This is a genomic window from Nocardioides speluncae (genome assembly GCF_003121585.1).
GTDB lineage: Bacteria > Actinomycetota > Actinomycetes > Propionibacteriales > Nocardioidaceae > Nocardioides > Nocardioides speluncae.
In genome coordinates this window covers 115,344-171,754 of the sequence record NZ_QEOO01000042.1, presented here as the reverse complement: position 1 = coordinate 171,754, position 56,411 = coordinate 115,344, and the positions used below count along the sequence as shown (strand labels likewise).

General features: G+C 70.4%; 55 protein-coding genes and 1 tRNA gene (2 of these 56 cut by a window edge). 28 read left to right on the top strand and 28 right to left on the bottom strand.

The genetic code is table 11. The features are described 5' to 3' along the window. Positions 1–989, bottom strand: the 5' end (the start) of a protein-coding gene (locus DDV73_RS23615) for an ABC transporter permease (RefSeq protein ID WP_109509715.1). The gene continues 1,543 nt to the left of window position 1, outside the view; 989 of the gene's 2,532 nt are visible here — the first part of the coding sequence; the start codon lies at positions 987–989; its stop codon lies off the left edge, out of view. Further along, positions 986–1,744, bottom strand: a complete 759-nt coding sequence (locus DDV73_RS23610; RefSeq protein ID WP_109509714.1) for an ABC transporter ATP-binding protein — start codon at positions 1,742–1,744, stop codon at positions 986–988. Before DDV73_RS23610 ends, DDV73_RS23615 begins: the two co-directional genes overlap by 4 nt. Before the next feature lie 110 nt (positions 1,745–1,854). Here DDV73_RS23610 and DDV73_RS23605 point away from each other — a divergent pair, with 110 nt between their 5' ends. The 4 genes from DDV73_RS23605 to DDV73_RS23590 all read left to right on the top strand — a co-directional run bounded on the left by DDV73_RS23605 (position 1,855) and on the right by DDV73_RS23590 (position 5,006). After that, positions 1,855–3,111 carry a sensor histidine kinase gene (locus DDV73_RS23605; protein WP_109509713.1) on the top strand — a complete coding sequence of 419 codons (1,257 nt, stop codon included), beginning with the start codon at positions 1,855–1,857 and terminating at the stop codon, positions 3,109–3,111. Continuing rightward, positions 3,108–3,755 carry a response regulator gene (locus DDV73_RS23600; protein WP_109509712.1) on the top strand — a complete coding sequence of 216 codons (648 nt, stop codon included), beginning with the start codon at positions 3,108–3,110 and terminating at the stop codon, positions 3,753–3,755. The genes DDV73_RS23605 and DDV73_RS23600 overlap by 4 nt, the downstream gene beginning before the upstream one ends. Positions 3,756–3,764: 9 nt before the next feature. Continuing rightward, a complete protein-coding gene (locus DDV73_RS23595; protein WP_109509711.1) occupies positions 3,765–4,067 on the top strand; it encodes a cytidine deaminase in 303 nt (100 codons plus the stop codon). A 102-nt stretch (positions 4,068–4,169) separates the two neighbouring features. After that, a complete protein-coding gene (locus tag DDV73_RS23590; protein ID WP_161962516.1) occupies positions 4,170–5,006 on the top strand; it encodes a DUF559 domain-containing protein in 837 nt (278 codons plus the stop codon). A 10-nt stretch (positions 5,007–5,016) separates the two neighbouring features. Here DDV73_RS23590 and DDV73_RS23585 read toward each other — a convergent pair whose 3' ends face one another. Together DDV73_RS23585 and DDV73_RS23580 are read right to left on the bottom strand one after the other, a co-directional pair. Then, positions 5,017–6,267 (bottom strand): hypothetical protein, encoded by a 1,251-nt coding sequence (locus DDV73_RS23585; protein WP_109509709.1) that lies wholly within the window; start codon positions 6,265–6,267, stop codon positions 5,017–5,019. Continuing rightward, entirely contained in the window at positions 6,260–6,781 is a 522-nt protein-coding gene (locus DDV73_RS23580; protein WP_109509708.1) for a SigE family RNA polymerase sigma factor, read from the bottom strand. The genes DDV73_RS23585 and DDV73_RS23580 overlap by 8 nt, the downstream gene beginning before the upstream one ends. Before the next feature lie 99 nt (positions 6,782–6,880). Between DDV73_RS23580 and DDV73_RS23575 the strand changes: the two genes are divergently transcribed. The 5 genes from DDV73_RS23575 (at position 6,881) to era (ending at position 12,744) form a co-directional block, all read left to right on the top strand. Then, positions 6,881–8,176, top strand: a complete 1,296-nt coding sequence (locus DDV73_RS23575) for a tetratricopeptide repeat protein (protein ID WP_109509707.1) — start codon at positions 6,881–6,883, stop codon at positions 8,174–8,176. A 61-nt stretch (positions 8,177–8,237) separates the two neighbouring features. Then, complete coding sequence (locus DDV73_RS23570) at positions 8,238–9,629, top strand: FAD-binding oxidoreductase (RefSeq protein WP_109509706.1); 1,392 nt, start codon at positions 8,238–8,240, stop codon at positions 9,627–9,629. Beyond that, on the top strand, positions 9,626–10,903 hold the full coding sequence (locus DDV73_RS23565) for a class I SAM-dependent methyltransferase (protein WP_109509705.1): 1,278 nt from the start codon (positions 9,626–9,628) through the stop codon (positions 10,901–10,903). The genes DDV73_RS23570 and DDV73_RS23565 overlap by 4 nt, the downstream gene beginning before the upstream one ends. Before the next feature lie 138 nt (positions 10,904–11,041). Next, positions 11,042–11,830, top strand: a complete 789-nt coding sequence (locus DDV73_RS23560) for a siderophore-interacting protein (protein ID WP_109509704.1) — start codon at positions 11,042–11,044, stop codon at positions 11,828–11,830. After that, positions 11,827–12,744, top strand: coding sequence for a GTPase Era (gene era / locus DDV73_RS23555; RefSeq protein ID WP_109509703.1), 918 nt, complete (start codon positions 11,827–11,829; stop codon positions 12,742–12,744). Before DDV73_RS23560 ends, era begins: the two co-directional genes overlap by 4 nt. A gap of 28 nt (positions 12,745–12,772) precedes the next feature. On the opposite strand, the gene DDV73_RS23550 is transcribed toward era, so the two are convergent. From DDV73_RS23550 to DDV73_RS23540, 3 genes are read right to left on the bottom strand one after another with little or no spacing between them, the layout of a single operon-like run. Continuing rightward, positions 12,773–13,612, bottom strand: a complete 840-nt coding sequence (locus tag DDV73_RS23550; protein ID WP_109509796.1) for a septum formation family protein — start codon at positions 13,610–13,612, stop codon at positions 12,773–12,775. After that, on the bottom strand, positions 13,609–14,439 hold the full coding sequence (locus DDV73_RS23545; protein ID WP_240617440.1) for a septum formation family protein: 831 nt from the start codon (positions 14,437–14,439) through the stop codon (positions 13,609–13,611). The genes DDV73_RS23550 and DDV73_RS23545 overlap by 4 nt, the downstream gene beginning before the upstream one ends. A gap of 37 nt (positions 14,440–14,476) precedes the next feature. Continuing rightward, positions 14,477–14,980, bottom strand: coding sequence for a flavodoxin family protein (locus DDV73_RS23540; protein ID WP_206051063.1), 504 nt, complete (start codon positions 14,978–14,980; stop codon positions 14,477–14,479). A gap of 134 nt (positions 14,981–15,114) precedes the next feature. Here DDV73_RS23540 and DDV73_RS23535 point away from each other — a divergent pair, with 134 nt between their 5' ends. Both DDV73_RS23535 and DDV73_RS23530 read left to right on the top strand, forming a co-directional pair. Next, complete coding sequence (locus DDV73_RS23535) at positions 15,115–15,351, top strand: hypothetical protein (protein WP_109509702.1); 237 nt, start codon at positions 15,115–15,117, stop codon at positions 15,349–15,351. 1 nt (position 15,352) lies between these two features. Beyond that, positions 15,353–16,057: a hypothetical protein gene (locus DDV73_RS23530; protein WP_109509701.1), complete on the top strand. Its 705-nt coding sequence runs from the start codon at positions 15,353–15,355 to the stop codon at positions 16,055–16,057. 16 nt (positions 16,058–16,073) lie between these two features. On the opposite strand, the gene DDV73_RS23525 is transcribed toward DDV73_RS23530, so the two are convergent. Together DDV73_RS23525 and DDV73_RS23520 are read right to left on the bottom strand one after the other, a co-directional pair. Further along, on the bottom strand, positions 16,074–17,051 hold the full coding sequence (locus DDV73_RS23525; RefSeq protein WP_161962515.1) for a GNAT family N-acetyltransferase: 978 nt from the start codon (positions 17,049–17,051) through the stop codon (positions 16,074–16,076). Next, the gene (locus tag DDV73_RS23520) at positions 17,044–18,024 is read right to left on the bottom strand and encodes a GNAT family N-acetyltransferase (RefSeq protein WP_161962514.1); all 981 of its coding nucleotides are present in this window, start codon (positions 18,022–18,024) and stop codon (positions 17,044–17,046) included. The genes DDV73_RS23525 and DDV73_RS23520 overlap by 8 nt, the downstream gene beginning before the upstream one ends. 174 nt (positions 18,025–18,198) lie before the next feature. Here DDV73_RS23520 and leuA point away from each other — a divergent pair, with 174 nt between their 5' ends. Beyond that, positions 18,199–19,902: a 2-isopropylmalate synthase gene (gene leuA, locus DDV73_RS23515; protein ID WP_109509698.1), complete on the top strand. Its 1,704-nt coding sequence runs from the start codon at positions 18,199–18,201 to the stop codon at positions 19,900–19,902. Between the two features lie 63 nt (positions 19,903–19,965). Here leuA and DDV73_RS23510 read toward each other — a convergent pair whose 3' ends face one another. Genes DDV73_RS23510 through DDV73_RS23490 form a run of 5 tightly spaced genes read right to left on the bottom strand, consistent with a single transcriptional unit; the run spans position 19,966 to position 25,557 of the window. Further along, positions 19,966–20,454 (bottom strand): GNAT family N-acetyltransferase, encoded by a 489-nt coding sequence (locus DDV73_RS23510; protein ID WP_109509697.1) that lies wholly within the window; start codon positions 20,452–20,454, stop codon positions 19,966–19,968. Then, on the bottom strand, positions 20,447–21,214 hold the full coding sequence (locus DDV73_RS23505; protein ID WP_109509696.1) for a GNAT family N-acetyltransferase: 768 nt from the start codon (positions 21,212–21,214) through the stop codon (positions 20,447–20,449). The genes DDV73_RS23510 and DDV73_RS23505 overlap by 8 nt, the downstream gene beginning before the upstream one ends. Positions 21,215–21,254: 40 nt before the next feature. Next, positions 21,255–22,175: an MBL fold metallo-hydrolase gene (locus DDV73_RS23500; protein ID WP_109509695.1), complete on the bottom strand. Its 921-nt coding sequence runs from the start codon at positions 22,173–22,175 to the stop codon at positions 21,255–21,257. Beyond that, positions 22,172–24,007, bottom strand: a complete 1,836-nt coding sequence (locus DDV73_RS23495; RefSeq protein WP_161962513.1) for a protein kinase domain-containing protein — start codon at positions 24,005–24,007, stop codon at positions 22,172–22,174. Before DDV73_RS23495 ends, DDV73_RS23500 begins: the two co-directional genes overlap by 4 nt. A 53-nt stretch (positions 24,008–24,060) precedes the next feature. After that, a complete protein-coding gene (locus DDV73_RS23490) occupies positions 24,061–25,557 on the bottom strand; it encodes a serine/threonine-protein kinase (RefSeq protein WP_161962512.1) in 1,497 nt (498 codons plus the stop codon). Positions 25,558–25,621: 64 nt separating this feature from the next. On the opposite strand from DDV73_RS23490, the gene recO reads away from it, so the two are divergent. Beyond that, the gene (gene recO / locus DDV73_RS23485; RefSeq protein ID WP_109509692.1) at positions 25,622–26,350 is read left to right on the top strand and encodes a DNA repair protein RecO; all 729 of its coding nucleotides are present in this window, start codon (positions 25,622–25,624) and stop codon (positions 26,348–26,350) included. 9 nt (positions 26,351–26,359) lie between these two features. On the opposite strand, the gene DDV73_RS23480 is transcribed toward recO, so the two are convergent. Then, positions 26,360–26,755 carry a MarR family winged helix-turn-helix transcriptional regulator gene (locus DDV73_RS23480; protein WP_206051062.1) on the bottom strand — a complete coding sequence of 132 codons (396 nt, stop codon included), beginning with the start codon at positions 26,753–26,755 and terminating at the stop codon, positions 26,360–26,362. A gap of 177 nt (positions 26,756–26,932) precedes the next feature. Between DDV73_RS23480 and DDV73_RS23475 the strand changes: the two genes are divergently transcribed. Continuing rightward, positions 26,933–27,709, top strand: coding sequence for an isoprenyl transferase (locus tag DDV73_RS23475; protein WP_170126051.1), 777 nt, complete (start codon positions 26,933–26,935; stop codon positions 27,707–27,709). 21 nt (positions 27,710–27,730) lie between these two features. Here DDV73_RS23475 and DDV73_RS23470 read toward each other — a convergent pair whose 3' ends face one another. The 5 genes from DDV73_RS23470 to DDV73_RS28105 are packed head-to-tail and all read right to left on the bottom strand — an operon-like array spanning position 27,731 to position 31,418. Next, positions 27,731–28,153, bottom strand: coding sequence for a Fur family transcriptional regulator (locus DDV73_RS23470; protein ID WP_109509691.1), 423 nt, complete (start codon positions 28,151–28,153; stop codon positions 27,731–27,733). Further along, the gene (locus tag DDV73_RS23465; protein ID WP_109509690.1) at positions 28,140–29,150 is read right to left on the bottom strand and encodes a metal ABC transporter permease; all 1,011 of its coding nucleotides are present in this window, start codon (positions 29,148–29,150) and stop codon (positions 28,140–28,142) included. Before DDV73_RS23465 ends, DDV73_RS23470 begins: the two co-directional genes overlap by 14 nt. Beyond that, a complete protein-coding gene (locus DDV73_RS23460; protein WP_109509689.1) occupies positions 29,147–29,962 on the bottom strand; it encodes a metal ABC transporter ATP-binding protein in 816 nt (271 codons plus the stop codon). The genes DDV73_RS23465 and DDV73_RS23460 overlap by 4 nt, the downstream gene beginning before the upstream one ends. Continuing rightward, complete coding sequence (locus DDV73_RS23455; RefSeq protein ID WP_109509688.1) at positions 29,956–30,933, bottom strand: metal ABC transporter substrate-binding protein; 978 nt, start codon at positions 30,931–30,933, stop codon at positions 29,956–29,958. The genes DDV73_RS23460 and DDV73_RS23455 overlap by 7 nt, the downstream gene beginning before the upstream one ends. 32 nt (positions 30,934–30,965) lie before the next feature. Next, positions 30,966–31,418 (bottom strand): hypothetical protein, encoded by a 453-nt coding sequence (locus DDV73_RS28105; RefSeq protein ID WP_154402880.1) that lies wholly within the window; start codon positions 31,416–31,418, stop codon positions 30,966–30,968. 1,008 nt (positions 31,419–32,426) lie between these two features. Between DDV73_RS28105 and DDV73_RS23445 the strand changes: the two genes are divergently transcribed. From DDV73_RS23445 to DDV73_RS23425, 5 genes are all read left to right on the top strand, one after another. Then, positions 32,427–32,747: an antibiotic biosynthesis monooxygenase family protein gene (locus DDV73_RS23445; RefSeq protein WP_109509686.1), complete on the top strand. Its 321-nt coding sequence runs from the start codon at positions 32,427–32,429 to the stop codon at positions 32,745–32,747. A gap of 58 nt (positions 32,748–32,805) precedes the next feature. Continuing rightward, positions 32,806–34,203: a glycine--tRNA ligase gene (locus DDV73_RS23440; RefSeq protein WP_109509685.1), complete on the top strand. Its 1,398-nt coding sequence runs from the start codon at positions 32,806–32,808 to the stop codon at positions 34,201–34,203. Between the two features lie 49 nt (positions 34,204–34,252). After that, positions 34,253–34,954 carry a hypothetical protein gene (locus DDV73_RS23435; protein ID WP_109509684.1) on the top strand — a complete coding sequence of 234 codons (702 nt, stop codon included), beginning with the start codon at positions 34,253–34,255 and terminating at the stop codon, positions 34,952–34,954. 283 nt (positions 34,955–35,237) lie between these two features. Further along, the gene (gene dusB, locus DDV73_RS23430; RefSeq protein WP_109509683.1) at positions 35,238–36,383 is read left to right on the top strand and encodes a tRNA dihydrouridine synthase DusB; all 1,146 of its coding nucleotides are present in this window, start codon (positions 35,238–35,240) and stop codon (positions 36,381–36,383) included. Positions 36,384–36,518: 135 nt separating this feature from the next. Further along, positions 36,519–37,415 (top strand): VldE C-terminal domain-containing protein, encoded by an 897-nt coding sequence (locus tag DDV73_RS23425; RefSeq protein ID WP_109509682.1) that lies wholly within the window; start codon positions 36,519–36,521, stop codon positions 37,413–37,415. A 282-nt stretch (positions 37,416–37,697) separates the two neighbouring features. Here DDV73_RS23425 and DDV73_RS23415 read toward each other — a convergent pair whose 3' ends face one another. Then, a complete protein-coding gene (locus tag DDV73_RS23415) occupies positions 37,698–38,066 on the bottom strand; it encodes a DUF5994 family protein (protein ID WP_109509681.1) in 369 nt (122 codons plus the stop codon). 133 nt (positions 38,067–38,199) lie between these two features. Here DDV73_RS23415 and DDV73_RS23410 point away from each other — a divergent pair, with 133 nt between their 5' ends. Then, on the top strand, positions 38,200–39,018 hold the full coding sequence (locus DDV73_RS23410; RefSeq protein WP_109509680.1) for a DinB family protein: 819 nt from the start codon (positions 38,200–38,202) through the stop codon (positions 39,016–39,018). After that, positions 39,015–40,388: an aldehyde dehydrogenase family protein gene (locus DDV73_RS23405; protein WP_109509679.1), complete on the top strand. Its 1,374-nt coding sequence runs from the start codon at positions 39,015–39,017 to the stop codon at positions 40,386–40,388. Before DDV73_RS23410 ends, DDV73_RS23405 begins: the two co-directional genes overlap by 4 nt. A 4-nt stretch (positions 40,389–40,392) precedes the next feature. Here DDV73_RS23405 and DDV73_RS23400 read toward each other — a convergent pair whose 3' ends face one another. Continuing rightward, positions 40,393–41,505 carry an acyl-CoA synthetase family protein gene (locus DDV73_RS23400; RefSeq protein WP_109509678.1) on the bottom strand — a complete coding sequence of 371 codons (1,113 nt, stop codon included), beginning with the start codon at positions 41,503–41,505 and terminating at the stop codon, positions 40,393–40,395. A gap of 55 nt (positions 41,506–41,560) precedes the next feature. On the opposite strand from DDV73_RS23400, the gene DDV73_RS23395 reads away from it, so the two are divergent. Next, positions 41,561–42,859, top strand: a complete 1,299-nt coding sequence (locus tag DDV73_RS23395) for a deoxyguanosinetriphosphate triphosphohydrolase (RefSeq protein WP_109509677.1) — start codon at positions 41,561–41,563, stop codon at positions 42,857–42,859. Here the strand turns inward: DDV73_RS23395 and DDV73_RS23390 are convergent. Together DDV73_RS23390 and DDV73_RS23385 are read right to left on the bottom strand one after the other, a co-directional pair. Beyond that, on the bottom strand, positions 42,856–43,728 hold the full coding sequence (locus DDV73_RS23390; protein WP_109509676.1) for a choice-of-anchor P family protein: 873 nt from the start codon (positions 43,726–43,728) through the stop codon (positions 42,856–42,858). The two genes, DDV73_RS23395 and DDV73_RS23390, sit on opposite strands and share 4 nt — an antisense overlap. A 42-nt stretch (positions 43,729–43,770) precedes the next feature. Beyond that, positions 43,771–44,517, bottom strand: coding sequence for a L,D-transpeptidase (locus tag DDV73_RS23385; RefSeq protein ID WP_109509675.1), 747 nt, complete (start codon positions 44,515–44,517; stop codon positions 43,771–43,773). A gap of 291 nt (positions 44,518–44,808) precedes the next feature. On the opposite strand from DDV73_RS23385, the gene dnaG reads away from it, so the two are divergent. From dnaG to DDV73_RS23370, 3 genes are all read left to right on the top strand, one after another. Beyond that, complete coding sequence (dnaG, locus tag DDV73_RS23380; protein WP_109509674.1) at positions 44,809–46,692, top strand: DNA primase; 1,884 nt, start codon at positions 44,809–44,811, stop codon at positions 46,690–46,692. 150 nt (positions 46,693–46,842) lie between these two features. Beyond that, the gene (locus DDV73_RS23375) at positions 46,843–47,346 is read left to right on the top strand and encodes a hypothetical protein (RefSeq protein ID WP_154402879.1); all 504 of its coding nucleotides are present in this window, start codon (positions 46,843–46,845) and stop codon (positions 47,344–47,346) included. A 69-nt stretch (positions 47,347–47,415) separates the two neighbouring features. Beyond that, positions 47,416–47,488: transfer RNA gene (locus DDV73_RS23370), tRNA-Asn, on the top strand. A gap of 198 nt (positions 47,489–47,686) precedes the next feature. Here the strand turns inward: DDV73_RS23370 and DDV73_RS23365 are convergent. After that, entirely contained in the window at positions 47,687–48,697 is a 1,011-nt protein-coding gene (locus DDV73_RS23365) for an AraC family transcriptional regulator (protein ID WP_109509672.1), read from the bottom strand. A 138-nt stretch (positions 48,698–48,835) separates the two neighbouring features. Here DDV73_RS23365 and DDV73_RS23360 point away from each other — a divergent pair, with 138 nt between their 5' ends. From DDV73_RS23360 to DDV73_RS23350, 3 genes are all read left to right on the top strand, one after another. Then, positions 48,836–50,248, top strand: coding sequence for a galactose-binding domain-containing protein (locus tag DDV73_RS23360; RefSeq protein WP_109509671.1), 1,413 nt, complete (start codon positions 48,836–48,838; stop codon positions 50,246–50,248). A gap of 85 nt (positions 50,249–50,333) precedes the next feature. Then, positions 50,334–52,130 carry an AMP-dependent synthetase/ligase gene (locus DDV73_RS23355; RefSeq protein ID WP_109509670.1) on the top strand — a complete coding sequence of 599 codons (1,797 nt, stop codon included), beginning with the start codon at positions 50,334–50,336 and terminating at the stop codon, positions 52,128–52,130. Between the two features lie 10 nt (positions 52,131–52,140). Beyond that, the gene (locus DDV73_RS23350) at positions 52,141–53,517 is read left to right on the top strand and encodes a wax ester/triacylglycerol synthase family O-acyltransferase (RefSeq protein ID WP_109509669.1); all 1,377 of its coding nucleotides are present in this window, start codon (positions 52,141–52,143) and stop codon (positions 53,515–53,517) included. Here DDV73_RS23350 and DDV73_RS23345 read toward each other — a convergent pair. The 3 genes in view from DDV73_RS23345 to DDV73_RS23335 are tightly spaced (each overlapping or abutting the next) and all read right to left on the bottom strand, a layout consistent with a single transcriptional unit that may run on beyond the window. Further along, a complete protein-coding gene (locus tag DDV73_RS23345; protein WP_109509668.1) occupies positions 53,514–54,086 on the bottom strand; it encodes a maleylpyruvate isomerase family mycothiol-dependent enzyme in 573 nt (190 codons plus the stop codon). The genes DDV73_RS23350 and DDV73_RS23345 overlap by 4 nt on opposite strands. Next, positions 54,083–55,762, bottom strand: coding sequence for a GMC oxidoreductase (locus tag DDV73_RS23340; protein WP_109509667.1), 1,680 nt, complete (start codon positions 55,760–55,762; stop codon positions 54,083–54,085). The genes DDV73_RS23345 and DDV73_RS23340 overlap by 4 nt, the downstream gene beginning before the upstream one ends. Next, positions 55,759–56,411 carry the end of a succinic semialdehyde dehydrogenase gene (locus DDV73_RS23335; RefSeq protein WP_109509666.1) on the bottom strand. The gene runs 919 nt beyond the window's last position, so only the last 653 of its 1,572 coding nucleotides appear in the window; its start codon lies beyond the right edge, outside the window; it ends in the stop codon at positions 55,759–55,761. Before DDV73_RS23335 ends, DDV73_RS23340 begins: the two co-directional genes overlap by 4 nt.

The window sequence follows — 56,411 nt, the reverse complement described above, 5'->3', positions numbered from 1 at the left end:
CCACCGGCGACGGCGACGAACAGCGCCTCCACCAGCACGCTCAGCCTGAGCTGGCGCCGGGTGGCGCCGACCAGCCGGAGTACCGCGAACTCACCCCGGCGCCGGGTCACGCCGAGCGCGAAGGTGTTGGCGGTGGTGAAGAGCGCCACGAAGCCTGACACCGCCATCACCACACCGGCCACCGCCACAGTGTCGGCCAGCACGACCGCCCGCCGGTCGACCTCGGCCCGGGCACGGTCGTCGCCCGTAAGCACCTGGACCCGGTCCTTGAAGCCGGCAGGCGCCTTGAACTCGCGCTTGACCGCTGCCTGGAGGTCGTCGGGATCCGCGCCACCGAAGAGTCCGACTGCCGCGGCCCGGTGGCCGGCCAGCTCGGCGGCGGTGTCGTCGTCGACCAGGACGCCGAGCTCTCGCTCCGCACCCGGGTCCTCGACCAGCGCCGAGACGGTCACCGTCTGCCGGCCGGCGGGCGTGAGCAGCTGGACGCGGTCACCGACGCCCACACCGCGGCCGGTCGGTACGGCGACCTCGCCGGCACCCGGCGGCCGGCCCGAGATCAGCTCGGTGCCGGCCAGCAGCCGGCTGCTCCAGCCGCGGAAGACCGTGTCCTCGTCCTTCGCGACCGGACGGCCGCCGGACAGCAGGGCGCCGGGCGATGCGTAGTCGGCAATCGCACTGTCGACTCCGGCGACGTCGGCCAGCCGGCGTACCGCGTCCTCGCCGAGCCCGACCGGGTCCGGTGGCGTGAAGTCGGTGTAGCTGCCCTCAGGCAGCGGGATGCGCAGGGTCGGCTCTACGGCGACCACCACGTCGGCGGCGCGGTAGCGCAGCGGCTCGTCGCTCTTGCCCTCGCTCGCCGCGACCACGACCGAGATCGCGACCACGAACGCGGCCACCGCGAGCCCGACCGCCACCAGCGGCCCGACCAGGGTCATCGGCCGCAGCCGCAGCCCGCGGATGGCCGTCGGCAGCAGCGCCAGGTTCGTCATCGCCCGACTCCCGCCGTCTCGAGCTCGATGTCGGTCATCCTCGCGGCCACCTCGGCGGCGGCCGGCGCGAGCAGCTCATCGCGGACCCGCCCGTTGGCCAGGAACAACGCACGGTCGGCGTACGACGCAGCCACAGGGTCGTGGGTGACCATGATGATCGTCTGGCCGTGGTCCTGGGAGACCGAGCGGAGCAGGCTGAGGATGTCGCGGGCGGTGTTGGTGTCCAGCGCGCCGGTCGGCTCGTCGGCGAAGACCACCTCCGGCCGGGTGACCAGGGCGCGGGCGATCGCCACCCGCTGCTGCTGGCCGCCCGAGAGCTGGCCGGGGAGGTGGCCGCTGCGGTCGGCGAGGCCGACCGCGGCCAGCGCGGCCCGGGCACGCGCCCGGACGTCACTGCGCTCGCCGGCGAGGCGGAGCGGCAGCGCCACGTTCTGCTTGGCGGTCAGGGCAGGCAGCAGGTTGAACGCCTGGAAGACGAACCCGAGCCGCTCGCGGCGGAGCCGGGTCAGCTGCTTCTCGCGCAGCCGGGTGACGTCGACGCCGCCGACGAACGCCTGGCCCTTGGTGAGCCGGTCCAGGCCGGCAGCGCACTGCAGCAGCGTGGACTTGCCGGAGCCGGACGGGCCCATCACCGCGGTGAAGGAGCCGGCCCGGAAGCCGAGGGTGACGTCGTCGAGCGCGGTGACCCGGCGGCCGTAGGTTCGGGTCGCGCGCCATAGCTGGACGGCGTCCTCGGAGGGCTGGTTGGACTTCATGGCTCAAGTCCATCCGTTATCGCGCCTGCGGTCGCTGGTGCGGGCTGCCGGATCGAAGGTAGGGCAGGCCCTACCGACCTCGACCCGGGGAGCCCACTAGCGTTGCCAGCGTGGACGGGTCCGAGGTGTGGCGAGCGCTGTCCCGTCCGCACCGGTTGCTGCTGACGGCGTGGCCGTGGCGCGCGCTCGGCTACCTGCTCAGCGGCGTCGTACTCGGCTTCGCGCTGCTGATCCTGCTCGTCTCCGCGGTCGGGCTCGGCGTGCTGACGCTGCCGGTCGGCGTGGGCGCGGTGCTGCTGGTCGGCGTCGCGTTCAGCGGGATCCCGATCGGCCAGGTCGAACGCCGCCGGCTGCGGCTGATGGGCCTTCCGGAGCCGGCCGACCCCCACCTTCCGGTCAACGAGCCGGGGCTGCGGTCGTGGCTGGCGGTACGCCGCCGCGAGCCCGCCACCTGGCGTGAGCTCGGCTATGCGCTGCTGATGGCCGGACCGCTGGCCATCGCCGACCTGCTGCTGCCGGGCGCACTGCTGTCGTCGGTCGCGGCCCTGCTGTCGGCACCACTGGTCGTGCTGGTGCTGGACGACCAGGTCGACCTCTACGGCAATGTCGTCGACACCCCTGCCGAGGCCTGGCCGGCCGCCGCGGGCGGACTGGCCGCACTGCTCGTCGTACTCCCGCTGATCGTGGTGTACGCCGCGGCGCGGGCCGCGCTGGCCCGGCTGCTGCTGGGCGCCAGCGAGCACGAGGCGCAGCAGGCGCTGGCCGCCGCCCAGGACTCCCGCGCCCGGCTGGCGCGGGCCTTCGACGCCGAGCGGCGCCGGATCGAGCGCGACCTCCACGACGGCGTACAACAGCAGTTGGTCGCGCTCGCGGCGACGATTGGCCTGGCCCGGCACGAGGCCGGGGGCAGTGCTCGGCTGGATACCGCTGCCGAGCAGGTGAGCGACGCGCTGGCGGCGCTGCGCGAGACGGTGCACGAGCTGGACCCGCCGGTGCTGCGCGACCGCGGCCTGCCCGACGCGATCGAGCGGGTGGGGCGCCGGTCGGTGCTCGCGGTCCGGGTCGACGCGGCCGTACCCGACCGGCTCGACCCGGCGCTCGAGCGGTCGGTCTACTTCGCGCTGTGCGAGCTCCTCGGGAACGCGGAGAAGCACGCGCAGGCGACCACCGTCGACGTCCGGATCGGGGTGATCGGGAGCGCGCTGGTGGCGGAGGTGCGCGACGACGGCGTGGGTGGCGCGGCCGCGACCGGCGCCGGCTCTGGCATCGTGGGCATCGCCGACCGGCTCGCGGTGCACGACGGCGTGTTCGCCGTCGACAGCCCCGACGGTGGCCCGACCGTCGCCCGGATCGAGGTGCCCCTATGAAGGTTCTGCTGGCGGAGGACTCGACCTTCACCCGGGTCGGCGTGGTCGAGATCCTGAGCTCCGCCGGACACGAGGTGGACTGGGTCGAGGACGGCACCGCGCTCGAGGAGCGGTGCGCCCCGCCTGCGTCGTACGACCTGGTCGTCACCGACGTCCGGATGCCGCCGACCCATACCGACGAAGGGCTGCGCGCGGCCTTGGCGCTGCAGCGGCTGCCGGAGCCGATCCCGGTGCTGGTGATCTCCGCGCATATCGAGGTGGCCTCGGCGACCGAGCTGCTCGCGACCGCGCCGGGTGGCGTCGGCTACCTGCTGAAGGACCGCGTGGTCGACGTGGCCGAGTTCCTCGCCGCGGTCGACCGGGTGGCGGCCGGGGGAGTGGTGGTGGACCCGGAGGTGATGCGCGAGCTGCTCGGCGCCCGCGGCGTGGTGCGGGTGGTCGACCGGCTCACCCCGCGCGAGCTGGAGGTGCTGTCGCTGATGGCCGAGGGGCTGACCAACGCGGCGATCGCGGCCCGGCTGGTGGTAACCACCGCGGCCGTGGAGAAGCACATCGGCAACCTCTTCATGAAGCTCGACCTGCCGCCGGACGGCGATGCCCACCGGCGGGTGGCGGCTGTCTTGGCCTACCTGCAGTCCCTCTAGCCTGTGGCTATGCCTGACCTCTCCGCCGAGGACGCCAAGCTGGTCACCCTCGCCCGCGCCACCCGCGCCCGCACCCGCGCCGCCGAGGGCGCCGCCGTCCGCGACACCGACGGCCGGACGTACGCCGGCGCCACCGTCTCGCTGCCGTCCCTGCAGCTGTCGGCGGTGCAGGTGTGTATCGCGATGGCGATTTCGTCGGGGTCGGGCGGGCTGGAGGCGGTCGTGGTGATGGGGGCGGATGCCGTTGCCGAGGCGGACGAGGCCGCGATCCGGGAGTTCGGCGGCGTCGGCGTCGTCGTTCATCTGGTTTGACTCGGGCCAACCGCCCCAACGACCAAACTTCGCGACGCGCCGAGCCCACGCGATCCTAGCCCCCACATTGGTAGGCCGGGTGTACCCCTGTGGATGACCGGCGTGGCAACGCGCTCGGAGCTGCTCTCCATGACGACAGTGTGTCGGGTGCGTACGGCGCGCAGGCGCGGCGAGATCTGGCGCGTCGCTCGCCATCGGTACGCCTTGCCGGAGGCCGGGGTCCTGCGACGTGCCGCCGAGCTGTCCGGCGTCGTGTCCCACACCAGCGCCGCCCTGCACTGGGGCTGGAAGGTGAAGACCGTCCCGGAGCGCCCGTCGGTGACGGTGCGCCGTGGCCGCCGGATACCACCGGACACCCAGGCGACCGTCGAGATGCACTGGAGCAACCTTGGGACGGACGAGATCTGCGGACATGTCACCAGCAAGCTGCGCACCGTCGTCGACTGCGCTCGTGCTCTTCCGTTCACGAGGCGCTTGCAGTCGCAGACTCCGCGCTGCGGGCCGGCGACATCGGGCGGGGCGAGTTGCTACGCCGTGCGTGCGTGCAAGGGGCGTAGCGCTGGGAAGGCCCGACGGGTGGCGGCCCATGCCGACCGCGGCGCCGCCAACCCGTTCGAATCCGTGCTGCGCGCGATCCCTCTGGACTGCGGGCTTGATGTGCTTCCACAGCCACCCATCGACGTTGGGGAGGTGACCCTCCATCCCGACGTGGTCGATCGCGAACGAAGGCTGGTGCTGGAGGCCGACTCTTGGACCTGGCATGCCAAGAAGTCTGACCATGATCGCGACTGCTGGCGGTACAACGCCCTGGTGGTGCACGGCTGGACGGTGCTCAGGTTCACCTGGGACCAGGTGATGCACTCGCCGACCTACGTCGCTGTCACGATCGACCAAGCCGTCCACGGCCCGTCGCCGGGCCGTGGACGGCTTGTCGCCTGAGGCGTGTGGCCTACATGTCGTTGCCCACGAACATCGGGTCGCCGTTGACCTCGTGTTCGCCGAGCTTCTCGCATTCGCCGGACGGGACCTCGCAGTCGAAGAAGGTGTCCTTGTACGTCGAGTCGCTCGGCAGTTCCTCGCCGGGGCTGGCCATATCGCTGAGCGGAACCTTGAGCGTCACCTCGGCCCCCGGCTCCGTGCCGAGCTCCGGGAGCGTGCCCGGGTCGGCTGGCCTGGCCTCGGTGGACCCGTCGCCGCCCATCATCGCGACCAGGACCGAGCCGTCGGTGTCGATGGTGTAGAAGCCCAGGTCATCCACCGGTACGTCGAGCTTCAGGTCCGGCGCACCGGGAGTGGTCGCCTTCAGCGTGCTCGACCAGTTCAGGACGTACTTGCCGTCGAAGGTGAGCTGGGCATCGATCGCGCCGCTGACGAACCGCCAGTCGGCAACCGGCCCGGTGTGGGTCGGGGCCGGGCCGTCGTGGAGTACGACGCCGTTGTGGACGTCGGCGATCCGGGTCTCCGGCCCGGCGATCTTGGTCCAGCTGTCGTCGCCCGTGTCCCAGGTGAACATGCCGTCGGGGGTGCGGACGAAGGCGATGCCGTCGTCCAGCCCGTCCAGCCGTACGTCGTCGCAGGCGTCGCCCGCACACGGCACGTCGCGGGTGCCGACCTGCTCGCGCGCGTCCACGTCGTACAGCACGATCTGGATCCGGTCGTCGTGCCGGACCGTCCAGCCGACCACGCTGCTGGTGACGTCGGCGACCGTGGTGGGGTAGAAGTCGTCCAGCCCGGCCGTCGACCCGTCACCCAGCCGGGACACGTTGCCGCTCGCGTCGAGCAGGTGCGGCCGCAGCTTGGAGTCGAAGAAGACCACACCGGCGGGGACGGCGCGGGCCGAGGTGTCGAGGTAGCGGACGTCGCCCTCGTCGAACGTCCGGCCGGCCAGGTGGACCTTGCCGTCGCCCACCGAGTAGGCGCGCAGCCCCTTGCTGAGGTCGAGCGCGCCGAGCGGGGCGTAGGCCTCGGCGGAGCCGCCGGGCCCGCCGATCATCGCCTGGCCGGCGATCACGGCGCCGCAGGCGACGGCCGCCAGTCCGGCCGTCGCTACGAAGCTGGCGCGGCGTCGGCGAAGGCGACTTCCCTGTCTGGTGACCGCGGCCAGGTTGCCAGCGGGTGGCTCGAGTCCGTCCAGCCGGCGGGCGAGGCTCTCGGCGACAAGCTGGTCGCCATTCCAGTGAGGTTCAGTCAGGTCAGGCATCTCGGGCTCCGTTCAGATCGGGTTCGGTGTCGTAGAGCCGCCGCAGGTTGGCCAGGGCGGACGAGGCCTGCGACTTCACGGTGCCGCGGCTACACCCGAGGACCTCGGCGATCTGCGCCTCATCGAGGTCCTCGTAGTAGCGGAGTACGACGATCGCGCGCTGCCGTGGCGGCAGTTCGCACACCGCCCGCCACATCGAGTCGTGCTCGACCACGCCGTCCTCGTGGCCCCGGCCAGCGCGGTCCTCGTCGAGCACCGCAGTCGGCCGCTCCGATCGGAACCACGCCCGGCGTCGCACCGCCAGAACCTCGTTGACCGCGATTCGGCGGACGTACGCCAGCGGGCTGATCGCCATAGAGATCTTCGGCCACGCGGCGTACGCCTTCGAGAACGCCGTCTGCAGCGCATCCTCGGCCAACTGGGCATCGCCGGCGATCGCGAACGTGGCGGGGTAGAGCCGGCGCCACGATGCGTGGAAGAAGTCGGCGAACTCCTGTTCCTTGGTGTCGCGCACGCCTTACCTCTCGACAGATGTTTTTCTTCGGTTGCCGTGTTGATGCGTCGAGGAGCCTCTGGGGTTGTGCCGAGTCCGTCACTGATTAACGTGGCCAGTATGAGCACGGACGCGTGGGGACGGCCGCTGTCGGCGACGAGCGAGGCGGCTGCGCACTGGAACCGCTTCCTCGACGTCTACTTCGCGCGCACGACCGGCGGTGAGGACGTGCTGCGGGAGGTGGTCGAGGCCGACCCGACCTTCGCGGTGGGCCGGGCGATGGGCGCGCTGCTTGCCGTGATCGGTGGGGTGCCCGGGATCGACGCAGACGCCGAGCTGACAGCCGCGCTCGCGGGTCGCGCCGACCACGACTGGGAGCGGTCGCTGGTGTCGGCGACCCGGGCGACGGTCCGGGTCGGCCTGTGGGCGTCGTACACCACGTGGCTGCAGCACAACGAGGAGTTCCCCGACGACCTGGTCGGGCTGGACATCGCGGTCTTCTTCGACGAGCGGGTGGCCGACCCCGACCGCTACGCCAAGAACACCGCGCGGCTGCGCCGCGCGGTTGACCTCGTCGGCGACCATCCCGCGCTGCTCGGCTATCTCGCGATGAACGCGCAGGACCTCGGCGACCTCGACGAGGCGCACCGGCTGGCGACCAAGGTCCTCGACCAGCACCCGGCCAGTCTGGTGGGCGCGCATCCGCTGGCGCACGTCTACTTCGAGACCGGCGACCACGTGTCTGGCCTGGCCTGGCTCGACGGCTGGCTGCCCAGCACCGACCAGGCCGCCGACCTCACCGGACACCTCCGCTGGCACGCCGCACTCCACGAGCTGGCCCTCGGCGACGGAGCGGCGGCGCTGGCCCGGTACGTCGCCGGCATCGCGCCGATCACCGGGAAGCGGATCAGCGACGCCACGTCGCTGCTGTGGCGCTGTCAGCTGTCCGGGCTGGTGCCCTACGGCAGCGACCCGGTGGCCCAGTCGGCTGGGCAGTCGGTCGGCGAGGCGGTCGCACCGCTGGTCGACGGGCTGACGTTCGTGTTCACCGGCGCCCACATCGCGCTCGGCCTGGCCAGCGCCGGCGACGCCGACGGGCTGCGCCGGCTGGCCGCCAAGTCGCACGAGTACGACGTGCCCGGCGCGGCCGACGTACTCCCGGACCTGGTGCTCGGGCTGGCGTCGTACGTCGAGGGCGACAGTGCCACCGCCGCCGACCTGCTGCTGCGGGCCGAGCCGTCGTTCATCAGGATCGGCGGCTCGAACGCCCAGCGCGAGGTCTTCGACGACACCGTTATCCGGGTGCTGATCGACGCCGGCCGGCTCGACCTGGCCGCCGACCGGCTGAAGGCGCGGCTCGACCGGCGCGACAGCCAGGTCGACTCCGCGCTGCTCGCGCAAGCGGCGGTCGGCTGAGCTTCCACGGGTTGAAAAACATCTATGCGCAGGCATCAGATGTGCCGCTAGGTTTGGAGATGTGAGCTCTCCTGTCGGCTGGGACCAGCACCGGGAGGCGGTCGCCCGGCTCCAAGAGTCGTACGACGCCATACCGGCGGACGCGCCCGTGCGGTTGGCCAAGAAGACCTCGAACCTGTTCCGCCCGCGGGCGAAGACAGACGCGCCGGGGCTGGACGTGAGCGGGCTCGGCGGCGTGATCGCGCTGGACCCGGTCAAGCACACGGCCGACGTCCAGGGCATGTGCACCTACGAGGACCTGGTCGACGTGACCCTGCCGCACGGCCTGATCCCGCTCGTCGTACCCCAGCTGCGCACGATCACCCTGGGCGGCGCCGTGACCGGCCTGGGCATCGAGTCGACCAGCTTCCGCAGCGGCCTGCCTCACGAGAGCGTCCTGGAGATGGACATCCTCACCGGCGGCGGCGAGGTGGTGATCGCGACACCGGACAACGAGCACGCCGACCTCTTCGCGACCTTCCCGAACTCCTACGGCTCGCTGGGCTACGCGACCCGGCTGAAGATCGAGCTGGAGCCGGTGCCGGGGCAGGTCGCGCTGCGCCACGTCCGGTTCGACGACTTCCAGCTGCTGGCGAAGGCGATCGAGGAGATCACCGAGACCCGTGAGTGGCACGGCGAGCGGGTCGACGGGCTGGACGGCGTGGTGTTCGAGCCGGGGGAGGGCTACCTGACGCTCGCGCGCTGGGACGACGCCGACGGCCCGACCAGCGACTACACGCGGCAGGACGTCTTCTACAAGTCGCTCCAGCGGCGCGAGATCGACCACCTCGGCTTCTACGACTATCTGTGGCGCTGGGACACCGACTGGTTCTGGTGCAGCCGGGCGTTCGGCGCCCAGCACCCCGTCGTACGCCGGCTCTGGCCGCGCCGCTACCGCCGCTCCGACGTCTACTGGAAGCTCGTCGCGCTGGACACCAAGCTCGGCGTCGCGGCCCGCCTCGACCGTAGGGCCGGGCGGCCGCAGGCGGAGAAGGTGATCCAGGACATCGAGGTGCCGGTGGACCGGCTGCCGGAGTTCCTGGCCTGGTTCGACGCGGAGGTCGGGATGCGGCCGGTGTGGCTGTGCCCGCTCCGGCTCCGCGAGCCCGACGGCGAAGGCAGCGCCCGTACCTGGCCGTCGTACCCGCTGACGGCCGGCACCACCTACGTCAACGTCGGCTTCTGGGGCGCCGTCGCGGTGGGACCGGACGCGCCGGACGCGCCGCGCAACCGGGCGATCGAGGCCAAGGTGCACGAGCTCGACGGGCATAAGTCGCTCTACTCCGAGGCTTTCTATGACAAGGCGACCTTCGATGAGCTCTACAACGGGGCTCATCTCGCGGCGGTGAAGCAGCGGTACGACGCAGCAGACAGGTTGACGAATCTCTACGACAAGGCGGTGAGAAGACGATGACCGAGACCATCACCATTGGTGCGGCGATCAACACCCTCCTCAAGGACGGCATGACCGTCCGGTTCACGGCATACGACGGCAGCGAGACCGGTCCGCCCGACGCCGAGGTCACCTTGAACCTGCTCAACGAGCGGGGGCTCTCCTACATCCTCACTGCGCCCGGCCAGCTCGGTCTGGCGCGCGCGTACGTCATGGGCGACCTCGAGATGATCGGCGCCCACCCGGGCGACCCGTACCCCGCGATGGCGGCGATGCTCAACCACTTCGACTTCCGGACGCCGAGCCCGCTGGAGGCAGTCCGGCTGGTGCGCGGACTCGGGGTCGAGCACCTCAAGATGCCGCCGGTCCCGGTACAGGAGCACCTGCCACGGTGGCGCCGTCTGGTGGAGGGGCTGCGGCACTCCAAGGAGCGCGATGCCGAGGCCATCCACCACCACTACGACGTGTCGAACCGGTTCTACGAGATGGTGCTCGGCCCGTCGATGACCTACACCTGCGCGGTCTACCCGACCCAGGACTCGACGCTGGAGGAGGCGCAGGCCGAGAAGTACGACCTGGTCTGCCGCAAGCTGGACCTCAAGCCCGGCGACCGGCTGCTCGACGTCGGCTGCGGCTGGGGCGGCATGGTCCGGCACGCCGCGCGTGAGTACGGCGTGAAGGCGATCGGGGTCACGCTGTCGCTGAAGCAGGCCGAGTGGGCCAAGGCGGCGATCGACCGGGAGGGGCTCGGCGACCTGGCCGAGGTCCGGCACTCCGACTACCGCGACGTGGTCGAGTCGAACTTCGACGCGGTCAGCTCGATCGGCCTCACCGAGCACATCGGGGTCAAGAACTACCCGGCGTACTTCTCCTTCCTGCGTGACCGGCTCAAGACCGGCGGCCGGCTGCTCAACCACTGCATCACCCGTCCGCACAACCGTGGCGAGTCGACGGGCGCGTTCATCGACCGCTACGTCTTCCCGGACGGCGAGCTCACCGGCGCCGGCAAGATCGTGACCGAGGCGCAGAACGTCGGCCTCGAGGTGCAGCACGTCGAGAACCTCCGCGAGCACTACGCGAAGACCCTCGCCGGCTGGTGCCAGAACCTGGTCGACAACTGGGACGCGTGCGTGGACGAGGTCGGGATCGGCACCGCTCGGGTGTGGGGCCTCTACATGTGCGGCTCGCGCATCGCCTTCGAGCGCAACGAGCTCCAGCTCACCCACGTGCTCGCCGCCAAGACCGCCGACGACGGCACCCCGCCCTTCCCCCTCCGCCCCACCTGGCTCAGCTGAGCGGCTCGCGGACGTCATACGAACCGGTCGCCATGGGTGACGGTTCGTATGACGTCCCGCGGGACGTCATACGTGGTGGCGGCAATAGCGGCCGAACCGAATGACGTAGCTGGGCCGTGCGCAAACTAGGGTTGGCGGGTGAGCACGCGGGCGCAACAGTTCCAGGCGGAGGTCGTACGCCGTGAGCAGCTGTCGTCGCACTTCGTGCGGATCGTGCTCGGGGGCGACGGGCTCGTCGGGTTCGCGTCGACCGGGGTGCCAGACGAGTGGGTCGCGCTGACGGTGCCGGGACAGTTCCAGACCCGCTACTACACGGTGCGGTCCTGGCGCGACGGCCAGCTCACCCTCGACGTCGTGGTCCACGAGCACGGCCTGGTCACCGAGTGGGCGTCGACCGACTGCGTCGGCGACACCGTCACGATCAGTGAGCCGAAGGCCTCGTTCAAGATGCCAGACACCGCGGGCTGGCTGCTATTGGTCGGCGACCTGACCGCGCTGCCGGCGATCGCCCGGATCACCGAGACCGTCACCGACCTCCCGGTCACCGCCTGGGTGGAGGCGCCGCACGGCGAGATCGACGGGTACGTCGTCGGAGACGTCACCTGGGTCGAGCCGCCGCCCGGCGCCGAGACCGCGACCGCGTCGGTGGTCGAGGCGATCGAGTGGCCGGACGGCGAGGGCTACTTCTGGATGGCCGGCGAGTCGGCGCAGATGCGCGCGATCCGCAAGCACCTGATGCGCGAGGTCAAGCTGCCGAGCACGGCGTACGACGTGATGGGCTACTGGCGCAGCGGCCAGCCGCGGCAGCCCCGCGCTGTCGACCGGGCCATCGACCCCGGGCCGATCTGGCGCGCAGGCAAGGCAGCAGGCAAGAGCGACGACCAGATCTGGGCGGACTACGACGCGGCGCGAGAGGCACAGCAGTGAGTGAGTTCAAGAGCGGCTTCGCGTCGTTCGTCGGCCGGCCGAACGCCGGCAAGTCGACGCTGACCAACGCGATCGTCGGCACCAAGGTGGCGATCACCAGCTCCCGCCCCCAGACCACCCGGACCGTGGTCCGCGGCATCGTGCACCGCGACGACGCCCAGCTGATCCTGGTCGACACCCCGGGCCTGCATCGCCCTCGGACGCTGCTGGGGGAGCGGCTCAACGACCTGGTCACCACCACCTGGGCCGAGGTCGATGTGGTCGCGGTCTGCTTCCCGGCCAACGAGAAGATCGGGCCGGGCGACCGGTTCATCGTCAACGAGCTGGCCAAGGTACGGCGTACCACCAAGGTCGCGGTCGCCACCAAGACCGACCTCGCGACCCCCGAGCAGATCGGCGCCCACCTGCTCTCGATCCAGGCGCTCGGCACCGAGACCGGGACCGAGTGGGCCGAGATCGTGCCGGTGTCGGCGGTGGCCGGTGAACAGGTCAAGCTGCTTGAGGACCTGCTGGTCGGGATGATGCCCGAAGGTCCGATGCTGTACCCGGACGGCGAGCTGACCGACTCCCCGGAGGAGGCGATCGCCGCCGAGCTGATCCGGGAGGCCGCGCTGGAAGGCGTCCGCGACGAGCTGCCGCACTCGATCGCGGTGGTAGTCGAGGAGATGGGCCTGCGCGAGGGCCGCCCCGACGACAGGCCGCTGCTCGACATCCACGCCAACCTCTTCGTCGAGCGCGACTCGCAGAAGGGGATCGTGATCGGCCACCGCGGCGCCCGGCTGCGCGAGGTCGGCACCGCCGCCCGCAAGCAGATCGAGGCGATGCTGGGTACGCCGGTCTACCTCGACCTGCACGTCAAGGTCGCCAAGGACTGGCAGCGCGACCCGAAGCAGCTGCGCCGACTGGGCTTCTGACGCCCGTTTGCCCGTCCGGCCCGACCGGCTACCGCTGCATCCAGCAGACGCCGTAGCGCTGCCCGGCGTCCCACTGCTGCTTGGTCGGCCACTCGTAGCCCCAGGTGAAGCTGAGCGGGTCGTCGGCCTGCCGGCGGGCGACGTCCTCGCACGGGCTCTGGCCGGCGGCCTGAACGGCCTTCTGGCCCGGGTAGTCGCGGCCGCGAAGGTTGACGGTCGAGATCGCCCGCCAGGCGGTGGCGGGCGTGCAGATCACTCGGCGGAAGTTCCTGGTGCCGGGTTCGGTCCTCGCGCAGACGCCGTACCGGGCCCGGCCAGCCGGGCTGGCCAGCGCCCGGGCGAGCTGGCCGCGCAGCGGCGCCAGCCGGCCACCGGTGGCCAGCGCGATTACGTCGCAGCGGTACCAGTCCTCGCCGGCGTCCGACGCGGCCACGGTCGGTGTGAACCACACCGCCTGCAGCATGCTCAGGCGGAGCTCGGACGGCGTCGTACCTAGGTAGGTGGCGAGCCGTCGCGGGCACTCGCGGACCGGCTGGTTGCGGACGTACGCCGAGTCCACGGCCAGCAGGTGGCCATCGACCACGGTGTCCAGGCGGCCGACGTGGAAGGTCTGCGCGGTGTGGCTGGTCCGGCAGCCGACCGAGTCATCCTCGGCGGTCGGCGCCACCGCCTGCTCGAAGGTCAGCCGGTAGCAGGCGTCCTTCTTGGGGAACGGCGCCGCCTTGGCCGGTGCGGCCGAGGTCGACGTCGAGGGCGACGGTGAGCCGGTCGGGTCGGCATCGGAGTCGGCGTCGGAGTCGCCCGAGTCACCGCTGCAGCCGGAGAGCACGACGAGCAACGCGACACCGGCGAGGGCCGCACGTCTCATGCGGTGGTCCTCGCCCAGCAGATCGAGCGCCGGTTGCCGGCCTTCCACTCGGCCTCGTGGAACCAGGTGTAGCCGAAGTCGTAGTCGACCGGGTAGCTCAGCCACGCTCCGACCTGCTGGGAGCAGAAGTCCCTGGTCCGGGACTCGACGGCCTCGTCGCCTGGGTAGGAGTCGTCGGGGTTGCCGAGCTTGATCGTGGAGACCGCGCGCCAGGTGTGCTTCTGGGTGCACGGGACCTTCTCGGAGCCGGCAACGGTCTTGCCGTTGGCGCAGACCAGCCACTTGTCCGGCGGCGGGCCGAACAGCAGGCCCTTGGCCGACTTCGGGAGCTTGACGAACTCCTCGCTCTGCTCGCTGCCGCCGACCACGTCGCAGCGGTACCACCGGGCGCCGCTTTCCCAGGCCTTCTCCGAGGGCCGGAACCATGCCCAGCTGAGGATGGTGCGCATCACCAGCGACTCGTCGCCGCCGAGGAACTTCTGGAAGGCGGTCGCGCAGGTCTTGTAGGCGAAGGCGCCAAGCTTCTCGTCCTCGTACTCGGCGTCCTTGAACTCGGTGGGCAGTGGGCCGACCGCGTAGGTCTCGGCCGTGTGCTTGTCGGCGCAGTTCACGGTCTTGCTGGCGTTGCTGGGATGGCTGACGTCCTCCGGCACCAGGTCGCGACAGACGCCGAGCTCGGGTGCCGTCAGTGCGTCGACCTGGTCCGGGTCGACGTTCGAGCCCTGGTCGCCGTCGCCGCCACAGCCGACCGCGAGTGCCATCACAACAACGAGCCAGGCGACCGTGGAACGCGGCCGGCGGGCGACACAGACGGTGGTGAGTGACACGCAGGTCCTTGGGCGTAGGTGACAAATCAGGCATTGCTCACTGGTCTAGCAGTGCCGCGATCGTACCGCCCAGCTCGTACGCCGCCTGCTCACTCGCCGCTGTCACCTCACCCATCACCTCGAGTACGTCGTACGACTGCCGCCACTGCAGGGCGCCGGTGATCGACAGCACCGACCGGACCGCGCCGGTGAGGTCGTAGCGACCGTGGACGTAGAGGCCGAACGGTCGCTTGGCGGTAGTTCCGTTCGACTCGCTCGCCGCGCCGGTCGGATCGAGCGCGCCGCCGACCTGGAGGAAGGTCGAGTCGAAGAAGTGCTTGAGCGCTCCGGACATGTAGCCGAAGTTGGCCGGAGTGCCGAGCAGGTAGCCGTCGGCGGCCAGGACGTCGTCCGCGGTCGCCTCCAGCGCCGGCCGGACCACGACCTCCACGCCCTCGATCGCGTCGTCGCCTGTGCCCGCGACCACGGCGTCGGTGAGCCGCCGCATGCTCCGCGTCGGGGAGTGGTGGACGACCAGCAGCCGGGCAGTCGAGTGGGCCATGGGTAAAGCCTGCCCCAAGGGTCTCCCGAAAGTGCCACGGCTCCACGGGGCCGTCGTGCCAGGCTGGCCGGGTCAGGGCCGCATGCGACTCGGGACGCCGGCCGAGAGACACCGTTGGCGAAGGGAAGCACGAGATGGAGTACGAGCCGGTCGACGACTCCGGGTCGATCGACGTGGTCGACGAGGACGCACTGCTGCCAATCGGCGAGTCGCCAGGAGCGCTTGCCGACGATCCCGATCTGGACACCGAGGACGACTTCCAGGCGTTCGAGGACAGCGACAACGAAGACTGGGGCGACGCCCTCCCAGACGAGGTCCCGGGCAAGCGCCTGTCGGAGACCGAGAGCATGACCTCACGGTTGGAGATGTGAGATGGCCGAGATCAGGAAGGGACGGGCCGCCGTCGACTGGGCGAAGGGCCAGGTGACAAACCCGACACCGACCGCGCCCGCCGGCCCCACGTGGTTCGGCTGGTGCCTGGTGTTCGCGCGCCGCGCGTTCAACGTCGGACCGCTGTACGCCTCGGCCGAGGATGGCTGGCACGCTGCGGAGTTCCGGCACGGTACGACGAGTACGCCGCCGCTCGGAGTGCCTGTGTGGTGGACCAACGGCCGGCACGGCCACGTCGCGGTGAGCTCGGGCGACGGAAACTGCTACAGCACCGACATCCTGCGCACCGGCAAGGTGGACAAGGTCGCGATCTCGTTCATCACCCGCAAGTGGGGTCAGCGCTACCGCGGCTGGACCGAGGACATCAACGGAGTCCGGATCTGGCGCCCCGGCGCGCCGAACATGCCGGCGGTCGACCTCGGGAAGGTGCGCGAGGCCGCTGAGCGCGACCAGTTCCGGCCGCAGGGCGAGGGCCTCCATGAGTCCGACGTGTTGATCGTGGAGAAGGCACTGCGCAAGGAGGGCCTGCGGAGCGCGGCCTTCGTCGACGGGTACGCCGGCACCGAGTTCCGCAAGGCCTACGGCAAGTGGCAGAAGCAGACCGTGCCGCCGCCGTTCGACGGCGTACCTGGCATCGAGAGCCTGCGGAAGCTGGGTCGGGCGAACGGGTTCCGGGTGGTGCAATGAGCTGACCGAGGACCAGTCACCGGTCGAGGATATGGACGACGCTGGTCGCGAGCGGGGTCATCCCGAGCCGCTCGTTGATCGCGATCATGTGCTGGTTGGTCGAGGCGTTCCAGGTGTCGGCGACCTCGACGTCCGGCCGCTCGGCGCGCAGCCAGTCGATCATCTCCAGCTTGAGCAGCAGCCCGAGGCGGTGTCCGCGGTGCGCGCGCAGCACTGAGGTGTCCTCCTGGTCGGCCTTCGCCGGACGCCTCTCGTTGACGATGACGAAGGTGAGCCCGGCCGGCTCGCCGGTGCTGCGGTGGTACGCGCGAATGGCGTACGGCGTCTCGCCGCCGCGCATCAGAGACTCCTCGTAGGTGCTGATCCGCTCGGGCGTGTAGACCTCGTAGTCGCCGGGCTCCGGCGCGTCGTTGATGCCTTCGCGCAGCGCGATCATCGCGGCCATGTCCGCAGGCGGCGTCGGCCCGATGTGCCGGCGCAGCTCGTAGTCGTCGGCGGCGACCTCGGCCTCCTTGCGGAGCGTCGCCCAGTCCGGGTGCTCGCGCGTCAGGTCGAGGCGGCGGATCACGTGCGTGTGGTCGGCCCGGAAGCCGAGGGCCTGCAGCGCCGGCTCGCCCGTCGTACCCGCCCAGGCGCGAGCCCGGATCCGAGGCCGGTCCGTCGCGGCGAGCACCTCCTCGAGCAGCCGCCGACCCACGCCACGACGCTGCTCGGCGGGCGCCACGGCACCGCGCAGGTTCGCGAGGTGGGTGTTCTCGGTCTTGGGCAGCTCGACACGGACGAACCCAACCGGTACGCCGTCGCGCTGCGCCACCCACAGCCCATCGGCCGGTCCGCTGCCGTCGCCGTACTGGACCGCATGCAGGAACGTCGCGCCGTCCTCGCTCGGGACCGGGATGTCGGCCTGGGCGGCCGCCTTGATCGCGGCCAGCTCCTCGGCCAGCTCCAGAGTCAGCTCGGCCGGGTCGATCTGTTCGATGCGAAGGTCACTCACGCTCTCGATCAAAGCGGAACGTCCAGCTCTGGGCCACTGGTTTCATGCCGAGCCGGTCGTTGACCGTGATCATGTGCTCGTTCTGGGAGGCGTTCCAGGTGTCGACGATGCCGACGTCCGGGCGGTCCGCGCGCAGCCAGTCGATCATCTCCAGCTTGAGCGCCAGGCCCAGCCGGTGGCCGCGGTGCGCGCGCAGCACCGAGGTGTCCTCCTGGGCCGCCACCAGCGGCCGGATCTCGTCGACGCAGACGATCGTGATCCCGGCCGGCTCGCCGCTCTCGCGGTGCCGGGCGACGACCGTGTGCTGGGTCTGCTTGCGGGTGACCAGCGACGACTCGTAGGCGGCGATCCGGGACGTCGGCCAGTCCTCGTAGTCCACGCCGCGCGACGGCCCGTCGTTGATCGCCTCGCGGAGCACGACCATGTCCGGCAGCTCCGCCTCGGGGGTCGGCCCGACCTGCCGGAACAGCTCGTAGTCGCCGGCCGCCGCCTTGACCTCGTCCCGGAGATCGTCCTCGGCCGCAGCCGGCTCGTCGAGGTAGATGCGGCGGATGATCATCGAGGACAGGTCCTCGAAGCCGAGCCGCGGCAGCGCCTGCTCGCCGGCCGTGGTCTCCCACGCGGTGGCGAACAGGTAGCGGCGGTCGGTACCGGCGCGCACCCGGTCGAGCAGCGCCCGGCCCACGCCGCGCTGCTGATGATCGGGGAGTACGGCGCCGCCGAGGCGAGCCGCCTCCAGGTTCCGGCGCTGCGAGGATGCGGTCGTGGCGTAGCCGACCGGCGTACCGTCCTCGCGCGCCACCCACAGCCCGTCGATCGGCGGACCCTCGGCGGCGACGGTGTGGGCCAGCCAGAACCCCTCGGCCGTCGGCGGCGGCATCGCGACCCCCTCCATCGCCGTACTCGCAATAGCGGCGAGCTGGCCGGCCAGCTCGAGGTCCAGGTCGCCCGGATCGATCTGTGAGATGTCCACGTCCGCCAACCTTAGGAGACATGGCCTAGCCAGCGGGCTATGGTGGGGTTCGTCATGATGCGCGGTCGGCTGCTCCTTCGCTGCCGCAGCGAGGTTCGCTAACACCGGAACCCCTCGCTGCGGAGTTCTGTGTTGCTTCCGGAACTCCCCAGACACCCAGCGAGGACCGACCGAATGACCAGCCAGAACAATCCCCAGCAGCCCAGCGGGATGCCGCATGAGCGCTACGTACCGTTCATCCCGGTAGACCTCACCGACCGCACCTGGCCGACCAAGCGCATGGACAAGGCGCCGCGCTGGTGCGCGGTCGACCTCCGCGACGGCAACCAGGCGCTGATCGACCCGATGAGCCCGGCTCGCAAGAAGAAGATGTTCGAGCTTCTGGTGGCGATGGGCTACAAGGAGATCGAGGTCGGGTTCCCGTCGGCGAGCCAGACCGACTTCGACTTCGTGCGGATGCTGATCGAAGAGGACCTGATCCCCGACGACGTGGTGATCCAGGTGCTGACCCAGGCCCGCGAGGAGCTGATCGAGCGCACCTACGAGTCGCTGCGCGGCGCCAAGCAGGCGATCGTGCATCTCTACAACTCCACCTCAACGCTGCAGCGCCGGGTGGTCTTCGGCCTCGACGAGGATGGCATCTGCGACATCGCGGTCCAGGGCGCGCGGCTGTGTCGCAAGTATGAAGAGGCGATCCCGGACACCGAGGTCTTCTATGAGTACTCGCCGGAGTCCTACACCGGCACCGAGCTGGAGTTCGCGGTCCGGGTCTGCAACGAGGTGCTGGAGATCTTCGAGCCCTCGGCCGAGAAGCCGGTGATCATCAACCTGCCGGCGACCGTCGAGATGGCCACGCCCAACGTGTACGCCGACTCGATCGAGTGGATGCACCGCAACCTGGCGCACCGGGAGCACGTCGTACTCTCGCTGCACCCGCACAACGACCGCGGTACGGCGGTAGCCGCGGCCGAGCTTGGCTACCTGGCCGGCGCGGACCGGATCGAGGGCTGCCTGTTCGGCAACGGCGAGCGCACCGGCAACGTCTGCCTGGTCACGCTGGGCCTCAACCTGTTCACCCAGGGCATCGACCCGCAGATCGACTTCAGCGACATCGACGAGATCCGCCGGACCGTGGAGTACTGCAACCAGCTGCCGGTCGCCGAGCGGCACCCGTACGGCGGCGACCTGGTCTACACGGCGTTCTCGGGGAGCCACCAGGACGCGATCAAGAAGGGCTTCGAGGCGCTCGAGCGGGACGCGGCGGCGGCCGGTACGCCGGTCGACGACTACCCGTGGGCGGTGCCGTACCTGCCGATCGACCCGAAGGACGTCGGCCGCACCTACGAGGCCGTCATCCGGGTCAACAGCCAGTCCGGCAAGGGCGGAGTGGCCTACATCCTCAAGGCCGAGCACAAGCTCGACCTGCCGCGTCGCGCCCAGATCGAGTTCAGCCGGGTGATCCAGCAGCATACCGACAGCGAGGGCGGCGAGGTGTCGCCGGAGGAGATCTGGTCGATCTTCTCCGCCGAGTACCTCGACCGGGCCACCCCGCTCCGGCTCGACTCGGTGCACACCTCGTCAGCCGCCGGTGAGCGCGACCAGCTCTCGGTGAACGTGTACGTCGACGGCGTCCTGCAGTCGCTCACCGGCGAGGGCAACGGCCCGATCGCCGCGTTCGTGAACGTGATCAACGAGCAGGGCTACGACGTCCGGGTCCTCGACTACCACGAGCACGCGCTCTCCTCCGGCGGCGACGCCATCGCCGCGGCGTACGTCGAGTGCGCGGTCGGCGACCAGGTCCTCTGGGGCGTCGGCCTCGACGCCAACATCGTCACCGCCTCCCTCAAGGCCGTCATCTCGGCGGTCAACCGGGCATAGGGGTCGATAGTCCAGAACGTTTGACATCACTTTTCGACCGATGGTGATGTCAAACGTTCTGGACTATCCGGGCGGCGGCAGGACCATCTTGTCCATGAGCAGGTGTGGGCGGTCGGGGCTTTTCGGCTCCGCCTCGCCGGTGGCCACGAAGCCGTAGCGCTGGTATGCCGAGCGGGCGGCGGAGTTGCCCTGGGTCACCCACAGATAGACCCGGAGCTCCTCGGCGTGGGCGGCCTCGACCAACGCGTCGAGGACCTGCCCGGCCAGGCCGCGACCGCGGTAGGCCGGGTCGGTCCACATCCCCACCACCATGACCCAGCCCGGCTGGTCCCGCCAGGCTGCGCCCATCGCGACCGGCCGCTCGCCGTCGAGCACGAGGACCGGTGAGCTCCCCATCCGCTCCCGCCAGTCGGCCTCGGTGAACGCCTGCTCACGCGGCAGCGTCGACCCGTAGGCCTCCGGGGCGTCGGCCAGCGAGCGCAGCCGGATCTCCCGGAACAGCGGCCACTGGTCGGCCGTCGGCCGGATGACCTCAAGCAGGTTGTCAACCACCGGGCACCTCCAGGATGCAGGCGGTGCCGACCCGCTCGAACCCGACCGCCCGGTAGATCGACGCCGCGTCGTCCGAGCCGGCCGACAGGAAGACGGTCTGCACCCCCCGGTCCCGGACGGCGTTGACCAGCGCTGCGGTGATCGCCGTACCGTGGCCGCTCTTACGGGCCCGGGGGAGGACCGCGATGCCCATCAGCTCGCTGGTCTCGCCGCGTGGCGAGCCGGTGCCGCCGCCGATCACGGTCCCGTCGGCGTCGTACGCCGCGACCAGGACCACCTTGCCGTCGCGGATCAGGGCGGGGAATCCGCCAAGGTCGCCGAGGCTGACGTCGTCGGTGCTGCCGAAGGCCGCGTGGACGGCGCCGATCTGCAGCGGCAGGTCGGCGTGGTCGGCATCCAGGACGTCGTAGCGTCCGGACTCGGGTGACTCAACCAGCGTCGTGGGCGGCAGCACCAGCAGCGGGCACTCGGCGACCGGCGCGTCCACGCCGAGAGCCTCGCGGACCGCGGGCAGCAGCCCGGGCGTCGTCTCGTCGACCCACTCGATGGCGCGGGGTACGCCGAGCTCGCGCTGCCGGTCCAGCACCCGGCGGACGTCGGCCGCCGTCACCGCCGCGGTCTCGCCGAGCCGCGGGCGGGCATAGAACTGCCAGTTGGTCCGGTCCTGGTCGGCGATGAACAACGTGAAGGGTCCGACCTCCTCGAGGGTGGCCGCCGCGCGAGGCACGGTGTCGTAATAGGTCTCGAGTTGAGTCAGCACGGCGCCAGCCTGCCAGCAGCTGTCGCCCGGGGCGACCGGACTAGCTGGGCATCAGGTGCGCGGCCGAGTCGTGGTCGTGGGTCGGGACGACCCGCGCCAGGTGGCGGGCGAGGTGCAGCCGGTGCAGGGTGGCGAACGCCGCCTCCCGGTCGACGTCGACCAGCCGGCCGGGGAAGCCGGGCTTCTGCCGGATCAGCTCCACCTGCTCGTGGTGCCATGCGGCGTCACCAGCGATCAGCACCCACCCGGCTTCGGTGTGCAGGAGTACGCCGACGCTGCCCGGCGTGTGGCCGGCAAGGTCGACCAGCACCACCGAACCTTCACCGAACAGGTCGTGGCTGGCCGTGAACGTCGCGACCGGTGGACCGTCGAGCTCGAAGGTCACGACCGGCCGCGGCTCGGCCAGCGCGGAACGGACGCCCGCGACCGGCGCCGCCTCGCCGGCGAGCACCCAGTCCCGCTCCGTCTCGCGCAGGTGCACGGGCAGTCCGGGCAGGTCCAGCAGGCCGGAAACGTGATCCCAGTGGGCGTGCGTCGCCAGTGCGAAGTCCAGCTGCCGTGCGGTGTGGCCGAGCAGGTCGACGGTCGCGACCGTGGTCGAGGGCGGGGTGACCGCCGCTCGCAGCGGCGCGGGCATCTCGCGCAGTACCCGGGTCCGGGCATCCCGGCAGATCGCCGGGTCGACGATGAACCGGGCCTCGGGGTGCTCGACGACGAACGAGGTCATCGTGTTCCGCACGGCCCGCGGCGACCGCCGGCCCTCGATGATCCCGGGCCCCGGCACCCGGCGCGGCACCTGCGGCAGCGCTCGGACCGTGACGGTACGGCGCGCCCGCGGCAGCCCGGCGTCCTCGATCGAGTCGAGCAGACGCTGGTCCGGCAGGCGCGGCCGGATCATGCCGTGCACCGACTCGGCCAGCGCGGCGGCGTACTCGCGGGCAGGCGGGTGCTGGACGGTCATGAGTCGGCGTCGTAGCAGACCACGGTGCGGTCGCCGCCCTTCCAGCCCGCCTCGCTCGGCCAGGTCATCCAGTCGGGGTCTCGCGGGCACTTCTTGCCGCCCTGGGCGTAGAACTCCGTGTCCGAAGGAATCTTGCTGGCGCTGCCGGTCGCCTCGAACGTGGCGACGGCGCGGTAGTTGTGGTCCTGGTCGCAGGTGGTCCGTGCCCCGTCTCCGGTCAGGCAGGCGCTGACCGCGTCGGCCGGCTCGCCGTCGATGAAGGGCCCGGTACCGTCGGGAAGCGGGGTCAACTCCTCCCCGACGATGATCGCGAGGTCGCAGCGGAACCACCGCTCGCCGTCGTCCCACGCCTCGTTGTCGGGCTGGAAGAAGAGGAAGTTGAACGCGGTCAGCTTCGCGTCAGCGCCCGACACACCGATCGCCTCGGGCAACTGGTCGGTGCATTCAGCCACCGCCGTCTCGTTGTCGGGAACGCTGCCCTCACCGGGGTACTCGCCGATGTAGTAGGTCAGCGTCGTGTGCGACTCGTCGCAGTCGACCACCGGCGAGTTGTCGGAGAGCGCGTCGGCCTGGTCGTAGGTGAGGTTGCGGCACTGTCCCACCTCGGGCGCGGCCGCCGGGTCGACGGTCTCGCTGGTCGGCGGGTCGTCCGGATCGGCCTTCGGGTCGTCGTCGCCGCCGAGCAGCAGGACGCCGCCGACGATCGCGCCGATCAAGGCGAGGACGCCCACCGCGGCGGCGATCACGATCCCCTTCGACCCGCCGCCGCCCGCCCGCCGCTGCCCGCCGCTGGGCGGCGGTGGCTGGTAGCCCTGCGACTGGTGCGAGCCCGGCGGCGGCGAGTACGGCGCCGAGTACTGCTGCTGCGAGGGTGGTGGAGAGGCGGCCGACGCGCCGTAGATGGCGGGGCCCGAGCCGTGGGCGCCCGACGACTGGGCGCCCGGGTAGGTGCCGGGTGGCGGTGACATCAGGCCGGCCCGCCGGGTCGCGTCGTCCTCGAACGCGCCGTCCGGTCGGGCGCCGCGGGCCTCGGCGGCACGGCAGGCGTGGTCGAGGGCCTGGGCGAACGACAGCACGTCCTGCCAGCGGTTCTCGCGCCGGTACTCCATCGCCCGCATGATCACCTGCTCGACCTCCGGCGGCACCTGACGGATGCTGCTCGGCGGCGGCACTGGCTGGTCGGCGACGTACCGGGGCTGCGGCGACTTGCCGGTGACCAGGGCGTAGGCAACCGCCCCCAGCCCGTGGACGTCCGCGCGCGGGTCGAGCGGGATCCGGGTGTCCATCTGCTCCGGCGCCATGAACGACGGGGTGCCGACCGACTGGGTCAGCGGCGCCGCGCCGGAGAGGCTCTTGGCGACGCCGAGGTCGGCCACCATCAGCCGCTGGCCGCCGTGGGCGGTGGAGGTGAACAGCAGGTTCTCGGGCTTGATGTCGCGATGCACGATGCCGAGCGCGTGCAGCACCGACAGCCCCTTCGCGGCCTGCCCGATCAGGTCGGACAGCTCGGCGTACGACGGCAGCCGGCCGGTCTTCATCACCTCGCCGAGCGACCCGCGGTCGGCGTACGACATCACGAAGTACGGCGTGCCGTCGACCTCGCCGATGTCGTACACCTGGACCACGTGCTCGGAGTTGGCCCGGCGCAGCAGCCGCGACTCGGCCAGGAAGCGCTCGCGGATGTCGGAGTCCTCGGCCAGGTTGTCGGCGAGCGCCTTGACGGCTACCTCGGAGTCGAGCTCCTCGTCGTGGTAGAGCCACACGGTCGCGAATCCGCCTCGGCCCAGGCGGCGGACCTGCCGGAGGCGGCCCAGCTGTTCAGGAATCGACACGCGGGCCAGTCTGCCGCACGTCGGCCACATGCGACCGAGTGGGCGTACTCAGCTCAGCAGTCGGGAATCACGTCTCCGCTGTTGGTCCTGGCCTCGTCGTTGCCCCAGTTCTTGAGGTAGTACGCCGGAACCCATTGCTCGGCCGGGCCCTCGTCCGGATCGGTGAGCAGCCACCAGTGGTTGTACTGGCCGTCGACCTCGACCCGCTCGCCCGCCGCCTTGCAGTAGACGTAGACGGTGCCGCCGTACAGCCGCCCGGTCGCGGCGCCGGCCCGGCTGGGCTCGGCGTACACGTCGGCGTCGGAGAAGGTGTCCACCCAGTACTTGGTCCTCGGCGCCTCAGCTGGCTCCGACGGCGGCGGGTCCGGCTCCGGGGGAGGGGTCGTCGATGGTCCGGTCGACGGGGTCGCGGACGGGGTCAGCGACGGCGGCCGAGTCGGCGACTTGGTCCGCGTCGGCGACTGCGACGGGCGCGTGGCGTCGTTGGCTTCCGCAGTTGGGCTGGCGCTCGGGCTCCTGCTGGAACTGGCCGTGCGCTCGTCGGTCTTGCCCGGGTCGTCGGGGCTGCGGAGCACGAGGTATCCGCCACCGATGAGCGCGGCCAACAGCGCGATCAGGCCGATGCCCGCGATGGCGCGTCTGGATCGCCCGGGCTCCGGGTCCGACGCGGTGCCGGCGACGACGGTCCCGCGCCCGCGCCTCTTGGTCAGGCTGTCGGCGACGATCCCGGAGGGCCGCAGGCCGCCGGCCTCGGCGGTGCGGGCCGCGTCCGACAGCGCCTCGGAGAAGGCGGCGACGCCGGGCCAGCGGTCCTCGCGGTCGTACTCCAACGCGCGCATCACGACCTGCTCGATCTCCAGCGGCACCGGCCGGATCTCGCTCGGGAGCGGGATCGACTGCCCGGCGTGGTGCCGCGGCTGCGGCGGCCGGCCGGTGAGCAGCGCGTAGGCGACCGCCCCGAGCCCGTGGACGTCGGCGCGTGAGTCGGGCGGGGTCTGGGTGTCCCGCTGCTCGGGCGCCATCCACGACGGGGTGCCGATCCAGGTGCCCGCCGCCGCGCCGGTGACGTTCTTGGCGACGCCGAGGTCGGCCACCATCAGCCGCTGGCCGCCGTGGGGGGTGGATCTGAGCAGCAGGTTCTCGGGCTTGATGTCGCGGTGCACGATGTCGAGCGCGTGCAGCACCGACAGTCCCTTCGCGGCCTGCTCGACCAGGTCGGCCAGCTCGGCGTACGACGGCAGCCGCCCGGACGCCATCACATCGGCGAGCGAGCCGCGGTCGGCGTACGACATCACGAAGTACGGCGTGCCGTCGACCTCGCCGACGTCGTACACGCGGACCAGGTGCTCGGAGTCGGCGCGCCGCAGCAGTCGGGACTCGGCGAGGAACCGCTCGCGGATGTCGTCCTTCGCGGCCATGTTGTCCGCGAGCGCCTTGACGGCGACCTCGGAGTCCAGCTCCTCGTCGTGGTAGAGCCAGACCGTCGCGAACGCACCGCTGCCGAGGCGGCGGATCCGGCGGAAGCGACCGAGCTGTTCGGGGAGCGGCACGCGAGCCAGTGTGTCGCACGCCGCCGGCATCGAAACGAGGGGTGGCGTGAGCGACAATGAGAGCGTGCCCCTGTACCGCGACGAGGCGATCGTGCTGCGCACCCACAAGCTGGGTGAGGCCGATCGGATCATCACCCTGCTGACCCGCGGTCACGGGCGGGTGCGCGCGGTCGCCAAGGGGGTACGCCGTACCACCTCGCGCTGGGGCTCGCGGCTGGAGCCGTTCTCCCACGTCGACCTCCAGCTCGCCGAGGGGCGCAACCTCGACACGATCACCCAGGCCGAGACGCTGGAGCCGTTCTCGGCCGGTCTCGGCGACGACTATGACCGCTACACCGCTGGCACCGTGATGCTGGAGACCGCGGAGCGACTCGCCTCGGAGGAGAAGCAGCCCTCGCTGCAGCAGTTCCTGCTGCTGGTCGGCGGCCTGCGCGCGATGACGTCGGGGGAGCGGCGGCCGGGGCAGGTCCTGGACTCCTACCTGCTGCGCTCGATGGCGGTGGCCGGCTACGCCCCGTCGTTCGACGCGTGCACCCGCTGCGGTCTCGCCGGGCCGCACCGATGGTTCAGCCCGGCCGCCGGCGGCGTGCTCTGCGGCAGCTGCCGGATCCCGGGCGCGGCCAATCCCGCGCCGGAGACGCTGGCGCTGCTGGGCGCCTTGCTGGCCGGCGACTGGCCGACCGTCGAGGCGGCCGACCCGCGGCACCTGAAGGAGGCCAACGGCCTGGTCGCGGCGTACCTCGCCTGGCACCTGGAGCGCGGCCTGCGCTCGATGGCGTACGTCGAGCGCTGAGCTCGCCGACTAATCGGGCGGCTCCGGCGGCGGGTCGCCCTCGATCCAGTTCTCCACGGTCTCGTTGAAGCGGGTCAGCGCGCGGAGGAAGTCCTCGCGCTCCTGCGGCGTCCAGCTGCCCATGATCCGGTCCAGCAGCTGCCGGCGGGCGTCCCGCGCGACCTGGATCGCCTCCTGCCCCTCCGGCGTCAGCGACAGCAGCGAGGCTCGCCGGTCAGCGGGGTCCGGACCCTTGGCGGCCAGCCCGAGCCTGACTACGGCCTGGACCTGTCGGGTGATCGTGGACGGGTCGAGGCGGTAGTTCGCCGCGATCGCCCCCAACCGTTGCGGACCCTTGTCGTCGAGCAGCGCCAAGATGCCGTACGCCGAGCGCTCGAACTCGTAGCGGCCCGAGGTTGTGCGCACGTGCAGCGCATTCGAGAGCCGGAACAAGTGAAATAGCTGCAGCTCGATGTCGTTACTGGGCTCTGCCACCCTACGGGCCCTCCCTGGCTCCGGGTGATCGCTCACCGTTGTGCCCCGCGGCCCGCAGCATATTGGGCGCAGCCGGGGTGCGCGCAACAGGTCCCTACTCTTGAACCCGTGAAAAGTGCCCTGCGCCCACCCAAGCCGCATCCGTCCGGCGCGGTTCCGCCGCCGATCCCGCCGGAGCTGGTGCCGCGCCATGTCGCGATCGTGATGGACGGCAACGGCCGGTGGGCCAAGGAGCGCGGGCTCCCGAGGACCGCCGGCCACCAACAGGGCGAGCACTCCCTGTTCGACGTGATCGAGGGGGCGGTGCAGCTCGGCGTGAAGGCAATCTCGGCGTACGCGTTCTCCACCGAGAACTGGTCGCGCTCACCCGACGAGGTGCGCTTCCTGATGAACTTCAACCGCGACGTGATCCGGCGCCGGGTCGACGAGATGAGCGCGCTCGGCGTCCGGGTTCGCTGGGCCGGCCGCGCGCCGCGGCTGTGGAAGTCGGTGATCCGCGAGCTGCAGGTGGCCGAGCAGAAGACCCGGCACAACGACGTACTGACGCTGACGATGTGCGTCAACTACGGCGGCCGCGCCGAGATCGCCGACGCCATGCAGAGCATCGCCCGGGAGGTCGCGGCCGGGCGGGTGAAGCCAGACCGGATCAACGAGAAGCTGATCGCCAAGCACCTCTACGTGCCGGACTTCGCCGACGCGGACCTGGTCTGGCGGACGTCGGGGGAGCAGCGGCTGTCGAACTTCATGACCTGGCAGGCGGCGTACGCCGAGTTCGTGTTCAGCGACGTGCTGTGGCCCGACGTCGACCGTCGCCACTTCTGGGCCGCCGTCGACGAGTACGCCCGCCGCGACCGCCGCTACGGCGGCGCCCTCCCCAATCTCTAGCCGCTGACCTTTTGTGCCCGGTCAGCGCTTGGCGCAGTTCGGGCAGGTGCCGAAGATCTCGAGGGTGTGGGAGATGTCGGCGTAGCCGTGCTCGGCGGCGATCGCCTTGGTCCAGCGCTCGACGGCCGGGCCTTCGACCTCGACGGTGGCGCCGCAGGTGCGGCAGACCAGGTGATGGTGGTGGGTGTCGGAGCAGCGCCGGTACGCGGCCTCGCCGTCCTCGGTCCGCAGCACGTCCACCTCACCGCCGTCGGCGAGCTTCTGCAGGGTCCGGTATACGGTGGCCAGGCCGACGTTCTCGCCGCGCCGGCCGAGCAGCGCGTGGATCTCCTGGGCGGAGCGGAAGTCGTCGAAGGTCGCCAGGACCTCGGCCACCGCGAGCCGCTGCCTGGTCGGGCGGACCCCGCTGAGGACAGGCGCGGACTTCGGCTCAGTGCTCGTCATAGTGACTCCCGTGGGCTGCGTGGCGGTGTCCGTCGTGAACGTAGTCCACGTGGTCGCCGTGCGGGACGGCCGGATGGCCGCAGTCAGACCCGTGGACATGGTCGTGCTTCTCGGGCACCTCGAGGTGTTCGCCGTTCCCGACCTCCGGGAACGGCTCCCGCAGGCGGTGCCGGCGCCGCAGCCACGCCCCGAGCGGGAGCGTCACCACGAACCCGGCGAGGGACAGCAAGACGATCGTAGGCCCAGGCGCAACGGCGGCGTCGAAGGAGAGGTACGCCGCGAGCGCGAGGCCGCCGATCGAGGCGGCCACGCCGAGCGCCATCGCCGCGAACAGGGTGGTCCGGAAGCTCCGCGACACCTGCTGCGCGGTCGCGACCGGCACCACCAGCAGCGCCGAGACCAACAGCAGGCCGACGGTGCGCATCGCCACGGTCACGGTCACCGCGGCCAGCACCGCGACCAGCAGGTTGTAGGTGCGCACCCGCAGGCCCGCGACCTGCGCGAACTCCTGGTCCTGGGCGACCGCGAACAGCTGCGGCATCAGCCCGATCGCCACCACCAGCACGACCGCGGCCAGCGCCATCGTGAACAGCACGTCGGACACCGAGATGGTCAGGATCGAGCCGAACAGGTAGCTCTGCAGCGTCGCCGCTCCTTGGCCGGCGATGCCGGTGATGAGTACGCCGCCCGCGAGGCCGCCGTAGAACAGCAGCGCCAGCGCGACGTCGCCGTTGGCGTGACCTCGTTCGCGGATCAGCTCGATCGCGATCGCGCCGAGGATCGCTACGACCACCGCCGCCCAGGTCGGTGAGAGGCCGGTGAGCAGTCCGATCGCGACGCCGGTGACGGCGACGTGGCCGATGCCGTCGCCCATCAGCGCCATCCGGCGCTGCACCAGGTAGGTGCCGACCGCGGGTGCCGCCAGCCCCGCGAAGAGCGCGGCGATCAGCGCTCGCTGCATGAACGGCAGCGAGAACAGGTCGAGGAACTCGCTCATCTGCGGTCCCCTTCCTCGGTGCCGCGGAGGTCGAGCGGGGCGGCGACGTGTGGTGCGTGGTCGTGGTGCGCCGGCCGCGGGTGATGGTGGGTGTGCGCCTCGCCGAAGTGCGGGTCGTGCACCTCGTGGTCGGCGAGCGGTGCGCCGTCGTACACCGCCCGCCCGTCGCGCATCACCACCGCCCGGTCGATCAGCGGCGCCATCGGCCCGAGCTCGTGGGCGACCAGGACGATGGTCGCGCCGCGCTCCGACAGCACCCGGAGCGCGTCGGCGAGCGCCTGCTGGTTCGGCAGGTCGACGCCGGCGGTCGGCTCGTCGAGGAAGAAGAGCTCCGGCTCACCGGCCAGCGCGCGGGCGATCAGCACCCGCTGCTGCTGCCCGCCGGACAGCGTGGAGACCCCCTCGGAGGTCTTGTCGGCCAGGCCGACCACGTCCAGCGCCTCGGCGATCGCGGCTCGGTCGGCCTTGCCGAGCGGGCGCAGCAGCCGGCGCCGGGTGAGCCGCCCGGAGGCGACCACCTCCCACACCGACGCTGGTACGCCGCCACCAGCGCCGGCCCGCTGGGGCACGAAGCCCACCTTGTGCCAGTCGCGGAAGTCGGAGAGCGGGGTGCCGAACAGCGAGATCTGGCCGGCCACGAGAGGCCGGAGCCCGGTGATGGCGCGCACCAGGGTGGACTTGCCGGACCCGTTGGCGCCCATCAGCGCGACGAACTCGCCGCGGCGTACCGAGAGGTCGATGCCGCGCAGGATCGGGCGGCCGGCGATGGCGACAGCGCCGTCGACCACCTCGATGACAGGCGCGTCTAACAACCGTTGGCCTTCTCCAGGGCTGCCAGGTTGCTGCGCATGAGAGAAAGGTAGTCCTCGCCGGCCGTGTCGTCAGTGAGGCCCTCGACCGGGTCGAGTACGGCGGCCTCGGCGCCGGCGTCGTCGGCGAGCGTCTGCGCGAACTTCGGGCTGACCAGGGTCTCGTAGAAGACCGTGGTGACGCCCTCCTCCTCGATCAGGTGCTGGAGGTCGGCGAGCCCCGCGGGCGTCGGCTCGGCGTCGGGGGAGAGGCCGGCGATCGGCTCCAGGTGCAGGCCATACTTGGCGAGGTAGCCGAACGCGTCGTGGCTGACCACGACCACGTCGCGCTCGCAGGACTTCAGGCCCTCGGTGTACTCGCCGTCGAGCGTCTCGAGGTCGGAGCGCAGCGCCTTCGCGTTCTTCGTGTAGTCGGCCTGGTGGTCGGGGTTCAGCTCGGCCAGCTTCTCGGCGACGGCGTCACCGAGGTCGGCCATCCGGACCGGGTCCTGCCAGAAGTGCGGGTCTAGGTCGCCGTGGTCGTGGCCGTCGTCCGCGGCGTGCTCCTCTTCGGCGTGTTCGTCGTCGTGGTGCTCCTCGCCGTCGTGCTCGGCGGGCGGGAGCAGCTCGACCACCTCGGCGACGTCGAGCGTCTCGCCCGTGGCGTTCTGCTCGACGGCCTCGTCGACACCCGGCTGGTAGCCCTTCTCGAACACCACGAGGTCGGCCTTGGAGAGCACCGCGGTCTCCTTGATGGTGAGCTCGAGGTCGTGCGACTCCTTGCCGGCGGGAGTGAGGTTCTCGACGTCGTAGAACTCGCCCGCCACCCGCTCCGCGACGTACTGCAGTGGGTAGAACGCGGCAGCGACTTGGCCACCAGTTCCCGAGTCGCTGCCCGCATCGTCGGAGAACGCCGCGCATCCGGCAAGGATGAGAGCGGAGGCGCTGACCAACGCAGCAGTGGTGGCGCGAGAGCGGGCGGCAGGCAAGTTCATGAGTACGATTCTCAATAAATTGAGAACCATTGTCAACTCGGCAGGTCTGCGGGTAGCACGAATGGCCGGACCCGCACGTCCTTGGAGCGCCACGGCTCGCCGTCGGGCTCGTCGGCACGGGCACGCAGCCATTCGAGCTGGCCGGCGAAGAACTCGTACGCCGCGAAGTCCGGGTTCAGGGCGAGGATCGGAGACTCGGTGCCGCGCCGGCCGGGTGCGTATGCCATCACCCGGATCACCTCGTCGATCTTCTCCACCGCGAACGCAACGGGGAAGTCGAAGGTCCAGATCTCCCAGTTGTCGTAGCGCGCAGCGCATTTGGCCAGCGGGACCAGGCACTCGCGCAGGTATCGATGTGGATCCTCCATCGCTGCCTCCGCCGGCTCCACTCGATAACGGTCACGGCGGGAGGCACACCACGGGTCCATCACGTACATCGTGATCCGGACCCCGCGCGCCGCGGCGTCGTCGAGGACCGGTCGCATCGTCTCGCGTGCGTATGCATTCCGGGTCAGACCGAATACAGTCACCTCGCGCTCAGACGACGCCATCCGATGTGTCAGCTCCTGGTCGGACTCGCGGGATGTGTACGGCCACAAGTCGACGAGGCCGGGAACCGTCAGCCCGTTGCTTTCCGACGAGTGGTCCGTACCGAAGCCCAACCGGTCAGGTCGTGTGCGATAGATCCGGCACAGGTAGTCCAGGCGCTCCGACGACGGTGCGCGGTCGCCATGCTCCCACCGGCACAGGGTTTCGTCGGCCACCCCCGGCGGTGCTAGCCCATCGGCGGCGTACAGCTCATCCAATCGCGCTGACAGCTCGCGCCTCGACCAGCCGCGGCCCAGGCGGTGCGCCTCGAGCGCAGACACTTCGGGCACCTGGTCGGAGATCCTTGACGCGACCTCGTGCGGATGCAGGCCGGCGCGTTCGCCTTCGGCACGGATGTCCGCCACCTGACGCTCGATCTGCCGGCGACGTTCCCCGCTTACTGCCACCACGACGTTGACGCTAGCCGTCAAGGCTGCTGACGTCCACGACGATGGTGAGCGGCCCCGTCGCGCCGAAGACTGACTCGCATGACGTGGATCCTGTTGCTCATTGCCTGCGGCGTGCCTGCGCTGTGGATGGCCAACGAGATTCGACACCTGACGCGCAGGGACGACGGGCGGCACCGGCGATGACTTCCCGCTTGAGCATGCCCGTGACGCCCGAGCTGCAGCGTGCCGCCGGGAGGCGCTCGACGCGATCGCCGCCCTGGAGAGCGTCGAGAGCCGCGAGCCCGATGCCTGCGTGACGGAGGCCGACTGGCAGGCATGGCGGCGTACCTGCCAGCGACCCGCCTATCGTGCCTGGGTTCGCACGATGGACCAGCTGGAGAGCGCGCTCGGCGACGACTTCCCTGGTCGTGAGTGTCGCGCCTGGGTGCCGCTCTGCGTGCGCATCCTGACAGGTGAGCTCCGATGACCCACGCTGGCCGCCCCTATGCTGACGGCGTGCTCGTAGTGAACCGATTCCGGATCGACGCGCCCGAGGCCGACGCCTTCCGTCCGGAGCTCGAGGCTGCGCACGCGCTGCTCGCCGACCGTCCCGGATATGTCGTCGGCTGGGTGGCTCGCAACGTCGACGAGCCGTCGCTGTGGACGCTGGTCACGCGGTGGGAGAACGTCGGCGCCTACCGCCGCGCGCTGTCGTCGTACGACGTGAAGATCGGTGCGGTGCCGCTGCTGAGCAGGGCGATCGACGAGCCGAGCGCCTACGAGGTGGTCCACCCGGGAGGCGACCTCAATATCGAGGTGACGCGGTCGTTAGGCTAGAAAGGGTTCGACCAACCAGCGCCGGCAGCCAGCCGGTGTGAGACCACCAGGAGTACCCGTGGCGAAGCCGCCAGCATCCACCGTCGACAACGTCGTCTCCCTCGCCAAGCGGCGAGGTTTCGTTTATCCGTGCGGCGAGATCTACGGCGGCACCAGATCGGCCTGGGACTACGGTCCGCTCGGCGTGGAGCTGAAGGACAACATCAAGCGCCAGTGGTGGAAGGCGATGGTGCAGGGCCGCGAGGACGTCGTCGGCCTCGACTCCAGCGTGATCCTGCCCCGCGAGACCTGGGTGGCCAGCGGTCACGTCGACACCTTCACCGACCCGCTCACCGAGTGCCAGTCGTGCCACAAGCGGTTCCGGGCCGACCACCTTCAGGAGGCGTACGCCGAGAAGAAGGGCATCGACAACCCCGACGACGTGCCGATGTCCGACATCGCGTGCACCAACTGCGGCACCCGCGGCGCGTGGACCGAGCCGCGCCAGTTCTCCGGCCTGCTGAAGACCTACCTCGGCGTGATCGAGGACGAGTCCGGCCTGCACTACCTGCGGCCGGAGACCGCCCAGGGCATCTTCCTCAACTTCGCCAACGTGGTCACCAGCAGCCGCCGCAAGCCGCCGTTCGGCATCGCCCAGATCGGCAAAAGCTTCCGCAACGAGATCACGCCCGGCAACTTCATCTTCCGCACCCGCGAGTTCGAGCAGATGGAGATGGAGTTCTTCGTCAAGCCGGGTGACGACGAGGAATGGCACCAGTACTGGATCGACGAGCGCACCCGCTGGTACACCGACCTCGGCATCAAGAGCGAGAACCTGCGCCACTACGAGCACGCCCAGGAGAAGCTCAGCCACTACTCCAAGCGCACCGTCGACATCGAGTACCGCTTCCGGTTCGCCGGCGCGGAGTGGGGTGAGCTGGAGGGCATCGCCAACCGGACCGACTTCGATCTGTCGACCCACGCCAAGCACTCCGGCACCGACCTCAGCTACTTCGACCAGGCCGCCGACGAGCGGTACACGCCGTACGTCATCGAGCCGGCGGCCGGTCTGTCGCGCAGCCTGATGACGTTCCTGGTCGACGCGTACGAGGAGGACGAGGCGCCCAACACCAAGGGCGGCGTCGACAAGCGCACCGTGCTCCGGCTCGACCCGCGGCTGGCGCCGGTCAAGGTCGCGGTGCTACCGCTGAGCCGCAACGCCGACCTGTCGCCGAAGTCCAAGGATCTGGCCGCCGAGCTGAGGAAGAACTGGAACGTCGAGTTCGACGACTCAGGCGCGATCGGCCGGCGCTACCGCCGCCAGGACGAGATCGGTACGCCGTACTGCGTGACGGTCGATTTCGACACCCTCGACGACCACGCCGTGACCGTCCGCGAGCGCGACTCGATGAAGCAGGACCGGATCCCGCTCGAGGGCATCGCGGCCTACTTCGCCGAGAGGTTCGTCGGCTGCTGACCGGTAGTGACATGCCAATGCCGGCCCCGATTGGTGCACAATGTCGCGCATGACGCTCCCCATCCGACCGGCACTCGCCCTGCTTCTGGCCGGATCTCTCGCACTGAGCTGCGGGGGCGATCCGGACTCGTCGGCCGACCCGTCGGACCCGCCGAGTTCCACCCTGGCCAGCCCCGAGATCACCGCGCCGGAGGGGGTCGAGCTCACCGAGGGTGGCTCGGAACTGAAGCTCGGTGACAACGCGATCGTCGCCTGGAAGCCGCGCAGCGACGTGACCGGAGTCCTCGACATCACCGTGTCCAAGATCGAGCTGACCACGGTGAAGGACTTCATCGCGTTCAAGCTGGACGCGGCCTCGAAGGAGTCGACGCCGTACTACGTGCACGCGTCGATCACCAACGCCGGGGACACGGATCTGTCCGGCGTCCCGGTCCCGCTCTACGTCGTCGACCAGGAGACCAACAAGCTGGTCCAGGCCTCGAACTTCGCCAGCACGTTCAAGCCTTGCCCGAGCAAGCCGTTCCCGAAGGGCTTCGTGGCGGGCAAGACCACCACCGTCTGCCTGGTCTACCTGATCCCCGAGCACGGCAAGCTGGAGTCGGTCAGCTTCCGCCCGGGCCAGGAGTACAACCCGATCGTGTGGAACGGCACCATCGGCAAGGCCAAGCCCTACCGGCCGAAGCCGCCCAAGCCCAGCGGGAGCGGTACGCCGAGCGGCTCGGCCACGCCGTCCGGCACGCCGACCGGCTAGGCCCACCGCCGCCAGCGGAGCCCCGAGTCGACCCCCGCCCTCGCAAGCTCGGGCGGGCGTGCCCCGAGTCGACCCCCGCCCTCGCAAGCTCGGGCGGGCGTCGACCCGGCCCGTCTTCACGCTCAGAACCGCCGACCCGGCCCGTGTTGACGTGCACACGGTGAAGACCGGCCGGGTCGACGCGTCCCACCGTCAACACGGGCCGGGTCAGCGTCGACTGGCGTCGGCACGGGGCGGGTCGGCGGATTGGGGCTTGCAGGGCGTGCCGGGCGACAATGAGCACATGTCTGTCGCCACGATGCCGCGCGAGCTGCGCCTGGGCCCGCTCCGGGTCGAGACGCCGGTCGTGCTTGCCCCGATGGCGGGCATCACCAACGCGGCGTACCGCCGGCTCTGTGCCGAGCAGGGGGCCGGGCTCTACGTCTGCGAGATGATCACCTCGCGCGGCCTGGTCGAGGGGGACGCGACCACCAAGTCGATGCTGGTGTTCGACGAGCTGGAGACCGTGCGCAGCGTCCAGCTGTACGGCACCGACCCGGTGTACATCGGCAAGGCGGCCGAGATCCTGTGCGCGGAGTACGGCGTGGCACACATCGACCTGAACTTCGGCTGCCCGGTGCCGAAGGTGACCCGCAAGGGCGGCGGCGGTGCGCTGCCGTGGAAGCGCGGCCTGCTCGGCGAGATCCTGGAGCACGCCGTCGCCGCTGCGACGCCGTACGGCGTGCCGGTGACGATGAAGACCCGCAAGGGCATCGACGAGGACCACCTCACCTATCTCGACGCCGGCCGGATCGCCCAGGAGGCCGGGTGTGCCGCGATCGCCCTGCACGGGCGGACCGTCGAGCAGGCGTACTCCGGTGAGGCCGACTGGGACGCGATCGGCGAGCTGGCCAGCAGCGTCGACATCCCGGTCCTCGGCAACGGCGACATCTGGGAGGCCGCCGACGCGCAGCGGATGGTCGAGCAGACCGGCGCCGCAGGTGTCGTCGTCGGCCGCGGCTGCCTGGGGCGGCCGTGGCTGTTCCGCGACCTCGCGGCGGCGTTCGCAGGCGAGCAGGCGGCGGTGCTGCCGACCCTCGGCGAGGTCGCCGCGATGATGCGTCGGCACGCCGAGCTGCTGGCCGAGCACATGGGGGAGGAGCGGGGCTGCAAGGAGTTCCGCAAGCACGTCTCGTGGTACCTCAAGGGCTTCCCCGCCGGCGGCGACCTGCGCCGCTCGCTGGCCCTGGTCGACACCCTCCAGACACTGGACCGGCTGCTCGCCGAGCTCGACCCGACCGCGCCTTTCCCGGTGTCCGAGCTGGGTGCGCCGCGGGGTCGCCAGGGGTCGCCACGCAAGCGCGTCGTACTCCCCGAAGGGTGGCTCGACGACACCGACGGGACGGGCTGTCCGGTCCGCGAAGAGGCGTCCGAGACCTCCGGAGGGTGACGGGAGACACGGCCAGAAATCCAGTCGCAGATGTGGGCGGGCGCCGATTGATGTGCTTCACTCGTGACTCGTGTGCCGGATTCTCGGGAGCACCACCGGTCGCTGCCCCCGTCAGCTACGCAAAGGATGAACGCTGTGGCCAAGCATCGCCACAAGCGGGTTTCCAATGCCCGCCGCCTGCCCAAGGCAGCCATGATCGCCGCTCCCGTCGCTGTTGCCGCCACCTTCGCCGGAGTCGGCGGAGGCCTGGTCGGCGCCAAGCCGAGCAAGCCCGACCGGATCGCTACCGAAGCCGGCCTGGGCGGTGCGCTGGACCGCGACCAGCCCGCATCCCGCTCGCTCAGCCGTGACTTGGCCGCGGAGAAGAAGCGCAAGCGCGCCGCAGCCTTGAAGGCGCAGAAGGCCCGCCAGGCGAAGCTGGCGCGCCAGGAGCGCGAGGCCACCCGCCGCGCCGTCAAGAACGCCAAGATCAAGCTTTGGAGCACCGAGGAGCTCAACCTCTGGAGCTCGTCAGAGGAGTCGGCCGAGCAGCTCGGAACCCTCGACGCCGGCGAGCGGGTGCTGGTCACCGGCCGCAAGGCCGACGAGCGCGAGGAGATCGTGCTGGAGGGCGAGGCGTTCTGGGTGACCGCCGGCTACCTCCAGAAGGAGAAGCCGGAGGAGGTCGTCCCCGGCATCGGCGGCGAGTGCGAGAACGGTACGTCGGTCCCGAGCGGCGTCAGCTCCAGCATCGCGAAGGTGCACCAGGCCGTGTGCGCGCGCTTCCCCGAGATCACCATCTACGGCACCCTCCGCGGTGGCGGCGGTGACCACGGGATCGGCAAGGCCGTGGACATTATGGTCAGCGGCGACCGGGGCTGGGAGGTCGCCGAGTACGTCCGCGCCAACTACGCCGCCCTCGGCGTCAGCTACGTCATCTACTCCCAGTCGATGTGGTCGGTCGAGCGCAGCGGCGAAGGCTGGCGCGCGATGGAGGACCGCGGCTCCGCGACCGCGAACCACTACGACCACGTCCACGTCTCCGTCTTCTGACCCAGGACCCGCAGTTCACAACGGGCCTAGGACCTCGCGCGGGTCGGCGTCGAGGGCGAGCCGGTCGAGGACGCTGAGCAGTTGGCGTTCCTCGTAGCGGAGGTGGGACTCCATGAGCGCGGCGATCCCTTCTACCAGGCAGTCAGCCTGGTCTTGTCACCCTCAGTCACGAGAGGGCGAAGGGGACGACGGGTTCACGTCGCACTCCTTCCGTCCGGCGCCTCCATGCCTGACACGGTCTGTCACCGGCACGCGACGCTGGGCCCAGCATGTCGTACGGCGTCAGGCGATGGGCATCCGGGGCGCCACCCAGGCGACTCGTAGCTGGACGATCTCGGAGCCGACCAGTCGCAGCAGTACGACGCCGCCCGGGTGCTCGGGCGGCAGGAAGCCCACCTTGATCCGCCCACGGTTGGTGTGCACCTCGTCCGCCACCACCTCCCAGTCGTCGGGGGAGTAGACCATCCGGTCGACCTTTCCTCGCGCTGGCGGGAAGTCGTCGACCAGGTGGGCGGCTTCGCGGGTGAGGTCGCGGCTGTAGGGCCACCACACGCCGTGAGCCGCATTCCCGGAGGCCGGCGCCAGCCGAAGCCGGAGCGCGCCGAGCGGCTGCGGGTAGCGATGGGGATAGGGGAACTTCGGGCCACCCACGGCGCCGCCTCTCCTGGCGGCCGGCGGCACCGGCGCTGGAGGCGCCGATGTTCCCTCGACCTTCATCGATCGTACGCCGGTTGTGGCTGTGCACGACCGGAACCAGGCACCGGCTGCGTGAGATAGTCCCGGAATGGCGACGTTCGGCCGGACCGATGACCTGCGCGGCGCGGAGTTCCTCGACGCCGACCTGAGCCTGGATCCACCGATGGCCGCCTACCGAGCTACGGCGCCCATCGGTGGATCCAGGCTGAGTGGCTCCCGCTTCGTCGGGGCGGACCTGTCCGGGGTGGTGATGCGCGGCGTCGAGGTGCAGGGTGCCGACATCGACGCGCCGTGGCTTCTCGAGGGCGGCAGCTCTTCCCTCGTCGTCAACGGGGTCGACGTCGCTCCGTTCGTCGACGCCGAGCTCAACCGCCGCTTTCCGGGACGGGCCGACCGGCGTGCGAGCGACCCGGACCGCCTGCAGGCGGCCTGGGCGGCACTCGAGCGCACCTGGGCGGCCACGCTCGAGCGGGCCGCGGCGATGCCGGCAGGCACGGTCGAAGAGTCGGTGGCCGGCGAGTGGTCGTTCGCGCAGACCGTGCGGCACCTGGTGCTGGCCACCGACATGTGGCTGCGCAAGGCGATCCTGCAGGTCGAGCAGCCGTTCCACCCGCTCGGCCAGATGGACGACGGCAGCGCGGAGGGCTTCGACATGTCGGTCTTCACGACCGGCACCCCGCCGTACGCCGAGGTGCTCGAAGTCCGCGCGGGCCGGGTCGCGATGGTGCGCGAGTTCCTCGCCACGGTCACCCCCGAGCAGCTGGCCGAGAGCCGTCCGAACCCGCACGACACGGCGTACCAGGAGACGGTCCTGTCCTGCCTGCACACGATCCTCGAAGAGGAATGGGAGCACCACCGGTACGCCGTGCGCGACCTCGACGCGATCGCGGCAAAGCTCGACGCATGACCGACCTGGTCGCGGTGGACGCGCTGGGCCCGCACGGCGGCTACCGGACCCGGCGTCGCGAGGTCATCGACGACGTGGCCGGTGTCCCGGTCGCCGAGCTGTCGATCGTGCCGCCGTTGTTCGTCGACCAGGCGGTGAAGGAGCAGCGGCGGACCCGGCCACTGCCCGAGCAGCAGCGGCTGGGCATGCTGGCCGAGACCGCCACGACGTTCACCGGCGAGGTGGTCGGTGGCCTGACCTTCGAGGAGTACGTCGGGCTCGCCAGCCGCGTCTCCGGTCTCCCGGTCGCCGTCACCCGTGCCGGCGCGCTCGCGGTCGCCGAGGCGCTGGTCACGACCGGCGTGGCGATCGACGCTGCGGTGCCAGCCGGCGCGCTGCTAGACCGGCGGGAGCAGCCCGCCGGCACCGGCGGCGCGGTGTGGGCACGCCGCGGCGAGGTCCTCGGCGTCCATGCGTCGGGCAACGCGCCCGGCATCCACGGCCTGTGGCTGCAGGCGCTGGCGCTCGGCTTCCGGGTCGCCGTACGCCCGTCCCGGCGGGAGCCGTTCACCGGCCACCGCCTGATCCTCGCGCTGCGCGAGCGGTTCCGGCCGGCCGACGCGGTGTACCTGCCGACCGACTACGCCGGCGCCGACGAGCTGGTCGCGACCGCCGACCTGAGCATGGTGTACGGCGGCCAGGCGGTCGTCGACAAGTACGCCGGCGACCCGACCGTGCTCGTCAACGGCCCGGGGCGGACCAAGATCCTGATCACCGCCGACCAGGACTGGCGCGACTATCTCGACGTCATCGTCGACTCGGTCGCCGCCTTCGGCGGTACGGCGTGCGTGAACGCCACCGCGATCCTTTACCAAGGCGACCCGCGGCCACTGGCGGAGGCACTCGCGGCCCGGCTCTCGGAGATCCCGGTCCTGCCCATCACCGACGAGCGGGCCCTGCTGCCGATGCTGCCGATCAACCGGGCCACCGCGATCGCCGAGCACGTCGCGGCGCTCGCGGCCGGGTCGGTGCCGATCCGCGGGGCGGACCAGATCGTCGCCGATCTCGGCGACGGCAGCGCTGCGCTGCGCCCGGCCGTCCACCTCCTGGACCGGCCGGATGCCGCGGCGCTCGGCGCCGAGCAGGGCTTCCCGTGCGTGTGGGTGGCGCCCTGGTCGCGCGCCGACGGGCTGAGCGCGCTGCGCCACACCCTGGTGCTCGGCGTACTGACCGCCGACGAGGACCTCGTCGACGACCTCGCGGCCGAGCCGACCGTGCGCAACGTCTACTGGGGACGGCTGCCGACCCATCACGCGGCGCCGGAGGTGCCGCACGACGGCTTCCTGGCCGACTTCCTGATGTGGAACAAGGGCTTCGCGCGCGCTCGGTAGCCGGTCAGTACACGCCCTCGATCACCGGCTCGCCCTCGAACGCGGCCACCGGCGCGATCTCGGTGACCGAGTCGCCGACCTGCCCGGGCGGCCCAGGGACCCGGATCGCGGTGTCGCGCTCCAGGTTGTTCGGGAGGAACATGCCCTTGCTGATGTGGTTCATCACCACCTGGCCGCGCTCGCCGTACGGCACCGGCTCGCCGGTCGCCGGGTCGATCACCCGGAAGTGGACGTACGGCGAGCGGGGGTCGAAGACGAACGACTCGAACGCAGGGCTGTCGGGGCTCTCGGGGCGGGTGTGCGTCTGGGACAGGATCATGGTGCTGCCGTAGGTCATCGTGATCGTCGTGGCCGGCAGCATCGCGCGCAGCAGGTCGAGGGTGTCGACGTCGATCGACGCGCCGCTGAGTACGACGTACCCGATCTTGCTACGGACCAGCTTGAGCAGGTCGTCGCGGCGGACGATCTGCTGCAGCAGCGGCGGCGTGGTCAGCAGGTTCGCGACGTCCTGGGTCTGCAGCACGTAGCCGACCTGCTCGACCAGGTGCGACACGTAGGCCGCGACCTCGGCGGCCGCCTCGCGAGCGGCGAGCCTCTTCACCCACCGTGGGTCCAGATCCACGGTGTGGAACACCGAACCGAGCCCGGCCGACACAAGGCGGGCGAAGTAGCCGACGCCGTGCGGACCGCTCGGCATCACGCCGAGCAGGCCGCGGCCGCGGACGTAGCCGCTGGAGGTCCAGTCGTCGGTGTGCCACTCGATGGTCTGCGCGATCCAGTCGGGCAGCTGGACGGTGCGCTTGGGTGCGCCGGTGGTGCCACCGGACTCGAAGATCTGCGGCACCGGCGGGGGCGTGCCGTAGCCGCGCGGGACCAGGTCCGCCACCGGCACGGTGCGCAGCTCGGCGAGCACGTTCGGGAATCTCGCCAGGTCGGCGTACGACGTGACCTCGGTCAGCGGGTCGAAGCCGAGCGTGGGCGCGATCCTGAGCCAGAACGCCGATCCGGTCTCCGCACCGAAGTGCCAGGCGAGGGCTGCGCGCAGGTACGCGTCGTTGTCGTCGACCGGGACCTGGCGCGTCACGTCCAGCAGGGAGAAGTCGACCTCGACAGTCATGGTCCGATCCTGACGTACGACGGCCAACAACTCCCGGCAAGTAGGGTCGCCACCGATGAACGTCCACGACCTGTACGACGAGTCCGCCCGCGAGCGTCTGGTGTCAGAACCCCCCAAGCGGGTCGACGCGCCCGAGCGGCGGCCGTTCGAGCGGGACCGGGCGCGCGTCGTACATGCAGCGGCGACCCGGCGGCTGGCCGCTAAGACCCAGGTGATGGGGCCGCAGACCGACGACTTCGTGCGGAACCGGCTCACCCACAGCCTGGAGGTCGCGCAGGTCGCTCGCGACCTGGCGCGGGCGCTCGGCTGCCATCCGGACATCGCCGAGACCGCGGCGCTGGCCCACGACCTCGGCCACCCGCCGTTCGGGCACAACGGCGAGCAGGCGCTGGACAGCCTCAGCGACGACTGCGGCGGCTTCGAGGGCAACGCGCAGACGCTGCGGATCCTGACCCGGCTGGAGTCGAAGACCTTCGACGGCGCCGGCCGTTCGGCCGGGCTGAACCTGACCCGGGCCACGCTGGATGCCTGCACCAAGTACCCGTGGCCGCGGCTGGCCGCCGCACCGCCCACCGGCGCTCACGGCGACGGGTCACCGCGGGAGACCCGGAAGTTCGGCTACTACGACGACGACCACCTCGTCTTCGCCTGGCTGCGGTCCGGGGCAGTTGATCGGTACAGCCGGCGGCAGTGCGTGGAGGCGCAGGTGATGGACCTCGCCGACGACGTCGCCTACTCGGTCCACGACGTCGAGGACGGCGTGGTCGCCGGCCGGATCGACCTGGCGCTGCTGGAGAACGCCGACCAGCGGTCGGCGGTGTGGGCGACGGTCCGCGACTGGTACGTCGCCGAGGCCGACGACGGCACCCTCGACGGCGTACTCGCCGGGCTGCAGGCGATCGCGGGCTGGCCGGTCACGGCGTACGACGGGACCCGGCGCAACCTGGCCGCGCTGAAGAACCTCACCAGCGACCTGATCGGCCGGTTCTGCGGCAGCGTGCAGGCGGCGACGTTCGCGGCGGGGGAGGGGCCGTTCGTGCGGCACCGGGCGGACCTGGTCGTGCCGGAGCAGACCCGCTTGGAGATCGCGGTGCTGAAGGGCGTCGCGGCCCACTACGTGATGCGCGCCAACGACCGGCTGGCGCTGATGGACCGGCAGCGCGAGCTGATTGCCGAGCTGTTCGAGGCACTGACCGCGCGAGGCCCGGACGCGCTGGACCGGCAGTTCGCCGACGACTGGGCAGCCGCAGCCGACGACGCCGCGCGGCAGCGCGTCCTTGTCGACCAGATCGCCTCGCTGACCGACGAGTCGGCGGTGCGCTGGCACCACCGGCTCGTCGTCCAGAAGACCTAGCCGGTCACCGGGAGATTCGTCGGGACCGGGGTCGGCGACGGCGCGGTCGGCGTGTTGGTCGGAGTCGGCTTGGTCGGCTTGGTGAACTTGGCGCAGGTCGCGTTGCCGAACGTGATCACCTGCGCGCCACCGCCGAGGCTGATCTCCATCCCCTTCACGGTGAAGGAGCCGTCGGCGTTCTTGGTCTGCTTGTTCAGCGTGATCGTGAACAGCGGACCACCCGGGATCGTGGTGTTGGGCGTCATCGCGGGCGCTGGGACCTTGACCCCGAGCACGGTCAGCGCGCCCATCTCGACCGTGCCGGTAGCGCCATTGCAGGACACCTTGAGCAGGTCCAGCCCGACCAGCGAGCTCGGCGGGGTCAGCAGCAGCCGGCACAACTCGCGCAGGTCATCGGCAGGCAGCTCGTCGGGCAGGTCGTTGAGGTCGGGCAGCCCGGGCACCGGCAGCGCCGGGATGGCCGGCAGCTCGGGAACCGGCAGGTCACCGATCCCGGTGTCCGGGAGCGCGTCGCACTGCTTCTTGAGGTCTTCTGGGACCTCCGGAAGCTGGTCGAAGACACCGCCGCCCACCGAGAGGTTCAGCATCTCGACCGAGGCCTTGTTGTCGCCGGCCGAGACCGTGCCCGCACCCAGCGCGGCGAGCGGGTTGTCCGGGAGCTCGACCAGGTTTGCGGTCTGGGTCTTGCCGTCGCTGGACTCGACGTACGGCTGGCCGGCGAACGGCAGTGCGCCCTCCGCGGCGAACGCGTACGCCGACGACGGGGTGCCGGCCGCGGTACTACCGGACGAGCCGGCGAGGACGGCGAACCCGGCCGTCGCCGTCACGACCGCGACGGTTGCGGCGGTGGCGATCAAGTTGCGTCTCATGGTGGTGGTTCCTCCCTGTTGCTGCCTGTCAGGATCGGGTCGTCATTTGCGGTCGATCAGCACGACCGTGCCGAGTGGGACCTTGGTCAGTTCGTCGAGCGCGTCGTCGGGCACGCGAACACATCCGTGGCTTGCGGCCGTGCCGAACACCGAGGAGTCCGACCAGGCGTGGAGGGCGACGGTGCCTGGGCCGCCGCCGTACGTGTCGAGGGTCTGGCTGTGGGCGCCGAGCGGCAGGATCACCCGCGAGGACTGCGTCGCGTCGGCGATCGAGCCGAGCACGAACGTGCGCCCGGTCGGGGTCGGCGTCTCGGGCCTGCCGACGGCGACCGGCCACGTGCCGGTGCGCTTGCCCTCGAAGAAGAGCTCCAGGGTGCGGGAGCCGACGTGCACCCGGATCAGGTACGGCGAGACCTGGCGCTGTACCCGGTCGGCCGGGATCCAGCCCGTCGACCCGTTCGGGCGAGAGGGGAGCAGGACCTGGACCCAGCCGTCCTCCTCGGCGATGACCGGCAGCCAGGTCGGCCCGAACTGGTTGCGGCCGATCTTGCCGAACGCGTTGCCGCGGGGTGCGTCGTACACCCCGGTGGCCTGGTTGGGCCGGACGACTGCGCCGTCGGTGGCGGCTCGCGGAGCGGGGTCGCGGGGCGCGCCCTTGAGCGTGGACCTGGTGGAGGATGCGACGAGGTTGGAGAGGTCGGGCTGCTCGTCCCAGCTGTCGAAGTCGTCCGAGCGAGAGTTGACGCCCCAGACGACGACGGCGGCGCACAACAGCGTCAGCACCAACATGGTGGCGCTGACACGACCTTGCTCCCCGGCCTGCTCCCTCGGCCTCGTCCTGGCCTTCTGGCGGGGATGACACGATGCGAACATGTCTGATCCCGTTGTGGTTCCCTCTAGACAGCCTCCCTGCCTGCTCTGACAACGACGGAGCCGACGCGAGGTCATGGCCCGATGTGACAGTCGGCATGGCACATAGGGACTAGCCACTGGGAGTTGGGTCGGCCGCGGCTGAAAACCTGACCGCGGAGGTCGGCCACAGTGGGTCTAAACCACAGCCGACCTCGTAGACTCCGCGACGTGGCAGGGCGGATCCGTGAGGACGACATCGCAGAGGTGCGGGAGAAGGCACGCATCGACGACGTCGTCTCCCAGTACGTCACGCTCCGCAACGCCGGCGGCGGCTCGATGAAGGGGCTGTGTCCCTTCCACGACGAGAAGTCGCCGTCGTTCCACGTCACCCCGGCCCGGGGGTTCTTCCACTGTTTCGGTTGCCAAGCTGGCGGCGACGTCATCACCTTCCTCATGAAGATCGACGGTCTCGACTTCAACGAGGCGATCGAGCGGCTCGCTGACAAGTACGGCGTCCAGCTGCGGCGCGAGGACGGCGAGGAGCCGCAGCGGCCGACCGGCCCGAAGCGGAGCCGGCTGGTCGAGGCCCACAACAAGGCGCAGGAGTGGTACGCCGACCAGCTCGGCACCCCGGACGCGCTGGTCGCCCGCCAGTTCCTCGGCAGCCGCGGCTTCGACCAGACCGCCGCCGAGCAGTTCGGCGTCGGCTTCGCCCCGCGCGACGAGGCCGCGCTCTACAAGCACCTGCGCCAGCTCGCGTTCGGTGACGAGGAGCTGGTCGTGTCCGGACTGGTCCGACACGGCCGTGGCCACTACGACAACTTCCAGGGCCGGCTGTTGTGGCCGATCCGGGACTCCAGCGGTGACACCATCGGCTTCGGCGCCCGCCGGATCTTCGACGACGACCGGCGCGAGGCGAAGTACCTCAACACCTCCGAGACCCCGATCTACAAGAAAAGCCAGGTGCTCTACGGCATCGACCTGGCCCGCCGCGAGATTGCCCGCTCGTCGCAGGCGGTGGTGGTCGAGGGCTACACCGACGTGATGGCCTGCCACCTCTCCGGCGTACCCACCGCGGTCGCGACCTGCGGCACCGCCTTTGGCGAGGACCACGCGAAGATCCTGCGCCGATTCCTCTTCGATCATGAGGTCGCCAGGGGAGAGGTGATCTTCACCTTCGACGGCGACGCCGCCGGTGTGAAGGCGGCCGAGCGGGCCTACGACCTGGAGGCCGTGTTCGTCTCAAAGACGTACGCCGCAATCGAGCCGACAGGTCTCGATCCGTGCGACCTGATGGTGCAGCAGGGTCCCGCCGCTGTTCGGGAACTCGTGGCCCGTCGCATTCCGCTGTTTCACCTCAAACTCCGCAGCATCGCGAGCCGGTATGACCTGGATCGCGCTGACGCGCGCATCGACGCTCTCCGCGAAGCATCAGACGTGCTGGTGTCCAGCATTCGTGACAAGACGAAGGTCGACGAGTTTGCGCGCGAGCTCGTGACCGTGATCGGCATCGAGATCGAGCAGGCGCGAGATGAGCTTCGCCGCGCCCTCGGCCGGCGCAGCAACCAGCAGGCCAGGAAGGGCGGCCAGGTACGCGACTCTGGTCCGCCGGAACCTGCTTCTCCGCCGGCTCCAGACCTGCGCGACCCTCGGTTCGCCCTTGAGAGAGACACTCTGAGGCTGCTCATCCAGCAGCCTGGTTTGGTTGGCGCGGCGAGCGGCGACCTGGGCAGCAATGACTTTACCCATCCGACGTACCGCGCGGTCTGGGATGCGATTGCAGCGGCCGGCGGACCAGCAGTGGGGGCGACCGACGGCGGCTGGGCGACCCGGCTGCGCGAGTCGACCGCTGACCCGGCGGTGTCGTCCGTGATCAGCGCATTGGGAGTGGAGCCGGTACGGAGTTCGAAGGAACCCGACACGGCGTACGTCTCTGTGCACATCTACCGGCTCCAGGAGCTGACCGCGCTGCGCCGGATCACCGAGGTGAAGTCGAAGCTCCAGCGCACCAACCCGGTCGAGGAGGCCGCGGCGTACAACAAGATGTTCGGTGAGCTGGTCGCACTCGAGCAGCACCGCCGTACCCTCCGCGAGCTCGCGATGGGGACCTAGTGGTCACCCCCGGAAGTTCATCGGGGCCTGAGCGGCCAGGGCACGCACATCGCTGCGTCGTCGTCGGTCGACGGGCCACCGGCCCGCCTCCCTCCGACGCCTTGCGCTGCACGCACCCTGACCACTCAGACCCTCGAAGAACCTCCGGGAGTGACCACTAATGAAGGCGGCCGGGTGAAGCGGATCGGTGGCCTTGGCAAGCTCGCCGGCGAGCGGGTGCTCGCACTGGCTCGCACCGGCGACGGTGCGGAGGTGGTCGGCACCCGCGACGCACTGTTCCTGCCCGGCGGCGTACGGATCCCGTGGGAGCAGGTGCAGGCGGCCGACTGGGACATCGACGCTGCGACGCTGACCGTTGCCGAGGTCGGCACCTGGGGCGAGGAGCGCCCGGTCCACGTCGTCGCCGTCGACGATCCCGGGCTGCTGCTCGAGCTGGTCAGGGAGCGGGTCACCGCGAGCGTCGTACTCCAGCGGCATGCGCCGGTCCGCGGCGCTCTCGGCCTGTTCGTGATCGCCCGCCGGGCGCCGCGCGGCGACCAGTCGCTCCAGTGGTCCTTCGAGTACGACGAGGGCCTGGACCCCGACGCCCCCGACGTCAAGGCCGCCGCCATCGCCGCTCTCGAACGAGCCCGCGACGAGGTCGGCGACCGCTGACTCGCCACACCCCTCCTGATTTCGCGGCGTCCGGCACTGCTTGCTAAGGTTTCCTCCGCTGCCAAGCGATCCCCTGTAGCTCAACTGGCAGAGCATTCGGCTGTTAACCGGAGGGTTGTTGGTTCGAGTCCAACCGGGGGAGCAAGAAAAGGGCCTCTGATCTGCGAAAGTGCAGGTCGGAGGCCCTTCCTTTGGTTCGTGTCGCGCTACTGCTGGATCGCCCAGCGGATGTCATGGACGGTCTGGCGGAAGCCGGGCTGCTCGACATGGTCCGGACTCTGGAGGAGCCCGGCGAACGAACCACTTCCCGCCGGCGAACCCAGAATGTGTGCACCGACCATTAGGACCCGGGTTGGTACTCCGAGGGGGGAACGCCGGTCCAGCGCTTGAAGGCGTGGCTGAACGCCGAGGCGTCGGCGTAGCCGAGCCGCGTTGCGATCTGCTGGACGGTCAGTCGGTGGGTCGTCAGCAGGTCGATGGCGATGGTGTGCCGTACGTCGTCGGCGAGTGCGCGGAAAGACGTACCCTCGGCGTCCAGGCGGCGGCGGAGCGTCCGCACTGTGGTGAGCAGGGAACCGGCTACCTGGTCGATGGACGGGATGTGGTCGGTGCTGGAGCGGAGCCGGTCGCGCACCTGGTCGGTGATGGTGATGCGGGCGCGCCGCCGCTCGACCATGTCCACGCAGTCGTTGAGTGCGAGCCAGAGGCTGTGCGGGTCCGCCTGGGGGAGCGGGGTGTCAAGCCATTCGTCGCTCATGACGAGCCGGGATTGGGGGGCGCCGAGCCGCGGTGTGCACGGCACGGTCTCCGTCCACAGGCCCTCCGAGCCATCGGGTGGGAACGCGAGCTCGACGTGCCCCGGCCAGTCGCCCCGCCCCGTCATCTCGGATATCGCCATGATGATCGCGACGATGTCGCGCTCAACCAGCATCCGGTGCGCCTCCGGTGGCAGGAGGCCGCCGTCGAGTGCTATCGCCGTACGACCCTGAGTCCGGGTAAGAGCGGTGCGGCTCACGACCATCAGCAGCCCGGAGAAGCGACGAGCCATGTCGAACCCGTCGCGCAGCGTGGCGCTGGCCAGCATCGCGAGTGCAGCGGGCCCGTAGGCAGAGACGTGAATGCGGCGGCCGAGGCGCACTCCGATGCCGGTGGTGTCGGGTAGCGCGCGGGCCAGGTTGCGCGCGACGGTTAGCTCCTGCCAGACCGCGATTTCGGACGTCGGGTCGTTGACCGCATCCGGGGTCAGGCGAGTGCCGGACAGGCAGGTCGCGCGGTGTACGCCTTCCTCCTCGGCAACCGCGAGCAGGTGACGTACGCCGGTCGCGGGTCGAGGGATCTCCCATTGCCCCACGGGTCGAGAACGCTAGCCCCAGTGGCCGTTTCCAACAAGACAACGGCCCCGATTCACATGGAGGCGGCCGTGTGAGGGCCGTCACACTCAGGACAGCGCGACCATCACTCCAAGGTCGCCCGACCGCTAGGAGTGCAGATGCGACGACTTAACACCCGGCTGGGTCTGCTGACCCTCGCAGCTGTGCTCGTGGCGGCCGGCATGTCTCCCGTCCAGTCCGTTGCCGCCGCGCCCGTTGCCGCGCCCGCGCCAGCGATGGCGACCTTCGCGGCGCCGTCCGGCCCGGCCCTGCAGACGCCGGCGGCGACGCTCGCGTCCGCGCTGACCTGCTCGTCCGACCTCCCGACCGCTGCAAAGACCCCGATCCTGCTGGTGCCCGGCACCGTTGAGACTGCCGAGCACGCCTACAGCTGGGGCTACCAGAAGGTGCTCCTGGAGCAGGGCTACCCAGTGTGCACCGTCTCGTTGCCCAATGGGGGCACCGGTGACATGCAGACCACCGTCGAGTACGTCGTCTCCGCGGTCCGCTCGATGAGTGACACCAGCGGCAAGCAGATCTCGGTCATCGGGCACAGCCAGGGCGGTCTGCTGCCCGCGGCCGCGATCCGCTACTGGCCGGACATGGCATCCCGGATCGACGACATCGTCTCCCTGGACTCGCCGTACGGTGGCACCCGGCTGGCCGACTACATCTGCGACTCGACGCACGCCTGCCCCGCGCTGGTCTGGCAGGTCAGCCGCAACAACGACTGGTCGCGCGCGCTGCGCCGCTACCCTGTCCCGGCCGGCGTCTCGTACACCTCGATCGGCACCAGCAGGACCGATCTGGTCTTCCCGTCACCGGATGCGACGTACTTACCTGGTGCGACGAACTTGCTCGTGCAGGACGTCTGCGCAGGTCGGTACGTCGACCACCTCGGCATGTTGTCCGACGCCCCGGCCCATGCGATCGCCATGGACGCGCTGACCCACGCCGGTGCCGCCAGCCTGTCCCGGATCAGCTCGTCGATCTGCGACAGCTTGCACTTCGCCGGTGTCGACGTGCACCGCATGGAACAGTTGATCTGGCTGCTCGAAGACCTGCTCGACGTGCTCTTCGACGCGGTCTGGCTGTCCACCGAGCCGCCGCTGCGCGAGTATGCGATCGGTGCGCTCGGCGACACCAACCTGGCCCTGGGCAAGCCCGTCACGGTCAGTTCAACCGAGTCCTCGTCGTACGTCGGGTCCAAGGCCGTCGACGGCAGCCGGAGCACCCGCTGGTCGACCAGTGTGTGGAACAGCTCGGACTGGATCTACGTCGACCTCGGTTCCACCAAGTCCGTCAACGGAGTGCAGATCCAGTGGGAGGCGGCGTACGCAGACGATTACCGGATCCAGAGATGGAACGGCTCCGCGTGGGAGACCGTCTGGTCCACCACGGGCGGCGGCGGCAACAACGCTTCAGTTGCGCTCAATGCCGTCTCCACCCGCTATCTCCGGGTCCTGATGACCGGCGGTCCGTGCTGCTTCAACAACTACTCGATGTGGGAGCTGCAGGTCGCCGGGCACTGACGATAGAGAGCGGGCCCGGTGACGAAAATTCACTGGCCACCATAACATAGAGCGTGTTATGGTCGGTCCAACCGAAGGAGCTGCCATGACGATCGACGCCGAGACCCTCTGTGGGGCCTTCCAGAAGACAGCGGCGATTGCCCCAGAGGCGATTGCGTTGCGCACGGTCGGGGGCGCGCAGGCGTTGACCTGGAACGAGTACCGCCAGCGGGTGCGAGCCATCGCGGGTGGCCTCACCTCGCTCGGGGTGCGCCGGGGTGACACGGTCGCGCTGCTCCTGACGAACCGTCCCGAGTTCAACCTGGTGGACACGGCGGCCATGCATCTCGGCGCGACGCCGTACTCGATCTACAACACCCTTGCGCCGGAGCAGATCACCTACCTGCTCGAGAGCGCCGACAGCCGGGTCGTGGTCACGGAGGCGCAGTACGTCGACAGGATCGTCAAGGCCGGCGGGTCGGTCGAGCACGTCGTCGTGGTCGACGCGCCTGACGGCGACCCGGCCGGGCTGGCAGCCCTTGAGACGACCGAGCCCGAGGACTTCGACTTCGAGGCGACCTGGCGAGCCGTGACCGCCGACGACATCCTGACGCTCATCTACACGTCCGGCACTACCGGGAACCCCAAGGGTGTCGAGCTCACCCATGCCGGAATGATCGCTCAGCTCACCGGCCTCGACGAGGTCGCGGAGATCAGGTTCGGCGACCGGAGCCTGTCGTACCTTCCGGCAGCGCACATAGCCGAGCGGCTCTCGACGCACTACGTCCAGCTGGTCCGTGGCGCCGAGATCACCGCCGTCGCGGACGTGAGCCTGCTCCTGCCGGCGTTGCTCGACGTGAGGCCGACGTACTGGGCCGGCGTGCCGCGGGTGTGGGAGAAGCTGAAGGTGGCGCTCGAAGCGGGCCTCGCCCAGGCGAGCGGCCCCGAGGCGGAGGTCGTCGGTCGGGCGATCGAGCTGGGGTACCGCAACATCTCGGGCGACCTCAGCGCCGAGGAGCAGGTCGAGTACGCCGAGCTGGATCGCCTGGTCCTCTCCCGCGTGCGCGCCAAGCTGGGCTTCGACGAGCTGCGGTGGGGTCTCTGCGGCGCCGCACCCATCGCCACCGAGACCCTCGAGTTCTTCATGGCCATCGGCATCAGGGCGCTGGAGATCTGGGGCATGTCAGAGTCCGGTGGTGCCGCGACGATCAACCCGCTCCACGCACCCCGTCCCGGAACGGTCGGCACTCCGGTTCCCGGAGTCGAGATCAAGGTCGCTGACGACGGTGAGCTGCTGATCCGCGGCGTCACGGTCATGCGTGGCTACCGAGGCGAGCCCGAGAAGACTGCCGCGGCCCTGATCGGTGACGGCTGGCTGGCCACGGGCGACATCGGCACGATCGACGAGGAGGGCTACGTTCGGATCGTCGACCGGAAGAAGGAGCTGATCATCAACGCCGGCGGCAAGAACATGTCTCCGGCCAACATCGAGCGCGCTGCCAAGGGCCAGGCGCCGTTGATCGGCCAGGTCGTCGCCATCGGCGACCTGCGTCCCTACAACACCGCTCTGGTGGCGCTCGACCCGGATGCCGCTGCGGCGTACGCCGAGAAGTGCGGGCTGGCCGACGCTTCCGCTGCTGCCCTTGCTGAGTACCCGGCGGTGGTCGAAGCGGTGGCCGCGAGCATCGCCGAGGGAAACCAGCGTCTGTCGCGGATCGAGCAGATCAAGCGCTTCAGCATCGTGCCGTCCTACTGGGAGCCTGGCACCGAGGAGCTCACGCCGACGATGAAGCTCAAGCGCAAGCCGATCGCGGTCAAGTACGCCGATCAGATCGATAGGATGTACGCCGTGGTGCCCGGCGGCGGCGTGTACGAGGTTGAGCCTCCTCCGGCCGAGCGGTAGGAGATGGCCGGTGCTGAAAGTCGCGCTCGCCGACCGGATGTTCCTTGCTGCGGAGTCTGACCAGACCCCGCAGCACGTCGCCTGCCTGACGACGTTCGTCGTGCCGCAGGAGGCCGGGCCGGACCATCTACGTCGCCTGGTCGCGGGCCTGCGCTCCGTCACGACGTTCGCCGAACCGTTCAACCTCAAGCTCGCCGGTCGCCGGTCAGCCCCGCGCTGGGACAGGCTCGAGGACGCCGAGATCGACCTCGACTACCACTTCAGCCACTCCGCCCTGCCCAAGCCTGGCGGAGAGCGTGAGCTGGGCGTCCTTGTCTCCCAGATGGTCTCGCGGCCGTTGGACCCGAGCCGGCCGCTGTGGGAGGTGCACCTGATCGAGGGACTCGAAGGCAACCGCTTCGGGATCGTCTTCAAGATCCATCACGCCCTCATGGACGGCGCCGGGGCGACCCAGCGCATCCAGGGGATGATCTCCAGCGACCCGGCCGATGCCGGCGTACGCCCGCTCTGGTCGCTCGGCCCCGTCTCGAGCGGCGGGGCACGCGGGAGGCCGACGCGTCACGAACGCTGGCAGTCAGTGCAGCAGGGTGTCGGCACAGTCGGTGGTCTCGGCAAGGCCGGGCTCGCCATGGCCAAGGATCGCCGGAAAGCCGGCGATCCCGAGCTGGCCGTCCCCTTCCGCACCTCGCGATCTGTTCTCAACGGTCGGATCGGGCGGCAGCGCCGAGTGGCGACCCAGGGCTTCGCGTTCGACCGGATCAAGGTCGCGGCCAAGGCGGGTGGGGTGACCATCAACGACGTCTTCCTGGCGATCTGCGGGGCCGCTGTGCGCCGCTATCTCGACGAGCGAGGGGAGCTTCCTGCCCAAGGGCTCACCGCCGGTACACCGGTGAACATCCGGCAGGAGGGCGATCAGTCGACGCAGAACGCGTTCACGATGACAGTCATGAACCTCGGCACCGAGATCGCCGACCCGGTCGAGAGGCTGGCCTCGGTCTCGCGGTCCAGCAAGCTCGCCAAACAGAAGCTGCAGGGCCTTCCCAGGCCGGTCGTCAAGCTGTACCCCGCCCTCTTCATGGGCCCCTTCATCGGCCAGAACCTCCTGGGCACTGCCGGCCGGCGCAACCCGCCGTTCAACGTGGTCGTGTCCAACGTCCCCGGTCCCTTGGCCACCCAGTACCTCGCGGGCGCGCGGCTGGAGGGGATGTATCCCATCGGATGCCTGTACCACGGCGTCGCACTGTTCATCGCGGTCTTCGCAGCGTCAGGACAGTTCAGCGTCGGGTTCACCGGGGATCGCGATGTGATCCCGCACCTGCAGAGGCTCGCGGTCTACGCGGGCGAGGCGCTCGAGGAGCTCGAGCGGGCCCTCAGCGAACCTGTCTAGGCGAATCGCAGCTCCGGCTCGATGCCCTTGCGCCCGCCGAGCCACATCGCGAGAGCCTCGGTGGTGCCGTGTACCTCGCGGCCGCGGCCGCGCGCTCTGCCGTCAGTGGGCACGATCCGGTAGCGCAGGAGTAGGTGGGAGTGCCACAGGAGCGCTTCCTGCATGATCGCCGGCTTCGCCTCCGGCGGTAGGGCGTGTGGCTTGCCGAGGCCACGCAGGATGTCCTGGTGGTGCATCACGACGTCGCCGCACATCATGACTGCGGCAAACATGCGGGAGGCCCGAGCAGGACTTTCGGTCACCTTCCAGCCACGCTCTGTCAGCTCCGGCCGCGAGAGCCGCTTCGCGTCGAGCACCATCTTGGCGTTGGTCCGAGCGATGGTCAGGCCGCTGGGCCTGAAGTAGGCGCCAAGCGTGTCCGAGCCGACGATGTGCGCGAGCACGTCCCGCGGAGCCCAGGCATCGCACAGCGTGTTGCCGTTCTCGAACTCCGCGTCTGTCAGCGACTCGATCGTGTGCATGAAGCGGGCGCGCTCACGGCACAGGTCGTCTTCTTGCGGGAACCTCATGAGGCCACCTCGATGTCAGGAAGGCGTAGTGCCCCCGGCGCGTCGGCGGGTACGACGGGGTCCTTGGGTGCGACCGGCCTCACGCGCCGGTACGGCGAGCCGAGGGCTGGGCGGGGATCGACCTCGCCCTTGTTCGGCCACAGCGCCATGGCCCGCTCGGCCTGGGCCGTGATCGTCAGCGACGGGTTGACCCCCAGGTTGGCCGAGATGGTCGACCCGTCCACCACGTGCAGGCCCGGGTGCCCGAAGAGCCGTTGGTAGGGGTCGACCACACCGGTGCCAGGGCTCTCGCCGATCACACAGCCGCCGAGGAAGTGGCCGGTCACCGGCAGGTTGACCAGGTCCGTGAGGGTGCCGTGCGGGTCGCCGCCGAGCTTCTCGGCCATCCGGCGGGTGACGTCGTTGCCCACGGGGATCCAGCTCGGGTTGGGGTCCCCGGGGCCCTGTTTCGAGGTCATCCGCACCCCGAAGAGGCCGCGGGTGCGGTAGGTGGTGATCGAGTTGTCGACCGCCTGCATGACCAGCAGCCCGACGGAACGCTCCGAGGCCCCGCGCAGGTTGAGCGATCGCAGCAGGGTGAGCGGGTGGCGAAGGCCCTGCAGCATCCAACGGAGGAGCCGGCGACTGCTGCCGTCGACCAGGGGCGTGAAGAGTCCGTACAGGAGATTGGAGCCCTTGCCCCAGTGACAGGCCTCGATGTGGGTGCGCGGGTCCGGGTGGATCGACGAGGTGATCGAGACACCCTGCGCGAGATCGCGGCGCCGACGTGAGCTGGCGCTGAGGATGGCTTCGGAGTTGGTGCGCGTCAGTTCCCCCAGTCGCGGCGAGATGTGCGGGAGGCGGCCGGTCGCGCGGAGCTGGTGCAGCAGCCGCTGGGTCCCGAGGGAGGCGGCTGCGAAGACGACCTGGTCCGCGGTGAACGTCCGCCGTTGCCGGCGTACCCAGCGATCGGGCCGGGCGGTCTGCACCTCGAAGCCGCCACCCTCGAGGGGTGCCACGTCGACGACCTGGGTCAGCTGGTGGATCTCGGCCCCGGCCTTCTCGGCGAGGTAGAGGTAGTTGGTCTCGGTGGTGTTCTTCGCATTGTGCGGACAGCCGGTGAGGCACTGAGCGCAGTGGATGCAGCCGGCCCGGTCTGGCCCGGCGCCCCCGAAGTACGGATCGGGCACGGTCTTGCCGGGCTCGCCGAAGTAGACGCCGACGTTGGTGGCATGGAACGTCTCAGCGACGCCGAGGTCGGTTGCCACGCTCAGGAGTACGTCGTCCGCTGGCGACCTGCGGGGGTTCGCGGCGACGCCGAGCATGCGTTTTGCCTGGTCGTAGTACGGCGCGAGCTCGTCACGCCAGTCGGTGATGCCCGCCCACTGCCGGTCGGTGTAGAAGGCATCGAGAGGGTCGTAGAGCGTGTTGCCGTAGATCAGCGACCCGCCACCCACGCCCACCGCGGACAGGATGAAACAGTTCTTGAGTGCGGTGAGCCGCAGGGGGCCGGTGCAACCGAGCCGCGGCGCCCACATGGACCGGCGGACGCGCCAGTTGGTGGCCGGGAACTCATGGGGCGCCCATCGGCGGCCCATGTCCAGCACGCCGACGCGGTAGCCCTTCTCGGTGAGTCGCAAGGCCGTCGTGCTCCCGCCGAAGCCGGAGCCGATGACCAGGACGTCGTAGTGCGTCATTTGATCCGCAGCGCCTTCATCGCCTTGAGCATCCCGGTGAGCAGGCGTGCGTTCTGTTTCGTGCTGACGCCGGGCATCGGGTCGAACCCGATGACGTGCTGGCTGGCGACGGTCTGCAGCTCGGTGTACTCGAGCAGCCCGTGCTCGCCATGGCGACGCCCCTGGCCGGAGGCCTTCATGCCTCCCATGGGTGCGTCGTTGGAGGCGTACGCCGACCCGACACCTTCGTTGATGTTGACGGTGCCGGCCTGGATGCGCTGACCGAGGCGGTGGCCGCGTGCGGTGTCCCGGGTCCAGATGCTCGCGTTGAGGCCGTACTCGGTGGCGTTGGCAAGCCGGACCGCCTCGTCGTCGGAGGCAACCGGGTAGATCGCCACGACCGGGCCGAAGGTCTCGTTGCGGAAGAGCTCCATGTCCGGGGTGACGCCGGTGAGCACTGTCGGCTCGTAGAAGTGTGGGCCGAGGTCGGGTCGCGCCTTGCCGCCGGCGAGCACCTGGGCTCCCTTGGAGCGGGCGTCCTCGACGTGCCGGACGACGGTGTCGAACTGTCGCTGCAGAGACATCGTGCCGATGTCGTAGTCGTGGCCTGGTCCGCTGCCGAGCCTGAGCTTCTTGGTGTGTGCGGCGAGCATGGGGACGAACTCGTCGT

Coding starts and splice junctions, on each gene's coding strand:
- DDV73_RS23535 (WP_109509702.1), top strand. CDS start 15,115: ATGGAGTACGAGCCGGTCGACGACTCCGGGTCGATCGACGTGGTCGAC.
- DDV73_RS23345 (WP_109509668.1), bottom strand. CDS start 54,086: ATGAGGTTCCCGCAAGAAGACGACCTGTGCCGTGAGCGCGCCCGCTTC.
- DDV73_RS23395 (WP_109509677.1), top strand. CDS start 41,561: ATGAACGTCCACGACCTGTACGACGAGTCCGCCCGCGAGCGTCTGGTG.
- DDV73_RS23465 (WP_109509690.1), bottom strand. CDS start 29,150: ATGAGCGAGTTCCTCGACCTGTTCTCGCTGCCGTTCATGCAGCGAGCG.
- DDV73_RS23470 (WP_109509691.1), bottom strand. CDS start 28,153: ATGACGAGCACTGAGCCGAAGTCCGCGCCTGTCCTCAGCGGGGTCCGC.
- DDV73_RS23340 (WP_109509667.1), bottom strand. CDS start 55,762: ATGACGCACTACGACGTCCTGGTCATCGGCTCCGGCTTCGGCGGGAGC.
- DDV73_RS23455 (WP_109509688.1), bottom strand. CDS start 30,933: ATGAACTTGCCTGCCGCCCGCTCTCGCGCCACCACTGCTGCGTTGGTC.
- DDV73_RS23355 (WP_109509670.1), top strand. CDS start 50,334: ATGACGATCGACGCCGAGACCCTCTGTGGGGCCTTCCAGAAGACAGCG.
- DDV73_RS23585 (WP_109509709.1), bottom strand. CDS start 6,267: ATGCCTGACCTGACTGAACCTCACTGGAATGGCGACCAGCTTGTCGCC.
- DDV73_RS23385 (WP_109509675.1), bottom strand. CDS start 44,517: ATGTTGGTGCTGACGCTGTTGTGCGCCGCCGTCGTCGTCTGGGGCGTC.
- DDV73_RS23595 (WP_109509711.1), top strand. CDS start 3,765: ATGCCTGACCTCTCCGCCGAGGACGCCAAGCTGGTCACCCTCGCCCGC.
- DDV73_RS23410 (WP_109509680.1), top strand. CDS start 38,200: ATGGCGACGTTCGGCCGGACCGATGACCTGCGCGGCGCGGAGTTCCTC.
- DDV73_RS23435 (WP_109509684.1), top strand. CDS start 34,253: ATGACGCTCCCCATCCGACCGGCACTCGCCCTGCTTCTGGCCGGATCT.
- DDV73_RS23500 (WP_109509695.1), bottom strand. CDS start 22,175: ATGACCGTCCAGCACCCGCCTGCCCGCGAGTACGCCGCCGCGCTGGCC.
- DDV73_RS23390 (WP_109509676.1), bottom strand. CDS start 43,728: ATGAGACGCAACTTGATCGCCACCGCCGCAACCGTCGCGGTCGTGACG.
- DDV73_RS23540 (WP_206051063.1), bottom strand. CDS start 14,980: ATGGCCCACTCGACTGCCCGGCTGCTGGTCGTCCACCACTCCCCGACG.
- DDV73_RS23550 (WP_109509796.1), bottom strand. CDS start 13,612: ATGAGACGTGCGGCCCTCGCCGGTGTCGCGTTGCTCGTCGTGCTCTCC.
- DDV73_RS23530 (WP_109509701.1), top strand. CDS start 15,353: ATGGCCGAGATCAGGAAGGGACGGGCCGCCGTCGACTGGGCGAAGGGC.
- dusB (WP_109509683.1), top strand. CDS start 35,238: ATGTCTGTCGCCACGATGCCGCGCGAGCTGCGCCTGGGCCCGCTCCGG.
- DDV73_RS23575 (WP_109509707.1), top strand. CDS start 6,881: ATGAGCACGGACGCGTGGGGACGGCCGCTGTCGGCGACGAGCGAGGCG.
- DDV73_RS23405 (WP_109509679.1), top strand. CDS start 39,015: ATGACCGACCTGGTCGCGGTGGACGCGCTGGGCCCGCACGGCGGCTAC.
- DDV73_RS23565 (WP_109509705.1), top strand. CDS start 9,626: ATGACCGAGACCATCACCATTGGTGCGGCGATCAACACCCTCCTCAAG.
- DDV73_RS23600 (WP_109509712.1), top strand. CDS start 3,108: ATGAAGGTTCTGCTGGCGGAGGACTCGACCTTCACCCGGGTCGGCGTG.
- leuA (WP_109509698.1), top strand. CDS start 18,199: ATGACCAGCCAGAACAATCCCCAGCAGCCCAGCGGGATGCCGCATGAG.
- DDV73_RS23400 (WP_109509678.1), bottom strand. CDS start 41,505: ATGACTGTCGAGGTCGACTTCTCCCTGCTGGACGTGACGCGCCAGGTC.
- DDV73_RS28105 (WP_154402880.1), bottom strand. CDS start 31,418: ATGCGACCGGTCCTCGACGACGCCGCGGCGCGCGGGGTCCGGATCACG.
- DDV73_RS23360 (WP_109509671.1), top strand. CDS start 48,836: ATGCGACGACTTAACACCCGGCTGGGTCTGCTGACCCTCGCAGCTGTG.
- DDV73_RS23610 (WP_109509714.1), bottom strand. CDS start 1,744: ATGAAGTCCAACCAGCCCTCCGAGGACGCCGTCCAGCTATGGCGCGCG.